Origin of the sequence: Pseudolysinimonas sp. (assembly GCF_051954455.1) — a bacterium.
Classification (GTDB): Bacteria; Actinomycetota; Actinomycetes; order Actinomycetales; family Microbacteriaceae; genus Pseudolysinimonas.
This window is the reverse complement of record NZ_JBQCHS010000013.1, coordinates 111400-169070: the sequence shown is the minus strand read 5'-3', so window position 1 is coordinate 169070 and position 57671 is coordinate 111400. Positions and strand designations below refer to the sequence as shown.

Annotated in this window: 48 protein-coding genes (2 of these 48 only partly in view); 39 read left to right on the top strand and 9 right to left on the bottom strand. The window is 72.8% G+C overall.

Annotated features, from left to right (window positions below; all coding sequences use genetic code 11):
• The 5 genes in view from ACTHM3_RS05580 to ACTHM3_RS05560 are tightly spaced (at most 25 nt apart) and all read left to right on the top strand, a layout consistent with a single transcriptional unit that may run on beyond the window.
• On the top strand, nucleotides 1-282 hold the final stretch of the coding sequence (locus tag ACTHM3_RS05580) for a carbohydrate ABC transporter permease (RefSeq protein ID WP_440405111.1). The gene continues 630 nt to the left of window position 1, outside the view; the window shows 282 of its 912 coding nt (coding positions 631-912); the start codon falls outside the window, past its left edge; its stop codon occupies nucleotides 280-282.
• 25 nt (nucleotides 283-307) lie between these two features.
• Nucleotides 308-1483, top strand: coding sequence for a mandelate racemase/muconate lactonizing enzyme family protein (locus ACTHM3_RS05575; protein ID WP_440405110.1), 1176 nt, complete (start codon nucleotides 308-310; stop codon nucleotides 1481-1483).
• Entirely contained in the window at nucleotides 1480-1824 is a 345-nt protein-coding gene (locus ACTHM3_RS05570) for an L-rhamnose mutarotase (RefSeq protein WP_440405109.1), read from the top strand. The genes ACTHM3_RS05575 and ACTHM3_RS05570 overlap by 4 nt, the downstream gene beginning before the upstream one ends.
• Complete coding sequence (locus tag ACTHM3_RS05565; RefSeq protein WP_440405108.1) at nucleotides 1821-2633, top strand: amidohydrolase family protein; 813 nt, start codon at nucleotides 1821-1823, stop codon at nucleotides 2631-2633. Before ACTHM3_RS05570 ends, ACTHM3_RS05565 begins: the two co-directional genes overlap by 4 nt.
• A complete protein-coding gene (locus ACTHM3_RS05560) occupies nucleotides 2630-3616 on the top strand; it encodes an aldo/keto reductase (RefSeq protein WP_440405107.1) in 987 nt (328 codons plus the stop codon). Before ACTHM3_RS05565 ends, ACTHM3_RS05560 begins: the two co-directional genes overlap by 4 nt.
• Here the strand turns inward: ACTHM3_RS05560 and ACTHM3_RS05555 are convergent.
• Entirely contained in the window at nucleotides 3613-4359 is a 747-nt protein-coding gene (locus tag ACTHM3_RS05555) for a FadR/GntR family transcriptional regulator (RefSeq protein ID WP_440405106.1), read from the bottom strand. The genes ACTHM3_RS05560 and ACTHM3_RS05555 overlap by 4 nt on opposite strands.
• 143 nt (nucleotides 4360-4502) lie before the next feature.
• Between ACTHM3_RS05555 and ACTHM3_RS05550 the strand changes: the two genes are divergently transcribed.
• The 19 genes from ACTHM3_RS05550 (at nucleotide 4503) to ACTHM3_RS05460 (ending at nucleotide 28755) form a co-directional block, all read left to right on the top strand.
• Nucleotides 4503-5384: an SUMF1/EgtB/PvdO family nonheme iron enzyme gene (locus ACTHM3_RS05550; protein ID WP_440405125.1), complete on the top strand. Its 882-nt coding sequence runs from the start codon at nucleotides 4503-4505 to the stop codon at nucleotides 5382-5384.
• Nucleotides 5385-5451: 67 nt separating this feature from the next.
• Nucleotides 5452-6483 carry a LacI family DNA-binding transcriptional regulator gene (locus ACTHM3_RS05545; protein ID WP_440405105.1) on the top strand — a complete coding sequence of 344 codons (1032 nt, stop codon included), beginning with the start codon at nucleotides 5452-5454 and terminating at the stop codon, nucleotides 6481-6483.
• 108 nt (nucleotides 6484-6591) lie between these two features.
• Entirely contained in the window at nucleotides 6592-7713 is a 1122-nt protein-coding gene (locus tag ACTHM3_RS05540) for a Gfo/Idh/MocA family protein (protein ID WP_440405124.1), read from the top strand.
• Between the two features lie 4 nt (nucleotides 7714-7717).
• Nucleotides 7718-8878, top strand: coding sequence for a dihydrodipicolinate synthase family protein (locus tag ACTHM3_RS05535; protein WP_440405104.1), 1161 nt, complete (start codon nucleotides 7718-7720; stop codon nucleotides 8876-8878).
• Nucleotides 8875-9729, top strand: a complete 855-nt coding sequence (locus ACTHM3_RS05530) for a sugar phosphate isomerase/epimerase family protein (protein WP_440405103.1) — start codon at nucleotides 8875-8877, stop codon at nucleotides 9727-9729. Before ACTHM3_RS05535 ends, ACTHM3_RS05530 begins: the two co-directional genes overlap by 4 nt.
• Nucleotides 9730-9869: 140 nt before the next feature.
• A complete protein-coding gene (locus tag ACTHM3_RS05525; protein ID WP_440405102.1) occupies nucleotides 9870-10892 on the top strand; it encodes a LacI family DNA-binding transcriptional regulator in 1023 nt (340 codons plus the stop codon).
• A gap of 58 nt (nucleotides 10893-10950) precedes the next feature.
• Complete coding sequence (locus ACTHM3_RS05520; RefSeq protein ID WP_440405101.1) at nucleotides 10951-12198, top strand: sugar ABC transporter substrate-binding protein; 1248 nt, start codon at nucleotides 10951-10953, stop codon at nucleotides 12196-12198.
• A 32-nt stretch (nucleotides 12199-12230) separates the two neighbouring features.
• Entirely contained in the window at nucleotides 12231-13151 is a 921-nt protein-coding gene (locus tag ACTHM3_RS05515; protein ID WP_440405100.1) for a carbohydrate ABC transporter permease, read from the top strand.
• On the top strand, nucleotides 13148-13966 hold the full coding sequence (locus ACTHM3_RS05510) for a carbohydrate ABC transporter permease (protein ID WP_440405099.1): 819 nt from the start codon (nucleotides 13148-13150) through the stop codon (nucleotides 13964-13966). Before ACTHM3_RS05515 ends, ACTHM3_RS05510 begins: the two co-directional genes overlap by 4 nt.
• Nucleotides 13966-15870, top strand: coding sequence for a glycoside hydrolase family 127 protein (locus tag ACTHM3_RS05505; RefSeq protein WP_440405098.1), 1905 nt, complete (start codon nucleotides 13966-13968; stop codon nucleotides 15868-15870). Before ACTHM3_RS05510 ends, ACTHM3_RS05505 begins: the two co-directional genes overlap by 1 nt.
• Nucleotides 15867-17885, top strand: coding sequence for a glycoside hydrolase family 31 protein (locus ACTHM3_RS05500; RefSeq protein ID WP_440405097.1), 2019 nt, complete (start codon nucleotides 15867-15869; stop codon nucleotides 17883-17885). The genes ACTHM3_RS05505 and ACTHM3_RS05500 overlap by 4 nt, the downstream gene beginning before the upstream one ends.
• Nucleotides 17886-17945: 60 nt before the next feature.
• Nucleotides 17946-18956 (top strand): LacI family DNA-binding transcriptional regulator, encoded by a 1011-nt coding sequence (locus ACTHM3_RS05495; RefSeq protein WP_440405096.1) that lies wholly within the window; start codon nucleotides 17946-17948, stop codon nucleotides 18954-18956.
• Nucleotides 18957-19011: 55 nt separating this feature from the next.
• A complete protein-coding gene (locus ACTHM3_RS05490; protein WP_440405095.1) occupies nucleotides 19012-20178 on the top strand; it encodes an ROK family transcriptional regulator in 1167 nt (388 codons plus the stop codon).
• A 105-nt stretch (nucleotides 20179-20283) separates the two neighbouring features.
• The gene (locus ACTHM3_RS05485; RefSeq protein WP_440405094.1) at nucleotides 20284-21570 is read left to right on the top strand and encodes an ABC transporter substrate-binding protein; all 1287 of its coding nucleotides are present in this window, start codon (nucleotides 20284-20286) and stop codon (nucleotides 21568-21570) included.
• A gap of 61 nt (nucleotides 21571-21631) precedes the next feature.
• Entirely contained in the window at nucleotides 21632-22573 is a 942-nt protein-coding gene (locus ACTHM3_RS05480; RefSeq protein WP_440405093.1) for a carbohydrate ABC transporter permease, read from the top strand.
• A complete protein-coding gene (locus ACTHM3_RS05475) occupies nucleotides 22570-23430 on the top strand; it encodes a carbohydrate ABC transporter permease (protein ID WP_440405092.1) in 861 nt (286 codons plus the stop codon). The genes ACTHM3_RS05480 and ACTHM3_RS05475 overlap by 4 nt, the downstream gene beginning before the upstream one ends.
• A complete protein-coding gene (locus ACTHM3_RS05470; RefSeq protein WP_440405091.1) occupies nucleotides 23427-25502 on the top strand; it encodes a beta-galactosidase in 2076 nt (691 codons plus the stop codon). The genes ACTHM3_RS05475 and ACTHM3_RS05470 overlap by 4 nt, the downstream gene beginning before the upstream one ends.
• Complete coding sequence (gene yicI, locus ACTHM3_RS05465) at nucleotides 25499-27808, top strand: alpha-xylosidase (RefSeq protein ID WP_440405090.1); 2310 nt, start codon at nucleotides 25499-25501, stop codon at nucleotides 27806-27808. Before ACTHM3_RS05470 ends, yicI begins: the two co-directional genes overlap by 4 nt.
• Complete coding sequence (locus ACTHM3_RS05460) at nucleotides 27805-28755, top strand: acetylxylan esterase (protein WP_440405089.1); 951 nt, start codon at nucleotides 27805-27807, stop codon at nucleotides 28753-28755. The genes yicI and ACTHM3_RS05460 overlap by 4 nt, the downstream gene beginning before the upstream one ends.
• A gap of 18 nt (nucleotides 28756-28773) precedes the next feature.
• Here the strand turns inward: ACTHM3_RS05460 and ACTHM3_RS05455 are convergent, their stop codons facing one another.
• Nucleotides 28774-29061, bottom strand: coding sequence for a hypothetical protein (locus tag ACTHM3_RS05455; RefSeq protein WP_440405088.1), 288 nt, complete (start codon nucleotides 29059-29061; stop codon nucleotides 28774-28776).
• A 140-nt stretch (nucleotides 29062-29201) separates the two neighbouring features.
• On the opposite strand from ACTHM3_RS05455, the gene ACTHM3_RS05450 reads away from it, so the two are divergent.
• From ACTHM3_RS05450 to ACTHM3_RS05430, 5 genes are all read left to right on the top strand, one after another.
• Nucleotides 29202-31034 carry a glycoside hydrolase family 15 protein gene (locus ACTHM3_RS05450; RefSeq protein ID WP_440405087.1) on the top strand — a complete coding sequence of 611 codons (1833 nt, stop codon included), beginning with the start codon at nucleotides 29202-29204 and terminating at the stop codon, nucleotides 31032-31034.
• A gap of 31 nt (nucleotides 31035-31065) precedes the next feature.
• Complete coding sequence (locus ACTHM3_RS05445) at nucleotides 31066-32451, top strand: alpha/beta fold hydrolase (RefSeq protein WP_440405086.1); 1386 nt, start codon at nucleotides 31066-31068, stop codon at nucleotides 32449-32451.
• A gap of 11 nt (nucleotides 32452-32462) precedes the next feature.
• Nucleotides 32463-33989 (top strand): GMC family oxidoreductase, encoded by a 1527-nt coding sequence (locus ACTHM3_RS05440; protein WP_440405085.1) that lies wholly within the window; start codon nucleotides 32463-32465, stop codon nucleotides 33987-33989.
• Between the two features lie 52 nt (nucleotides 33990-34041).
• Nucleotides 34042-34935 carry an SDR family oxidoreductase gene (locus tag ACTHM3_RS05435; RefSeq protein ID WP_440405084.1) on the top strand — a complete coding sequence of 298 codons (894 nt, stop codon included), beginning with the start codon at nucleotides 34042-34044 and terminating at the stop codon, nucleotides 34933-34935.
• A 68-nt stretch (nucleotides 34936-35003) separates the two neighbouring features.
• Complete coding sequence (locus tag ACTHM3_RS05430) at nucleotides 35004-35903, top strand: SDR family oxidoreductase (RefSeq protein ID WP_440405083.1); 900 nt, start codon at nucleotides 35004-35006, stop codon at nucleotides 35901-35903.
• A gap of 33 nt (nucleotides 35904-35936) precedes the next feature.
• Here the strand turns inward: ACTHM3_RS05430 and ACTHM3_RS05425 are convergent, their stop codons facing one another.
• Nucleotides 35937-36281 carry a hypothetical protein gene (locus ACTHM3_RS05425; protein WP_440405082.1) on the bottom strand — a complete coding sequence of 115 codons (345 nt, stop codon included), beginning with the start codon at nucleotides 36279-36281 and terminating at the stop codon, nucleotides 35937-35939.
• Between the two features lie 234 nt (nucleotides 36282-36515).
• Here ACTHM3_RS05425 and ACTHM3_RS05420 point away from each other — a divergent pair, with 234 nt between their 5' ends.
• Genes ACTHM3_RS05420 through ACTHM3_RS05410 form a run of 3 tightly spaced genes read left to right on the top strand, consistent with a single transcriptional unit; the run spans nucleotide 36516 to nucleotide 42170 of the window.
• A complete protein-coding gene (locus ACTHM3_RS05420) occupies nucleotides 36516-38297 on the top strand; it encodes an amidase (RefSeq protein WP_440405123.1) in 1782 nt (593 codons plus the stop codon).
• Complete coding sequence (locus ACTHM3_RS05415; RefSeq protein WP_440405081.1) at nucleotides 38294-39313, top strand: agmatine deiminase family protein; 1020 nt, start codon at nucleotides 38294-38296, stop codon at nucleotides 39311-39313. Before ACTHM3_RS05420 ends, ACTHM3_RS05415 begins: the two co-directional genes overlap by 4 nt.
• Nucleotides 39314-39323: 10 nt before the next feature.
• Nucleotides 39324-42170, top strand: a complete 2847-nt coding sequence (locus ACTHM3_RS05410; RefSeq protein ID WP_440405080.1) for an aminotransferase — start codon at nucleotides 39324-39326, stop codon at nucleotides 42168-42170.
• 21 nt (nucleotides 42171-42191) lie between these two features.
• Here the strand turns inward: ACTHM3_RS05410 and ACTHM3_RS05405 are convergent, their stop codons facing one another.
• The 5 genes from ACTHM3_RS05405 to ACTHM3_RS05385 all read right to left on the bottom strand — a co-directional run bounded on the left by ACTHM3_RS05405 (nucleotide 42192) and on the right by ACTHM3_RS05385 (nucleotide 50781).
• Entirely contained in the window at nucleotides 42192-43382 is a 1191-nt protein-coding gene (locus ACTHM3_RS05405) for an ATP-binding protein (protein WP_440405079.1), read from the bottom strand.
• Nucleotides 43383-43477: 95 nt separating this feature from the next.
• On the bottom strand, nucleotides 43478-43930 hold the full coding sequence (locus tag ACTHM3_RS05400) for a hypothetical protein (RefSeq protein WP_440405078.1): 453 nt from the start codon (nucleotides 43928-43930) through the stop codon (nucleotides 43478-43480).
• 6 nt (nucleotides 43931-43936) lie between these two features.
• On the bottom strand, nucleotides 43937-46165 hold the full coding sequence (locus tag ACTHM3_RS05395; RefSeq protein ID WP_440405077.1) for a glycoside hydrolase family 3 N-terminal domain-containing protein: 2229 nt from the start codon (nucleotides 46163-46165) through the stop codon (nucleotides 43937-43939).
• A 57-nt stretch (nucleotides 46166-46222) separates the two neighbouring features.
• Nucleotides 46223-49309: a DUF7507 domain-containing protein gene (locus tag ACTHM3_RS05390; protein ID WP_440405076.1), complete on the bottom strand. Its 3087-nt coding sequence runs from the start codon at nucleotides 49307-49309 to the stop codon at nucleotides 46223-46225.
• A 125-nt stretch (nucleotides 49310-49434) separates the two neighbouring features.
• Entirely contained in the window at nucleotides 49435-50781 is a 1347-nt protein-coding gene (locus ACTHM3_RS05385) for a serine hydrolase domain-containing protein (RefSeq protein WP_440405075.1), read from the bottom strand.
• Between the two features lie 61 nt (nucleotides 50782-50842).
• Here ACTHM3_RS05385 and ACTHM3_RS05380 point away from each other — a divergent pair, with 61 nt between their 5' ends.
• Together ACTHM3_RS05380 and ACTHM3_RS05375 are read left to right on the top strand one after the other, a co-directional pair.
• On the top strand, nucleotides 50843-51013 hold the full coding sequence (locus ACTHM3_RS05380) for a hypothetical protein (RefSeq protein WP_440405074.1): 171 nt from the start codon (nucleotides 50843-50845) through the stop codon (nucleotides 51011-51013).
• Nucleotides 51010-51519: a GNAT family N-acetyltransferase gene (locus ACTHM3_RS05375; RefSeq protein WP_440405073.1), complete on the top strand. Its 510-nt coding sequence runs from the start codon at nucleotides 51010-51012 to the stop codon at nucleotides 51517-51519. The genes ACTHM3_RS05380 and ACTHM3_RS05375 overlap by 4 nt, the downstream gene beginning before the upstream one ends.
• On the opposite strand, the gene ACTHM3_RS05370 is transcribed toward ACTHM3_RS05375, so the two are convergent.
• A complete protein-coding gene (locus ACTHM3_RS05370; protein ID WP_440405072.1) occupies nucleotides 51516-52403 on the bottom strand; it encodes a MurR/RpiR family transcriptional regulator in 888 nt (295 codons plus the stop codon). The two genes, ACTHM3_RS05375 and ACTHM3_RS05370, sit on opposite strands and share 4 nt — an antisense overlap.
• A gap of 172 nt (nucleotides 52404-52575) precedes the next feature.
• On the opposite strand from ACTHM3_RS05370, the gene ACTHM3_RS05365 reads away from it, so the two are divergent.
• The 5 genes in view from ACTHM3_RS05365 to ACTHM3_RS05345 are tightly spaced (each overlapping or abutting the next) and all read left to right on the top strand, a layout consistent with a single transcriptional unit that may run on beyond the window.
• On the top strand, nucleotides 52576-54123 hold the full coding sequence (locus tag ACTHM3_RS05365) for an ABC transporter substrate-binding protein (RefSeq protein WP_440405071.1): 1548 nt from the start codon (nucleotides 52576-52578) through the stop codon (nucleotides 54121-54123).
• Nucleotides 54102-55097, top strand: coding sequence for an ABC transporter permease (locus tag ACTHM3_RS05360; protein WP_440405070.1), 996 nt, complete (start codon nucleotides 54102-54104; stop codon nucleotides 55095-55097). The genes ACTHM3_RS05365 and ACTHM3_RS05360 overlap by 22 nt, the downstream gene beginning before the upstream one ends.
• Nucleotides 55094-55987, top strand: a complete 894-nt coding sequence (locus tag ACTHM3_RS05355) for an ABC transporter permease (RefSeq protein WP_440405069.1) — start codon at nucleotides 55094-55096, stop codon at nucleotides 55985-55987. The genes ACTHM3_RS05360 and ACTHM3_RS05355 overlap by 4 nt, the downstream gene beginning before the upstream one ends.
• Nucleotides 55987-56913, top strand: a complete 927-nt coding sequence (murQ, locus tag ACTHM3_RS05350) for an N-acetylmuramic acid 6-phosphate etherase (RefSeq protein WP_440405068.1) — start codon at nucleotides 55987-55989, stop codon at nucleotides 56911-56913. Before ACTHM3_RS05355 ends, murQ begins: the two co-directional genes overlap by 1 nt.
• Nucleotides 56913-57671: the 5' portion of an anhydro-N-acetylmuramic acid kinase gene (locus ACTHM3_RS05345; RefSeq protein ID WP_440405067.1), read on the top strand. Its footprint extends 435 nt past the window's final position; 759 of the gene's 1194 nt are visible here — the first part of the coding sequence; the start codon lies at nucleotides 56913-56915; the stop codon falls past the right edge of the window. The genes murQ and ACTHM3_RS05345 overlap by 1 nt, the downstream gene beginning before the upstream one ends.

Genomic DNA, 57671 nt, shown 5'->3' with positions numbered 1-57671 from the left:
GTCGCGCTGGTGGCGTTCTTCAGCTTCGTGCAGAACTGGAACAACTTCTTCCTGCCGTTCGTGATGCTGCCCTCGAGCGACGGCTACCCCGTGCAGGTCGGGCTCACCTCGCTGCTCGCGTCGACGCCCGCGTTCAACCCCAGCTCGGCCGGCGCCCAGTCGGTGCAGCTGCCGACGCTCGCCCTGGCCACCATCGTCTCCGTGCTGCCGGTGCTCATCGTCTTCCTCTTCTCGCAGCGCTTCCTGGTCGCCGGCATGACCGCGGGCGGAACGAAGGAATGAACCCCCCGGTCATGAAGGAGCACCCGTGAAGATCACCGGCCACCGCAGCATCGTCACCCAGCACGACTGGGGTCGGCGCATCGGCGACGCGAACGGCGTCATGCCGGACCCGCGCACCGACGTGCACGTGCTGATCCTGGAGACCGACGAGGGTCTCGAGGGCGTGGGCATGGGCGCGCACGGCGACATCGAGCGCGTCTTCGGCGCGATCGAGGGCGAGGATCCCCGCGCCGTCACCGCGCTGTACGACCGGATGCTCGACCGCGTCTTCAAGACCGGGCACGCCGGCGCCACGTTCGGCACGATCGGCGCCGTCGACCAGGCCCTCTGGGACCTCAAGGCGAAGGCCGCGGGGGAGCCGCTCTGGCGGACCCTCGGCGCGCGCGACCGCTACGTGCCCGGCTACGCCTCCGGCCTCGACATCGTCCTCGACGACGACTCGCTCGTGGCGCTCTACGAGCGCTTCGCCGAGCGCGGGTTCGGCGCGGCGAAGCTGAAGGGCGGCCGCGACCTGGATGCCGACATCCGACGGCTCGCCGCCCTCCGCGACGTGCTCGCGCGCAACTCGAGCAGCCCGGCGCTCATGTTCGACGCCAACGAGTCGTGGAATCGTTCGCAGGCGGTGCGGTACGTGACCGCCCTCGAGGAGCACGTCGACCTGACCTGGGTCGAGGAGCCCGTGCGCCGCTGGGACGCGGCCGGCATGGCGTCGGTGCGGCGCGGCATCAAGGCCGCGGTCGCGACCGGGGAGAACCTGACCGGTCTCGAGCAGTACCGTCCGCTCCTCGACGCCGACGCCGTCGACATCGTCCAGGTCGGCAACATCTGGGGCATCACGCACTTCCTCCGCGTCGCGGCGGTCGCGCACGGCCGCGACCTGCCCGTCAGCCCCGTCGCCTACCACGCCAACCCCGTCGCGCACGCGGCCGCGGCGGTACCGAATCACCTCGCGTTCGAGGTGCAGGATCTCGCGTCGCCGATCGGACTGCACGTCGACCAGAGCTACGAGGACGGCGGGATCGTGCTCGGCGACGAGCCGGGGATCGGCATCCGGATCGACGAGCAGGCGGTGGAGCACGCCCGCGCGGTCAACCCGCCCGCCGACGTCGAGGGCACGGCGGTGCGCCCGGGCCGCGCGGGGCTCCGACTCGTGCCCGACGCGCCGCTCGACAGCCCTCTGCCGGAGCGGGCCGCGCGATGAGCGATGAGACCGCGGTTCGACGTTTCGCCTTCACGGTCGGCGTCCGCCCCGAGAGGCGCGAGGAGTACCTCGAGCTGCACCGCAACGTGTGGCCCGGCGTCGAGCAGGCTCTCCGCGACGCGAACATCCGTAACTACTCGATCTTCGCGATCGGCGACGTGCTCTTCGGCTACTGGGAGTACGTGGGCGCCGACTACGAGGCCGACATGGCGCGACTCGACGCCGACCCGCTCTCGCGCGAGTGGCTCACGCACACCGACCCGTGCCAGGTGCGCATCGCCGAGGAGCGGACCCCGGGCGCGCTCTGGCAGCCGATGGACGAGATCTGGCACCTGTCGTGACGATCGACGCCCACGTCCATCTCTGGAACCGGGCCGTCGATCCGCAGGACTGGATCGATCCGGCGACCATGTCGGAGATCGCGCGCGACTTCGGAGCCGGCGACCTCGTCGAGATGCTCGACGCCTCGGGCGCGGAGGCCGCGGTGGTCGTCCAGGCGTCGAACAGCGCGGGGGAGACCGGGCGTCTGCTGGCGCTCGACGAGCCTCGGATCGCGGGCGTCGTGGGCTGGGTCGACCTGACTCGGGATGTGCCCGCGCAGCTCGCGGCGCTCGCCGGGTCGCCGCGGCCGCTCGTCGGCATCCGGCACCTCACGCACATCGACCCCGACCCGGAGTGGCTCGGCCGGCCCGAGGTCGGCGCCGGGCTCGAGGCGCTCGGCGCGGCGGGGCTCGGCTTCGACCTCGTGCTCCGCGCGGCCCAGCTGGGCCTCGCGGCCCGCGTCGCCGGGGAGCGCCCGGGCACGCGCTTCGTGCTCGACCATCTCGGCGGGATCGCCGAGGCCGAGGTCGCCGCCTGGGAGCCGGGGTTCCGCGCGATCGCCCGGCAGGCGAACGTCGTCGCGAAGCTCTCGGGGCTCTGGCGGATGGCCGCGGATCCGGCGGCGCTCGACCGCATCGTCGACGTCGCGCTGGAGGCGTTCGGCCCCGACCGGCTGATGTACGGATCCGACTGGCCGCTGGTGCGGATGGGCGGCGACGCCGCCGGCTGGCGCGCGCTCGTCGACGCGGCCCTCGCTCCGCTCTCCGCCGACGAACGCGCCGACGTGCTGACCGGGACGGCGACGCGGCACTACCGACTGTCGCGATGAGCCCGCACGACCTCTTCTCGCGAGTCCGGCTGGCCGGCGGGGTGCTCGGCATCGGCGGCGGCCCGCTCGGCAACCACGGCGTCGCGATCGACGACGCGACGGCGTCCGCGACGCTCGACCGCGCGTGGGATCGCGGCGTGCGCTACCTCGACACCGCCCCGCACTACGGCCTCGGGCTGTCGGAGCGGCGGGTGGGATCCTTCCTCGCCGACCGGCCCCGCGACGAGTACCTGCTGTCCACGAAGGTCGGGCGGCTCATCCGGCCGAACCCGGAGCCGCGGGCGCTCGACGACGACGGCTTCGTCGTGCCGGGCGACCTCCGCCGGGTGTGGGACTTCACCCTCGACGGCGTGCGCAGCTCGCTCGACGAGAGCCGCGAGCGGCTCGGGGTCGACCCCGACATCCTGCTCGCGCACGACCCCGACCAGGCGCCCGGCGACCCGGTCCGCGAGGCGCTCGCCGCGCTCGCGACGCTCCGCGGCGAGGGGCGCGTGCGGGCGATCGGTGTCGGGACGAACTCCACCGCCGGGCTCGCCGAGCTGCTCGACGCGGGGCTCATCGACGTGGTGATGCTCGCCAACCGCTACTCGCTCCTCGACCCCGGTGCCGTCGACACGGTGCTCGAGCCCGCACGCCGCGCGGGCGCGGCGGTCGTCGCGGTCGGGGTCTACGCGACCGGGTTGCTCGCCACCCCCCGCCCGAGTCCGGATGCGACGTTCGAGTACGGCCCGGCGACGCCCGAGGTCCGGGCGCGGGCCGTGCGCATCGCCGAGATCTGCGAGGCGCACGGGGTCGATCTGCCGACCGCGGCGCTCGCCTTCCCGCAGCGGCATCCCGCGGTCGTCGGCATCGCGGTGGGGATGCGCTCGCCGGCGGAGGTCGACCAGAACGCGGACCGTCTCGCGACGCCCGTGCCCGAGGCTCTCTGGGGCGACCTCGTCAGCGCGGACCTGCTCCCCGCCGCGGCCGCCGGACTGGCCTAGTCGTCGTCGTCCGGCTGGAACCGGCGGTGCTGCCAGGCGTCGAAGATGTGGGCGCGCATCGCCGCCTCGGCGGCCGCCGGGTCGCCCGCGCGGATCGCCTCGACGACGCGGGCGTGCTCCTCGAGGGTCGACTCGAACGCGCCGGGGTAGGCGATGCCCTGGAAGCGGCTGCTCGTCTGCGCCCGACCGTAGAGGTTGCGGGCGATGTTCGCGGCGAGGCGGTTGCCCGAGAGCTCCATGATCGTGAGGTGGAACACGGCGTCGGCCTGCCGGAACACCTCACCCTCCTGCTGCGCCTCGCGCATCGTCTCGAGCGCGTGCTCGATGCGGCTGAGCTGGGCGTCGGTGTGCGAGCTCGCGACGGCGCTCGCCATGACGCCCTCGAGGGCGCCGCGGACCGCGGTGAGGTCGTCGAGCAGCGCCAGCGACCGGTCGTTGTCGATGAGAGCGGCGAGCACCACGGGGTCGAGCATGTTCCAGCTACCGCTCCGGGCGACCTGCGTGCCGCGCCCCTGGGCGACGACCACGAGCCCCTTCTCCTCCAGCCGCTTCGCCGCCTCCCGGATCACGGTGCGGCTCACGCCGAAGCGCTCGCTCAGCGGCCCCTCCGGCGGCAGCAGATCGCCCTCGCCGAACTGGCCCGTCACGATGAGGTCGACCAGGGAGCGGACGACGGCCGCGCTCAGCCGGCGGCCCATGTGGTCGGTGGGGACGCCGGGGCCGTTCTCCGCCGCCGCCGTCATGCCGGAATCCTAGCGATCCGGAGTCCTTCACCGCGTGCTGCGCGGGTCGCCCGCGTAGCCTCGATTCCGATGTCCTGCTTCCGTTCCGTGCCGCTTGCGCGCGCCACCCCCGGGCTGGTGGTGAGGGTGGCGTGAGGGATGACATGGTGGCGCTGCCGGGCGGCGGGTTCCGGATGGGGTCGGGGTTCTACCCGGAGGAGGGGCCGGTCCACGAGGAGTGGGTGGGGCCGTTCGAGCTGGATCGGTATGCGGTGACGAACGCCGATTTCGCGGAGTTCGTGGCGGCGACCGGGTATGTGACGACGGCGGAGCAGCCGCTGGATCCGGCGATGTTCCCGAATGCGGATCTGGCGAGCCTCGAGCCGGGGTCGCTGGTGTTCACCCCGACGGACGGTCCGGTGGATCTGCGGGACTGGCGGCAGTGGTGGCGGTGGGTGCCGGGCGCGAGTTGGCGTCACCCGTATGGGCCCGGGTCGACGGTCGAGGGTCGGGAGGATCATCCGGTGGTGCAGGTCGCCTTCGCGGATGCGGTCGCGTTCGCGGTGTGGGCGGGCAAGCGGCTGGCGACAGAAGCGGAGTGGGAGTACGCCGCGCGCGGCGGCCTGGATCAGGCGGTGTTCGCGTGGGGGGATGAGCCCAACGACGGGATGCGGGCGAACAGCTGGCAGGGCCGGTTCCCGTATCTGAACACGGGCGCCGGGTCGGGGTCGTGGGTCGGGACGGCGCCGGTGGGGAGTTTCCCGCCGAACGGATTCGGGTTGCATGAGATGACCGGCAACACGTGGGAGTGGACCTCGACGTGGTGGACGGACCGGCTGCAGGATCCCGCGACGACGTGCATGTGCTCGCCCGACTCGGCGCGCTCGGGCAGCATCGCGCCGGGGGATGTGACCCCGCGGCACGTGACCAAGGGCGGCTCGCACCTGTGCGCGCCGGAGTACTGCCTGCGCTACCGGCCCGCGGCGCGCAGCGCCCAGACCGAGGACTCCTCCACCACCCACCTCGGCTTCCGCTGCGCCCGGTAACCGGCGCTCCAGGGAAGGCGTCGACCGCTGGGATAGCATGACGCCGCCGCGAGAGCGAGGGGGTCGGATGGCCGACGAGACGCGCGCCGCCACCCTGCACGACGTCGCCCGCGAGGCGGGGGTCTCCCTCGCCACCGCATCACGGGCGCTGAACGGCAGCACGCGCAAGGTCGCGGACGCCTACCGCGAGCGGGTGCTCGCCGCCGCGCACCGCCTGAACTACACGCCGAACCTCGCCGCCCAGGCGGTCGTCCGCGGGAGGACCCGGTCCATCGGGCTGGTCGTCAGCGACATCGAGGACCCATATTTCTCGTCGATCGCCGCGGGCGTGTTCCGCGCGGCGGAGCGGGCGGGTCTGGTGGTCACCATCGCCGTCTCCGACCGGCGCCCGGAGCGGCAGATCGAGCTCGTCGGAGCCCTGCGCAGCCAGCGCCCCCAGGCTCTGCTGCTGGTCGGCAGTCGCGTCGCCGACCCGGCGATCGACGCCCGCCTCGAGAGCGAGCTGCGCGGGTTCCAGGCCGAGGGCGGACGGGTGGCGCTGGTCAGCCAGGAGGGCCTGCCGTTCGACACGGTGGTGCCCGAGAACCGGGAAGGCGCCCGATTGCTGGCCGAGCGCCTGCTCGAGCTCGGCTACCGGCGGTTCGCGCTCCTCACGGGGCCGGCCGGGCTCCTGACCGCCGCGGACCGCACCGCCGGGTACCGCGAAGCGCTCGCGGCCGGCGGGGTCGACCTCCCCGAGGAGCTCGTCGTCCACGCCGAGTTCAGCCGGGACGGGGGGTACGCGGCAGCTGGCGAGCTGCTGCGCCGCGGTCTCGATCTCGATGTGGTGCTGACCGGCAACGACGTCATGGCGGTCGGGGCGATGGCGCGGTTCCGCGAGCACGGGATGGCGCTGCCCGGCGACCTCGCGATCGCGGGTTTCGACGACATCGCGACGCTGCGCGACGTGACGCCGGCGCTCACCACCCTCCACCTGCCGCTCGCCCGTCTCGGGGAGGCGGCCGTCGAGCTCGCGCTGGGCGACCCGGAGCCGGAACCGCGCGCCGTGCGGATCGGTGGCCATGTCGTGGTCCGGCAGAGCACGCCGCCGCGCGGCTGAGCCGCACGATCCCGCTTGCACCGCGGGGCCGCGACGACTACCGTCGCTGGCGGTAAACGCTTTCCAACGGAACGGGACGACGTGTCGCAGACGAGCATCGGCATCATCATGAACGGCGTCTCGGGGCGCATGGGCTACCGGCAGCACCTCGTGCGGTCGATCCTCGCCATCCGGGAGCAGGGCGGGGTGCTGCTCTCCGACGGGAGCCGGGTCATGCCCGAGCCGCTGCTCGTCGGGCGCAGCGGGGAGAAGCTCCGCGAGATCGCCGAGCGCCACGGCCTGGACCACTGGACGACGGACCTCGACGCGGCGCTCGCCGACGACCGCTGGCCCGTCTACGCCGACTTCCTCGTGACCCGCGCCCGGGTGCCCGCCATCACGAGGGCCATCGCCGCCGGCAAGGCGATCTACACCGAGAAGCCGACCGCCGAGACGACGGAGGACGCCCTCGAGCTCGCCCGGCTGGCCACGGAGGCCGGCGTCAAGAACGGCGTCGTGCACGACAAGATCTACCTGCCGGGGCTGCGCAAGCTCCGCCGCCTCGTGGAGTCGGGGTTCTTCGGCCGCATCCTGTCGGTGCGCGGCGAGTTCGGCTACTGGGTCTTCGAGGGCGACTGGCAGGCCGCGCAGCGCCCCAGCTGGAACTACCGCAGCGAGGACGGCGGGGGCATCGTCGTCGACATGTTCCCCCACTGGAACTACGTGCTCGAGACGATCGTGGGGCGGGTCGAATCGGTGTACGCGCGTGCCGTGACCCACATCCCCGAACGCGTGGACGAGGCGGGACGGGCATACGCCGCGACCGCCGACGACGCCGCCTACGCCGTCTTCGAGCTCGAGGGCGGCGTGGTCGCGCAGATCAACTCCAGCTGGGACGTCCGCGTCAACCGCGACGAGCTCGTCGAGTTCCAGGTCGACGGCACCCTCGGCAGCGCGGTCGTCGGACTCTTCGGCTGCAAGATCCAGCCGCGGAACGCGACGCCGAAGCCGACCTGGAACCCCGACATCCCCGACACCCGGGACTACGCCGCGAACTGGATCGAGGTGCCCGACAACGACGGCCTCGAGAACGGGTTCAAGCTGCAGTGGGAGGACTTCATCCGCCACGTCGTCGAGGACGGCCCGCACCCGTACGACCTGCTCGCCGGAGCGCGCGGCGTGCAGCTGGCGGAGATGGGGCTCGAGAGCTCGCGGACCGGCCGGCGTCTCGAGCTGCCCGAGCTGGGCTGACGCCATGAGCGACCTGCTCCTCGTCGACCCGACCGGCCGCACGTCGACCGCCGAGCTTCGCGCGGCGCCCGCGTTCACTCGACCGGCCGCGCCGCTCGCCTCCCGCACCGCCTACGCCGCCGCCCATGTCGTGCCCCGGGCGGCCGCCGAGAACGTGCCCGGCGCGCCGGCCGACATCGACTGGGACGCCACCCTCGCGTTCCGTCACCACGTCTGGTCGTGGGGGCTCGGCGTCGCCGACGCGATGGACACCGCGCAGCGCAACATGGGCCTCGATCCGCCCGCCACGCGCGAGCTGATCGCCCGTAGCGCCCGCGAGGCCGCTTTCGTCGGCGGCGCGCTCGTCGTGGGGGTGAATACCGACCAGGTGGCCGAGGAGTCGATCGCGCTCGACCGTGTCGTCGACGCCTACCTCGAGCAGCTCGCCTTCGCCGAAGACGCCGGGGCCGGCGTCGTGCTCATGGCCTCCCGCCACCTCGCGCGTGCGGCCGACACCCCCGCCGACTACGAGAGGGTCTACCGCGAGGTGCTCGCGCGCGCCTCCCGGCCCGTGGTGCTGCATTGGCTTGGGGCCGCGTTCGATCCGATGCTGGCCGGCTACTTCGGGTCGGACGATGTCGCCACGGCGACCGCCACCGTGATCCGGATCATCGAGGAGAACGTCGACCGGGTCGACGGGATCAAGATGAGCCTCCTCGACGCGGAGGCGGAGATCGCCGTGCGATCGCGCCTGCCCGACGGCGTCACGCTCTACACGGGTGACGACTTCAACTACGTCCGGCTCATCGAGGGCGACGGCGAGCGGCACTCCGACGCCCTGCTCGGCGCGTTCGCGGCGATCGCCCCGAACGCATCCGCGGCGATCCAGGCCCTCGACCGGAGCGATGTCGAGGGGTACCGGGCGATCCTCGAGCCGACCGAGGCGCTCGCCCGCCAGGTCTTCGCGGCTCCCACGTTCTACTACAAGACCGGGGTCGCCTTCCTCTCCTGGCTCAACGGCCACCAGGATGCGTTCGTGATGGTCGGCGGCCTCCACTCGGCGCGGAGTCTGCCGCACCTCTCCGAGATCGTGCGGCTCGCGAACGAGGCCGCCGCGCTCGAGCGACCGGAGCTCGCCGCCGAGCGCTGGCACGCGCTCCTCGCGCTGCACGGGATCGCGCGATGAGCCCGCGGCTCTCCCTGAACCAGGCGACGATCAAGCGCGCAACGCTCCGCGAGGCGCTCGACACGACGCGCACGGCCGGGATCGCCGGCATCGGGCTCTGGCGCGAGCCGGTCGCCGAGGTCGGGGTCGACGACGCCGTACGGCTCGTCGCCGACTCGGGCCTGCGCGTCTCCAGCCTCTGCCGCGGCGGCTTCTTCACCGCCCCCGAAGGGGAGGAGCGGGTGGTGGCGCTCGACGACAACCGGCGTGCGATCGAGGAGACGGCCGCGCTCGCGGCGGCGGGTGCCGACGGGTCCGCGGCCGCGCTCGTGCTGGTGGCGGGCGGGCTGCCGGCCGGCGACCGCGACCTCGCCGGGGCGCGCGAGCGCGTGCGCGACGCGATCGGCGCGCTGGAGGACGATGCCTCGGCCGCGGGCGTGACGCTCGCGATCGAGCCGCTCCACCCGATGTACGCCGCCGACCGCGCCGTCGTCTCGACGCTCGGGCAGGCGATCGACATCGCCGAGCAGTTCGGCCCGGCCGTCGGTGTCGTCGTCGACACCTTCCACGTCTGGTGGGACCCGCAGGTGCTCGAGCAGATCGCCCGCGCGGGCCGCGGCGGACGCATCGCGAGCTATCAGGTCTGCGACTGGATCACCCCGCTGCCGGCCGACGTCCTGCTCGCGCGCGGCGTCCCGGGCGACGGGCACATCGACTTCGGGCCCCTGGGCGCCGCGGTGCGCGACGCCGGATGGACGGGCGACGTCGAGGTGGAGATCTTCCATCAGGACATCTGGGACGCCCCCTTCGCCGAGGTCGCGGCGCGCGTCGCCGTCGCCTTCGACCGCTGGATCGAGCCCACGCTGGTCTGAGCCGAGCGCGCCGACCCCGGGTGAGGGTCCGCGCCCTCGCGGCGCCCCCGCGTCGAACCGCTTGAATCGACGCTTGCGCCTGCCCGGATTCCGTCGTATCTTCATCGTCGAAGCGGTTCGACGATGAACGAGGAGGCGACATGGTCACCATCGGCGACGTCGCCCTCCACGCGGGCGTCTCGCGCAGCACCGTGTCGTACGCGCTCTCGGGCAAGCGCTCGATCTCCGAAGACACCCGCCGCCGGATCGCGGAGGCCATCGCCGACCTCGGCTTCACCCCGAACGCGGGGGCGCGTGCCCTCGCCACGTCGCAGACCATGGTCATCGGCCTCTTCGTCCAGTTCTTCGAGGACGAGTTCTCGCCGGCCATGATGCAGTACGTCCTGCCGGTCTCCGACGCCGCGCGCGAGGCCGGCTACGACATCCTCATGGTCACCGAGCAGGACGGACCGCGGGCGCTCCGCCGGATCGCCGACTCCGGCATGGTCGACGGGATCCTGCTGCTGAACGTCGCGCACGACGACCCCCGGATGCCCGTGCTGCGGAGCGTGCGGCAGCCCGGCGCGATGGTCGGCCTCCCGCGCGACACGACCGGCGTCGACGCCTTCGACCTCTCCTTCGAGGACGGCGCGCGGCTCCTCGTCGACCACCTGCACGAGCTCGGCCACCGCACGGTGGTCCTCATCACGCCGCAGACCCACGTCTTCGAGCGCGGGGGCGCCTACGCCTGGCGGTTCCGCGACGCGGCCCTGCAGCGGGCGGCCGACTACGGCATCCGCGTCTTCTCCTTCCCCGGCGAGACCCGGCAGCCCGAGAGCGGGGCGCAGGTGCAGCGCATCCTCGACGCGACGGGCGAGGCGACCGCCTGGATCGTGCACAACGACGCCACCATCGCCGCGATCCCGCCCGTGCTCCACGCGCGCGGCGTGCGCGTGCCCGAGGACCTGTCGGTCGTCGGGATCTTCTCCGAGGACTTCGGGCGACTGTTCTCGCTGCCGTTCACGGCGGCCGAGACCAACCCGGACAAGCTGGGCCGCGCCGCGGTCCAGGCACTCGTGCGACGGATGGTCGATCCGGACGGCACCGCTGCCGCCGGGGCGAGCTTCATCGCGCCCACGCTCACCGATCGCGGCAGCACCGCGCGTGCCGCCGCGCGCCCCTGAGCACCACCCGCACACCCCGAACACCGCATCATCCGCACCATTCAGAGAGGAATCACCCGTGGATATCACCCGACGCGGCCGCCTCGCCGGCGCCGCCCTGCTCACGGCCGGCATCGTCGCCGCTGCCCTCACCGGCTGCTCCGGATCGAACTCCGGCTCGTCCGGCTCGGCCGGCGGCACCTACACGTTCTGGGACCCGTACCCCCAGTACGACGCGTCGTCGGCCTGGGCCAAGGTCATCGACCAGTGCGGCTCGTCGGCCGGCGTGAAGATCAAGCGCACCGGATACGACACGAGCGACCTGACCAACAAGGCCCTGCTCGCGGGGCAGCAGAGCAACTCGCCCGACATCCTGCTCGTCGACAACCCGGTCGTCTCGACGCTCGCCTCGGCCGGCATCCTGACCACGACCGCGGAGAACAAGCTCGACGCGGGCGACGTGTCGAAGAACATCCTCGGCGCGGGCGTCATCGACGGCAAGACGTACGGGGTCCCGATCGGCGCCAACACCCTCGCGCTGTACTACAACCCGAAGGTGCTCCAGGCCGCCGGTGTCGACATCTCGAGCGTCAAGGACTGGGCCTCGCTCACGGACGCGCTCGCCAAGGTCGTCGCGTCCGGCCACAAGGGCATCACGTTCTCGGGCATCAACACCGAGGAGGGGAGCTTCCAGTTCCTGCCGTGGTTCTGGGGCGCGGGCGCCGACCTCACGAACCTCGACTCCGACAAGGCGGTCGCCGCACTGACCCTCTGGACCGACTGGATCAAGAAGGGCTACGCCCCGAACTCGGTGATCCAGAACACCCAGACCACGTCGTGGCAGGAGATGCAGACCGGCGACTTCGCGTTCTCGGAGAACGGCACCTGGCAGAAGGCCGACGCGGCCAAGAACGGCTTCCAGGTCATCCCCCTGCCCGCCGAGAACGGCGGCTCGGCCCCCGCGCCGACCGGCGGCGAGTTCCTCACGATCCCGGTCCAGAAGGACTCGGCGCGCTACGCCACCTCGGCGAAGATCGTCGCGTGCCTGACGTCGACGAAGAACGTCGTGAACACCGACAACACGCTCAACTACATCGGCGCGACGAGCGCGGTGCAGGAGAAGCAGCTCGCCGGCGACCCGACGCTCAAGCCGTGGATCGACGCCGTGCAGGTCGCGAAGGCCCGCACGGGCGACAACCTCGGGACCAAGTACCCGAAGATCTCCGAGCAGCTGTGGACCGCCATGCAGAAGGCCGAGAGCGGCAGCGCCAGCCCCGCCGACGCCCTGAAGGCCGCCCAGACCGCGGCCGCCGCGGCGACCAAGTAGTGACCGAGTAATCAGACCGGGAGGTGGATCACGTGACGAGCACGCCGACAGGAGTCCGACGACGTCGGAGTCCCCGGCAGGGACGATGGGCGGCCCTGGCGTTCATCGCCCCCGTCGTGATCTACCTCCTGGTCTTCTACGCCTATCCGCTCGGCCGCAACGTCGAGCTGAGCGTGCGGGACTACACCGTCCGGTCGTTCGTCGACGGGACGGCCCCCTTCGTCGGGTTCTCGAACTACGCCGCCGTCTTCGCCAACCCGACGTTCGGGCCGGCCCTGCTCAACACGGCGCTCTTCGTCGGGCTCTCGATCGTGTTCCAATTCACGATCGGGCTCGCGCTGGCGGTCTTCTTCTTCCGACGCTTCCCGCTGAACGGGATCCTCCGGGCCCTCTTCCTCGTGCCGTGGCTGCTGCCGCTGCTGGTCTCCGCGTCGACCTGGTCGTGGATGATGAACAGCGACTCCGGCGTCGTCAACGCGTTCCTCGAGGCGGTGGGCATCGGCCAGATCAACTGGCTCACCTCGCCGCAGTGGTCGCTCGTCGCGGTCCTCATCGCGAACATCTGGATCGGGATCCCGTTCAACCTGGTGATCCTCTACAGCGGCCTGCAGTCGATCCCCTCCGAGATCTACGAGGCCGCGTCGATCGACGGCGCGAACGGCTGGCAGAAGTTCTGGCGGATCACGTTCCCGCTGCTGCGCCCGGTCTCGGCGATCACGATCCTGCTCGGGCTCGTCTACACGCTCAAGGTGTTCGACATCATCTGGATCATGACCCGCGGCGGTCCCGCGGACTCGTCGACGACCTTCGCGATCTGGGCCTACCGACTCGGCTTCGGGAGCCTCATCCCGAACTTCAGTCCGGCGGCGGCGGTGGGCAACCTGCTCATCCTCATCGCCCTCGTCTTCGGGCTCATCTACATCCGCACGCAGCGTCGACTGGACCCCGCATGACCCGCACCCGCTCCGGGATCACGACGGCGATCGGCGTCGTCCTGACCGCCCTCATGCTGTTCCCCGTCTACTGGATGGTGAACGTCTCGCTCACCCCGTCGCAGAACCTGCGCAAGAGTCCGCCGAACCTGCTGCCTCTCGACGCGACGTTCGACGGCTACGCGCGCGTCTTCTCCCAGCAGCTGCCGTTCCTCGGGACGAGCCTGCTGGTCGGCCTCGGGACGGTCGTCCTCACCCTGGCGCTCTCGGCGCCGGCGGCGTACAGCCTCGCGAAGCTCCGCCCCCGCGGCGGGAGCGCGCTGAGCTTCATCCTCCTGATCGCCCAGATGATCCCGGCGATCATCATGGCGATGGGCTTCTACGCCATCTACCTCAACATCGGGATCCTCAACACGGTGTGGGGCCTGATCATCGCGGACTCCACGATCGCGGTGCCGTTCGGGGTGCTCATCTTCACGGCGTTCATGTCCGGCATCCCGAACGAGCTGCTCCAGGCGGCGACGATCGACGGCGCCGGGTACTGGCGCACCTTCCGCTCCGTCGTGCTGCCGGTGAGCCGCAACTCCATCGTCACGGTGTCGCTCTTCGCGTTCCTCTGGGCGTGGTCGGACTTCATCTTCGCGACGACGCTCGACGGGGGAGGCGACCTCCAGCCGATCACGCTCGGCATCTACCGCTACATCGGCAACAACAATCAGGAATGGAACGCGATCATGGCGACCGCGGTGGTCGCGTCGATCCCGACGGCGGTGCTCCTGGTGGCGGCGCAGCGCTTCGTCGCGGCGGGCGTGACCGCGGGTGCGGTGAAGGACTGATGGCGGCTGCATCCCGGGGTGCGGTCCTGGCGCCCGTCGTCCCCTCGCGCGCGGTGCTGCGGCCGCTCGGCCTCGACGAGGTCCGGCTCATGGGCGGCTTCTGGCGCGCCTGGCAGGACCTCAACGCCGCCACGATCCTCGACCACTGCGAGGCGTGGATGGAGCGGATCGGCTGGATCGGCAACTTCGACGCCGCCGCGGCGGGAGGCGCCTTCGAGCACGCCGGGCAGTTCGCCTTCGTCGACTCCGAGGTCTACAAGCTGCTCGAGGCGATGGCGTGGGAGCTGGGCGCGCGCCCCGACGCCGGCCTGCGGTCGCGCTTCGACGCGCTCGTCGCCCGGGTCGCGGCGGCGCAGGAGCCGGACGGCTACCTGCACACCGCGTTCGGCCGCCCCGGGCAGCCGGCGCGCTGGTCGGATCTGGAGCAGGGCCACGAGCTGTACTGCGCGGGCCACCTCATCCAGGCGGCCGTCGCCCGGCTGCGGAGCGGTCACGACGACCTGCTGGTCGAGGTCGCGCGCCGCGTCGCGGACCTGCTCGTCGTCGAGTTCGGCGCCGCCGGGCGCGACGCCGTGTGCGGGCACCCCGAGGTCGAGATGGCGCTCGTCGAGTTCGGCCGTGCGACCGGCCGGCCCGCGTACGTCGAGCTCGCGCGGCTGTTCGTCGAGCGGCGCGGCCGGGGCCTCCTCGATCCGGGTGAGCGCGGGGCCGCCTACTACCTCGACGACCGCCCCGTCCGCGACGCCGACGTGCTGCGCGGGCACGCCGTGCGGGCCCTGTACCTGGCTGCCGGTGCGCTCGACGTGGCCGACGAGACCGGCGACGCCGAGCTGGCCGCGGCCGTCGAGCGGCAGTGGGCGGCGACCGTCGCCCGCCGCACCTACCTGACCGGAGCCATGGGATCGCACCATCAGGACGAGGCCTACGGCGACGACTGGGAGCTGCCGGCCGATCGTGCGTACGGCGAGACCTGCGCGGGCGTCGCCTCCGTGATGCTGAGCTGGCGGCTGCTGCTGCGCACGGGCGACGACCGCTACGCTGACCTCATCGAGCGCACGCTGCTCAACAACGTGCTCGCCTCGCCCCGGGAGGACGGCCGCGCCTTCTTCTACTCGAACACGCTGCACCAGCGCACCCGCGGGCAGGCCGTCGGCGACGACGAGCTGAACCCGCGCGCCGAGGCGGGGCTCCGGGCGCCGTGGTTCGAGGTCAGCTGCTGCCCGACCAACGTGGCGCGCACGCTCGCCTCGATCGCAGGCTACCTCGCGACGGCGACCGACGACGGCGTCCAGCTGCACCAGTACGCGGACGCCGAGATCGCGACTCCGGTCGCGGGCGGTCGGCTCGTCCTGCGGGTGCGGACCGCCTATCCCGACGAGGGGGTCGTGCGGATCGAGGTCGTCGAGGCGCCGGGCGCTGCGGTCGCGCTGCGGCTCCGGATCCCGCCGTTCGCCCGCGGCGCGGCGACCCTCGACGGAGAGCCGATCGACGCGGCCGCCTCCCATGTCGAGGTGCGCCGGGTGCTCGCGCCCGGCACCGGGCTGGAGCTCCGGCTCCCGCGCCGGCTCCGCCGCATCGTGCCGGACCCCCGGATCGACGCCGTGCGCGGCTCGTCGGCCTACGAGCACGGGCCCGACGTGCTCGCCGTCGAGTCGGTCGACCTGCCGGGCGGCCTCGACGTCGACGACCTCGTCGCCCGCGGGGCGGTCCGCCTGGTCGACGGCATCGCGACCGCCGAGCTCGCCGTCCGGGTCCGCCCCGACGACGGCTGGCCGTACCCGGCCGACGACGCCGCGGCGACCGTGCGGCCGATCGGCCCGATCCCCCTTCTTCCCTACCGCCGATGGGGCAACCGGGGCCCGTCGACCATGCGGGTCTGGATCCCCGATGAGGAGCCGGCATGACATTCACGCGGGACGGCGACGCGATCGTCTGGCGCGGCGAGGGCGAGACCCTGCGGGTCGAGCCGTGGGGCGCCGACGCGGTGCGCGTGCGCTCGGTCGCGCGGGGCGACATCCGCGACGACGACTTCGCCCTGCTGCCGAAGCCCGAGACCCCGTCGAGCGTCGAGATCCACGGCGACGTCGCGCGGCTGCGGGTCGGCCGGATCGTGGCGGAGCTCACCGAGCGCGAGTTCGAGGACTGGACGACCGGATACGACGTCGGCCGCTGCCGGGTCGCGTTCACGGAGGCCGACGGCCGCCCGCTCCTCGCCGAGCTCGACGAGGGCGGCTCGCTCGAGCTGCGCGCCCGGGAGCACCGGCCGATCCTCGGCACCTCCGCCTACCGCCTGACAGCAGGGTTCTGCTCCCCGGCGGACGAGCACCTCGTCGGCATGGGGCTCTACCAGCAGGACCTCATCGACCTGAAGGGCACGACGCTCGAGCTCGCGCACCGCAACTCGCAGTCGTCGGTGCCGTTCGTCATCTCGAGCGCCGGGTACGGGTTCCTCTGGCACAACCCGGCGATCGGGCGGGCCACCTTCGGGCGCAACCGCACCGAATGGTTCGCCGAGTCGACCGAGCAGCTCGACTACTGGGTCACCGCGGGCCACTCGCCCCGCGAGATCGTGCGGGCGTACGCCGATGCGACCGGCCACGCGCCGATGATGCCCGATCACGGGCTCGGGTTCTGGCAGTGCAAGCTCCGCTACTGGAACCAGGAGCAGCTGCTCGAGGTCGCGCGCGAGCACGCGCGGCGCGGCATCCCGCTCGACGTGATCGTCGCCGACTTCTTCCACTGGCCGAAGATGGGCGACTACCGCTTCGAGGAGGAGTTCTGGCCCGACCCCGACGCGATGGTCGCGGAGCTGAACGAGCTCGGCATCGAGCTCATGGTCTCCGTCTGGCCGCAGGTCGACGTCGCGTCGGAGAACTTCGACCGGTTCCGGCGCGAGAACCTGCTCGTCACGTCGGATCGCGGCATGGACCTGCAGATGGCGTTCGGCGGGCTCAGCCGCTTCCTCGACGTGACCAACCCCGCCGCGCGCGAGGCGGTATGGGAGCTCTGCCGGCGGAACTATTGGGAGAAGGGCGTCCGCACCTTCTGGCTGGACGAGGCGGAGCCCGAGTACGGCGTCTACGACTTCGACAACTACCGGTACCACCTCGGCCCGAACGTGCAGGTCGGCAACCTCTACCCGCAGCTCTTCGCCCGGGCGTTCTCCGACGGGATGCGGGCGGAGGGCGCGACCGACGTCGTCAACCTCCTGCGCGCCGCGTGGGCGGGCAGCCAGCGCTACGGGGCGCTCGTCTGGTCGGGCGACATCCACTCCACGTGGGAGGACCTGCGGCGCCAGGTCGTCGCCGGCATCCACATGGGCGCCGCCGGGATCCCGTGGTTCACGACCGACATCGGCGGCTTCCACGACGGCCGCGGCGACGATCCCGCGTTCGTGGAGCTGCTCATCCGGTGGTTCCAGTTCGGCGCCTTCTCGCCGGTCATGCGCCTGCACGGTGACCGCCGCCCCGCGACGCCCGTGCGCGCCGCCGACGGCTCGGAGCGGGTGCCGACCGGCGCCGACAACGAGATCTGGTCGTTCGGCGACGAGGCCTACGGCATCCTCCGCGACCACATCGGGCTGCGCGAACGGCTGAGGGACTACCTCCGCGAGGTGATGCGCGAGGCGCACCGCGACGGGCAGCCGGTGATGCGCGGCCTGTTCCACGAGTTCCCCGATGACGCCGAGGCCTGGACCGTGGGCGACGAGTACCTGCTCGGCCCCGACCTCCTCGTCGCGCCGGTGCTCGAGCCCGGGGCGCGGTCGCGTCGGGTCTACCTCCCCGCCGGGGCCCGGTGGACCGACCTGCGCGGCGGCGCGGCCCACGAGCCGGGCTGGTCGACGGTCGCGGCCCCCCTCGAATCGATCCCCGTCTTCGTGCGCGACGGCGGCCGGGAGGAGCTGCGCGGGCTGCGCTGATCCCTCGCCCGGCTCCGCCTCGGCTAGCGTGTCGTCCACGACTTCCGAAGGGTGGACGACGTGGCGACGATCGACGATGTCGCGCGGCTCGCGGGGGTCTCCGCCAGCACCGTCTCCTACGCCATGTCGGGCAAGCGGCCGATCTCGGCGGCGACCCGCGCCCGCATCGACCGCGCCGTCCAGGAGCTCGGGTTCACGCCGCACGCGGGCGCCCGCGCGCTCGCCACGGCGCGCACGATGGTCATCGGGCTGTTCGTGCAGTTCCTCGCGTCCGAGTTCCCGCCCGCGATGCTGCAGTACGTGCTGCCGATCGCGGACGCGGCGCGGGAGGCCGGGTACGACATCCTCATGCTCACCGAGGAGGACGGCCCGGCGGCGCTGCGGCGCGTGGGCTCGACCGGCATGGTCGATGGTTTCATCCTGCTGAACGTCGTCGACCGCGATCCGCGCCTCGCCGAGCTGCGGCGGCTGCACCAGCCCGCCGCGCTCGTCGGCCTCCCCGCCGACACCGAGGGCCTGTCGGTGGTCGACCTCGACTTCGCGGCGGCCGCCCGGCTCGTCGTCGACCGGCTCCACGCCGACGGGCACCGCAGCACGGTTCTCATCACGCCGAGCACGGAGGTCATCGCGATGGGCGGGGCGTACGCCTGGCGGTTCCGCGACGCGTTCCTCGGTCGGGCGGCGGAGCACGGCATCCGGGTGCGCACGCACGCGGGCGCGACGATCCAGCCGGAGCTCGGCGAGCAGCTCGGCGGGATCCTCGACGACCTCGGCGACGCGACGTCGCTCGTGGTGCACAACGACGCGCAGATCGCGGCCCTCCCCTCGCTCCTGTCGGCCCGCGGCATCGAGGTGCCCCGCGACCTCTCGGTCATCAGCCTGTTCTCCGAGGAGTTCGGCCGGCTGTTCTCGCTGCCCTTCACCTCGATCGAGACCGGCCCGGATCGGCTGGGCCGTCACGCGGTCGCGTCGCTCCTCGCCCAGATCGACGGCGCCGACGACGCGGGCGGCGTGAGCTTCGTCGCACCGGCGCTGGTCGAGCGGGGGAGCGTCGCGCCGCCCTCGCGCTGACCCGCCGCATGGCAGTGTTGTCCCGACGTCCGCGGGGACGGGATCTGGAGGCGGGATGGACGAGCCGTCCTGGGCGTGGCCGGAGCTCCACGACGGACAGCGCGCCGTGCTCCGCGAGGTGCTCGTGCACGGCTCGCGCTCGCGTGCGGACCTCGCCCGCCGGACCGGCTTCTCGCGCACGAGCCTGACCCGACTCACCCGCGACCTCGTCGATCTCGACTTCATCGTCGAGGGCGAGATGCGCCCGAAGGGCGGCCGCGGCCGGCCCGAGGAGATGCTCGACCTCCGGCCCGAGTCCGCGCACTTCGCCGGCGTGAAGCTCACCGGCGACGCGCTCTACGCCGTGGTGACCGACCTCAACGCGCGCATCGTCGACCGCGTGGAGCGCGCCCTCCCGGCGCGCGGGGTGCCGGAGGTCGTGGAGCTCATCCGCGCGACGGTCGCCGAGTTCCGCTCCCGGCACGCCCGGCTCGCCGCGATCGGGGTGTGCCTCGCCGGTGACGTCGAGGATGCGCCGGAGGGGGCCACCGTCGTCGGGTCGCACTTCCTCGGCTGGGATCGCGTCCCGCTCCAGCGCCTCATGACGGAGGCCACCGGGCTGCCCGTCGTCGTGTCGAACGACGTCCAGGCGCTCACCGTCGGGCACCACTGGTTCGGCGCGGGGGTGGGCTGCACCTCGCTCGGCGTCGTGTCGTTCGGGGCGGGCATCGGCGCGGGGCTCGTCGTGCACGACGAGCTCGTCCGCGGCACCCGCGGCCACCCCGGCAAGGTCGGCCACCTCGCGGCGACCTCCGGTGCCGACGATCCGGTGTGCGACCGCGGCCACCGCGGATGCGTCTCCGCCTGGGTGACCGAGAAGGCGGTCGTCGCGAACGCGGGCACGCAGGACTTCGCCGACGCGATCCGCCGGGCGGAGTCCGGCGACGCGATCGCGGTCCGCGCCGTCGAGGGGGCGGCCCGCGCGCTCGGCGCGGCCATCGCGTACCTCGTCGACCTGGTGGATCCCGAGAAGGTCGTCGTCACCGGCGAAGGGCTGCCGATCGCGCGTTCCGCGCCCGCTCGGCTGCAGGACGGGATCGCCGAGCACCTCGATCCGGCGTCCGAGCCCGTGCCCGTCGACCTGCAGGACTTCGACTTCGCCGACTACGCGTGGGCGGCCGCGATCACGGCGATCCGGCGCGTCGTCCAGCCCCACGAGCTGCAGCGCGGGGCCGTCGCTTGACATTTAGTTTCGTGTAGGGACAAAATAGCGCAGCCGGGCAGGAGCCCGGTGTCTCCGGCGGTCGCAGCATCCCCTCCGCCGCCTCTACAAAGGAGTAGCGCACCGATGAGAAAGTCCCTCCGCGCGGCCGCCATCGCGGTCGTCGCCGCGGCCGGCCTCGTGCTCGCCGCCTGCTCGGGTCAGTCCGGGAGCGGCGACGGCAAGGTCGTCCACCTGACCTACTGGACCTGGGCCCCCGGCATCGCCAAGATCACCCAGCAGTGGAACAAGACCCACCCCGACATCCAGGTGAAGGTCGTCCAGGCGGCCGGAGCCGACGACATCCTGGCGAAGCTGCTCGCCGCCGAGCGCGCGGGCAACGGCCCGGACATCGCCGCGGCCGAGTACCAGAAGCTCCCGAACCTCGTCGTCTCGGGCGCCGCAGCCGACATCACCTCGGAGGTCGGCGCGATCAAGAAGGACTACACCGCCTCCACCTGGCAGCTCGCCACGGTCGGCGGCAAGGTCTACGGCATCCCGCAGGACACGGCGCCGATGGTGCTCATGTACCGCGCCGACCTCTTCCAGAAGTACGGCCTCGAGCTGCCGAAGACGTGGGACGACTACGCCGCGCTCGCCGCGAAGGTCAAGCAGGTCGCGCCGAGCGCGTTCCTCGGCGGCTACCCGGATGACGGCTCCACCTTCGCCGGCTACACGCAGCCGCTCAAGGACAGCGCCTGGTACTCGACCGACGGCAAGAGCTGGAAGGTCGGCATCGACGACGCCGCCAACAAGCGGGTCGCGGACTTCTGGCAGCCGCTCGTGGAGAAGGGCCTCGTCGACACGACCCACTTCTTCACCCCGGAGTGGAACACCGAGATGAACAACGGCACCCTCCTCACCTGGACCGCGGGCGTCTGGGCGCCGGGCACCATCGAGTCGGTCGCGCCGGACACCAAGGGCGACTGGCGGATCGCGCCGATGCCCTCGTGGGACGGCGAGCAGCAGGTCGGCTTCATGGGCGGCTCCACCGCCATGGTGACGAAGACCTCCAAGCACCCCAAGGAGGCCGTCGAGTTCCTGTCGTGGCTGAACGCCTCCAAGGACGGCGCGTCGCGACTGGCCGTCGGCGGGCTGTTCCCGGCCTCGATCCCCGGTCAGGAGAGCCTCAGCGGCCTCTCGGTGCCGCCGATCGTCGAGGGTCAGGACGACTTCTGGACGGTCGCGCAGCACATCGCCAAGCACACCGCCAAGGTGACCTGGGGTCCGAACGTGCAGGTCGCGTACGACACCTACGCCGACGCGATCAAGGCCGCGACGACGAACAAGACGCCGTACGCCGATGCGCTGACGAAGACCCAGGACGCGGTCGTGGCCGACCTCAAGAAGACGGGCTTCACCGTCACCAAGTAGCACCGAGCGATCCGGGGCGGCCGTCCGGCGGCCGCCCCGGTCCCGTGCGAAGGGAGCACTCATGACCACCGCCGCGCCGGTCGCCCTGCGACGCCGCCGCGGCTCGACCCGCCCCCGGGTCGCGCCCTGGGCCTTTCTCGCCCCTGCGATCGTGCTGTTCACGGTCTTCCTGCTGATCCCGATGGGATACGCGATCTACCTGAGCTTCGTGGGCCTCCGCGTGCAGGGCGGCGCGTTCGGCACCCGCCAGCAGGTCTTCGTCGGCCTGGACAACTACGTCGCCGCGCTGACCGCCCCCGAGTTCCTCGCCTCGCTGCAGCGGCTCGCCCTGTTCGGCGTCGTCACGGTGCCGCTCACCCTCGGGCTCGCGCTGCTCTTCGCGCTCCTGCTCGACCTGCCGGGCGTGCGGGCGATCCGCTTCGCGCGGACCGCGATCTTCCTGCCCTACGCCGTGCCGGGCGTCATCGCGACGCTGCTGTGGGGCTTCATGTACCTCCCGAGCACGAGCCCCTTCAACTACGTGCTGAAGGCGGTCGGTCTTCCGCCGTTCGACTTCCTGAACGGCTCCAACGTGTACGGCGCCCTCGCCAACATCGGCGTCTGGGGCGGCGTCGGATTCAACATGATCGTGCTGTACACCGCGCTGCGGTCCATCCCGACCGACATCTACGAGGCGGCCAAGATCGACGGGGCCTCCGAGTGGCAGATCGCCTGGCGGATCAAGATCCCGCTGCTCGCGCCCGCCCTCGTGCTCACCCTGCTGTTCTCGCTCATCGGGACCCTGCAGGCGTACTCGGAGCCGACCACGCTGAAGTCGCTCTCCAACTCGATCTCGTCGACCTTCTTCCCGCTCATGAAGGTGTACCAGGACGCGTTCAGCCTCGACGACGTCTCCGGCGCGGCCGCCGCGTCGGTGATCCTCGCGCTCGGGACCCTCATCGTCTCGCTGCTCCTGCTGCGTGCGCTCCAGCGCCGGACGTTCGACGACGGGAGGGCCCGATGAGCGCCGTCTCCGTTCCCCGCGGGCGGCTGCACCGCTCCCGCGTCGTCCCGACGATCGTCCTGATCCTCGGGGCGGTCTACACGCTGATCCCGATCCTCTGGGTCGTGACCGCGTCCTCCAAGTCGCGGGGCGAGCTGTTCTCGAGCTTCTCGTTCATCCCGGGCACCGGCTTCGGGCAGAATCTCGGCGACCTGCTCACCTACGAGGGCGGCGTGTTCTGGAGCTGGGCGCTCAACAGCCTCATCTACGCCGGCGGCGGTGCGGTGCTCTCGACGCTCGTCTCGGCGATGGCGGGGTACGCGCTCGCCCGGTACCGGTTCCCGGGCCGCGCGATCGTGTTCACGGTGCTGCTCGCGGGCGTCATGCTGCCGCAGATCACGGTCGCGATCCCGCAGTACTTCCTGGTCTCGGCGATCGGCCTCGCGAACACCCAGTGGTCGGTGCTGCTGCCGAGCATCATCAACCCGTTCGGGATCTACCTCGCGTGCATCTACGCGCAGGGAGCGGTGCCCGACGAGACCGTCGAGGCGTCGCGCATCGACGGGGCGAGCGAGTTCCGCACCTTCCGGTCGATCGCTCTGCCGATGATGATGCCCGGTCTCGTGACCGTGTTCATGCTGCAGTTCATCGGCATCTGGAACAACTTCCTGCTGCCGTTCCTCATGCTGAGCGACGAGTCGAAGTTCCCGCTGACCACCGGCCTCTACCTGCTGCTGAACCGCGGCACCGGCACGCCCGCGCTGTACAGCCTGGCCATCATGGGGGCGCTGCTCTCGATCGTGCCCATCGTGGTCCTCATGCTGTTCCTGCAGCGGTACTGGCGCCTCGACCTCATCAGCGGGAGCCTCAAGGGATGACGATGCCTCACCCGGACGGCGTCGCGAGCCCACTCGACGTCGTCTCGCACGCCGCCGACCTCCCGGAGCCGCGCCGGTTCCCCGCGATCGCGCCCGGGTTCGCCTACGGCGGCGACTACAACCCGGAGCAGTGGCCGGAATCGGTGTGGGCGGAGGATGTCGAGCTCATGCGCCGGGCGGGCGTCACGACCGTCACGGTCGGCGTCTTCTCGTGGGGGCTGCTCGAGACCGCGGACGGCGTGTTCGAGTGGGGGTGGCTCGACCGCGTGCTCGACCTGCTGCACGAGAACGGCATCGGGGTGGCGCTCGCGACGCCGACCGCGGCCCCGCCGATGTGGCTGCTGCGCGCGCACCCCGAGATCGCGACCGTCGACGAGCGCGGCGTGCGCACCGCTCCGGGCGGGCGGCTGGCGTGGTCGCCGAGCTCCGCGGTGTTCCGGCGCTACGCGCTGCGGATCGTGCGGGCGATGGCCGAGCGCTACGGCTCGCACCCCGCCGTGCGCCTCTGGCACGTGAGCAACGAGATCGGCAACGAGAACGCGCAGTGCTTCAGCGACGAGACGACCGTCGCGTGGCGCGCGTGGCTCGCCGACCGGCACGGCGACGTCGACGCGGTCAACGCGGCCTGGGGCACCGCGTTCTGGGGGCACCGTTACGGCTCGATCGACGAGATCGACCCGCCGCGCTTCTCGCGCACCGCGCACAACCCGGGGCTGCGGCTCGACTGGGCGCGCTTCACCTCCGACGCGCTGCTCGGCCACTACCTCGCCGAGCGCGCCGTGCTCCGCGAGGTCACCCCGCACCTCCCCGTCACGACCAACTTCATGGTGATGGGCGACCCGGGCACCGACGACTACGCGCGCTGGGCGCGCGAGGTCGACATCGTCGCCAACGACCACTACCTCCGGCCCGAGGTCGAGGACCGCGCCGGCGACCTGGCGTTCAGCGCCGACCGGGTGCGGGGGATGGGCGAGGGCCGTCCATGGCTGCTCATGGAGCACTCCACGAGCGCCGTCAACTGGCAGGGCGTCAACCTCGCCAAGGACCCGGGTCAGCTGGCGCGGAACAGCCTGGCGCACATCGCCCGCGGATCGCAGGGCGCCCTCTACTTCCAGTGGCGGCAGTCCTCGGCGGGCGCCGAGCAGTACCACTCCGGGATGGTGCCGCACGCCGGCGCCGACAGCCGGGTCTTCCGCGAGGTCGTCGAGTTCGGCGCGCTCCTCGGCCGGATCGCCCCGGCCGCCGCGACGACCGTGGAGCGGGCGCGCGTCGCGATCCTGTTCGACGACCAGGCGGCGTGGGCGCTGCGGGCGGGCCCCGGCCCGACCGACCGGCTCCGCGCCTTCGACCTGCCGCAGCTGCTGCACCGGACCCTCACCGCGCGCGGGATCGGGGTCGACGTGCTGCCGACCTCGGCGCCCCTCGACGACCGCGACCTGATCCTCGTCCCGACCGTTCCGGTCGTCGGGGAACCGGTCGCCGCCGCGCTGGCCGCGGCCGCGGAACGCGGGGCCCAGGTGCTCGTCGGGTTCTCGACGGGCGTGCTCGACGAGAACGGCCGGGTGCTGACCGGCGGATACCCCGGCCGGCTGCGCGAGCTCCTCGGGGTCCGGTCGACCGAGGTCCGGCCGCTCGCTCCCGGCGAGAGCGCGGCGACCGACGCCGGATGGACCGCGAGCCTGTGGACCGAGGACCTCGAGCTCCGCGGCGCCGAGGCGCTCGTCCGCTGGAGCGGCGGCGTGCTCGACGGCGTCCCGCTGCTGACCCGCCGCCCCGTCGGGGAGGGCGCGGCCCTCTACCTCGCGACCCGTCCCGACGAGCGCGGCGCGGCCGACATCATCGACCGTCTGGTCGACGCGGCCGCACTCGCCCCGGTGGCGGAGATCGATCCCGGCCTCGAGGCGACCCGCCGCATCGGCGACGCCGGGTCGTTCCTCTTCGTCATTAACCACGATACCGATGCGCCGCGAGCCGTCCGCGCCCACGGCGTCGACCTGGTGTCGGGCCGGTCGTCGGCCGGCTCGTTCGAGATCCCGCCCGGCGGCGTCGCCGTCATCCAGGAGGCACGATGAAGTTCACGGACGGGTTCTGGCAGCTGCGCCCGGGCGTCACCGCGCTGTACGCGCAGGAGGCGCACGACATCGTCGCCGACGGGCGGCGGCTCGTCGTCACCGCGCCGACGAAGGCGATCGAGCGGCGCGGCGACGTGCTCAACCGCCCCGTGATGATGGTCACCGTCAGCTCGCCGCTCGAGGGCGTCGTCCGGGTACGGATCGAGCACCACCGCGGCGGCGCGGTCGCCGACGGCTTCGACCTGGTCGGCGCGGGCGAGGACACCGGCGAGATCGAGGTCGACGCCGAGCGCGGCGTCCTCCGGACCGGCGGCCTCGAGGCGCGGGTCGGCCTCGGCGGCCCGTGGAGCCTGGAGTTCCGACACGGCGAGCGCCTCCTCACGTCCTCCGGCCACAAGTCGCTCGGCTACCTGCGCCTCGCGCCGGATGCCGAGGTCGACCGCGGAATCGTCACGAACGCCCGCACCGGATCGCCCGCGCCCGACGGGCCCGCCTACGTCCACGAACAGCTGGAGCTCGGCGTGGGGGAGTCGATCTACGGTCTCGGCGAGCGGTTCGGTCCGCTCGTCAAGAACGGCCAGGTCGTCGAGGTGTGGAACGCCGACGGCGGCACCTCGAGCGAGCAGGCGTACAAGAACGTCCCCTTCTACCTGTCGAGCCGCGGCTACGGGGTGCTCGTCAACTCCTCGCGCCACGTCTCGTTCGAGGTCGGGTCCGAGGCGGTCGAGCGCGTGCAGTTCTCCGTCGCGGGCGAGGCGCTCGAATACCTCGTCATCGACGGGCCGACGCCGGCCGACGTCCTCGAGCGCTACACGCGGCTGACCGGCCGCCCGGCGAAGGTGCCCGCCTGGTCCTACGGGCTGTGGCTCTCGACGAGCTTCACGACCGACTACGACGAGGCGACGGTGACGTCGTTCGTCGACGCGATGGCCGAGCGCGACCTCCCGCTCAGCGTCTTCCACTTCGACTGCTTCTGGATGCGCGAGTTCAACTGGTGCGACTTCGAGTGGGACCCGCGGGTCTTCCCCGACCCGAAGGGCATGCTCGCGCGGCTGCACGCCAAGGACCTCCGCATCTGCGTCTGGATCAACCCCTACATCGCCCAGCGCTCGCCGCTGTTCGACGAGGCGGCCGCCGCCGGCTACCTGGTCCGCCGTCCGGACGGCACTGTCTGGCAGTGGGATCTCTGGCAGGCCGGCATGGGCGTCGTCGACTTTACGAACCCGGATGCGGTGCGCTGGTTCCAGGACCAGCTGCGGCGCCTGCTGCGCCAGGGGGTCGACTGCTTCAAGACCGACTTCGGCGAGCGGATCCCGACCGACGTCGTCTGGCACGACGGCTCCGACCCCGAGCGCATGCACAACTGGTACGCCCAGCTCTACAACCAGGCGGTGTTCGAGGTCCTCACCGAGGAGCGCGGCACGGGCGACGCGGTCGTCTTCGCGCGCTCGGCGACGGTCGGCGGGCAGCGGATGCCGGTGCACTGGGGCGGCGACTCCACGTCGACCTTCGCCTCGATGGCCGAGACCCTGCGCGGCGGTCTCTCGCTCGCCCTCAGCGGCTTCGCCTTCTGGAGCCACGACATCGGCGGCTTCGAGGGCACGCCGGATGCGGGCGTGTACAAGCGCTGGACCGCGTTCGGCCTGCTCTCGAGCCACACCCGGTTCCACGGCAGCGGCTCGTACCGCGTGCCGTGGGCGTTCGACGAGGAGGCCGTCGAGGTGACGCGTCGCTTCGCCCACCTCAAGATGCGCCTCATGCCCTACCTCTACGCGGCGGGTCTCGAGGCGCACGAGCGGGGCATCCCGGTCATGCGCCCCATGCCGGTCGCCTACCCCGACGACCCGGCCACCGCGCACCTCGACCGGCAGTACATGCTCGGCCCCGACATCCTCGTCGCGCCCGTGCTCGACCCGGAGGGCGTGGTCGACTTCTACCTGCCCGCGGGCCGCTGGACGGGCCTGCTCGACGGGGCGGTCGTCAAGGGAGGCGGGTGGCGCCGCGAGCGGCACGGCTTCGACTCGCTCCCGCTCTACGTGCGCGAGGGCGCCGTGCTCCCGATGAGCGCGCGCACCGACCGCCCCGACACCCCGTACCTCGACGACCTCGAGCTCGTGGTGTACCCGGGGCCGGAGGGCGAGCGCACGATCACCGTCACCGACCCGGACGGCCGCTCCGCCGAGTTCCGGGTGGGCGTCGCGTCGGGGGGCGTCCGCATCGAGAGCGACCTGGCCGCAGGATGGCGGGCGCGCCGCGCCGACGGCACCGCGGTCGCGGCGGCCGGGGGCAGGATCGACCTGCCATGAACACCGACCTCGATGCGGAGGCGCTGCTCGACTACCGCAGCTCCCAGACCGCGCCCGACGACTTCGACGACTTCTGGGCGGAGACGCTCGGCCGCGCGCGCTCGACCGCGACCGCGACCCGGGTCGTCCCCGTCGACGCCGGGCTCGTGACCCTCGACGTCGCCGACGTGACGTTCTCGGGGTTCGACGGCCAGCCGGTGCGGGCGTGGCTCCGGCGCCCCCGCGGGGGCGGGCGGCTCCCGCTCGTTGTCCAGTACGTCGGCTACGGCGGCGGACGCGGCCTGCCGACCGAGAACCTCCTCTGGGCGTCGGCCGGCTACGCCCACCTGCAGGTCGACGTGCGCGGGCAGGGCTCCATGTGGTCCGTCGGTGACACCCCCGACGACGCCCCGTCGGGGCCGCAGTCGCCGGGCTTCATGACGCGGGGAATCGGCTCGCCCGCCACCTCCTACCTCGTGCGGCTCATCACCGACGCGGTCCGCGGGCTCGACGCCGCGCTGGAACTACCGGACATCGACCCCGACCGGGTCGCGGTCCTCGGCACGAGCCAGGGCGGCGGCCTCTCGATCGCGGTCGCCGGGCTCCACGCGGGCGTCGGCCGGATGTTCGCGCACGTGCCGTTCCTCTGCGACTTCCCGCGCGCCGTCCGCATCCACGACGCGGACCCCTACGCCGAGATCGTGCGGTACCTCGCCGCGCACCGCGACCACGTCGACCGGGTGATGGAGACGCTGCGCTACGTCGACGGGGTCAACTTCGCCCGTCGCGCGACGGCACCCGCGTGGTTCGGCGCCGCCCTCATGGACGAGACGTGCAAGCCGTCGACGGTGGCGGGAGCCTTCCACGCGTACGCGGGCGAGAAGGAGCTCGAGCTCTTCCCCTTCAACGGGCACGAAGGCGGCGGCCCCTTCGCGGACGCCGGCATCCTGCGGCGGCTCGCGGCCTGACCTGCGGCGCGGTCCGGGTCAGTCGAGCCGCTCGGCCGGCGTCAGCTTCCGCCGCATGGTCCCGGCGTCCTCGCCCCAGACCTCGGCGTCGATACGGACCACGACGACCGTGTCGTCGGTGCGCGCGGTCCGGATCCCGACACCGGCGTCCTGCGCCGTCACCCGCAGCAGCCGGCGGATGCTCTCCGCGCTCTCGTCGTCCGGGACGACCCGAGCGGCCTGGCCCGTCTCCAGGCACTCCGCGAACATGCTGTCGCTCATGGCGCCGACGGCGGCGCTCACGCCCTCCGACTCCGCACCGCTCATCGGGCCTCCCGTCGTCCCCGTCGATTCACACGGTAGGCCCTCGCCGCCCGGGCGTCCCCGCGAAACGGCTGGGGACCGGCCGGGCGTCGCCGACCCGGCCTCTACCGTCGAGCCGTGCGCCCTCCCCGCGGTCCCGTCGCATGAGCCGGCCGCTCCGTGACTACGCGGCGATCGGCGACGGGCGGACCATCGCCCTCGTGGCGAGCGACGCGACGATCGACTGGTTCCCAATCCCGGGTCTCGACACCGCGCCCGCCTTCGCGGCGCTGCTCGATCCGGCCGGGGGCGCGATCCGGCTCCGCCCCACGGCGACGTTCTCGGCGCAGCGCCGCTACGAGCCCGGCACCAACGTGCTGGTCACCCGGTTCGTCACCGCCGACGGGATCGCCGAGGTCACCGATGCGCTCGTGACCGGCGTCGCGGGTCGGCTCCCGTGGACCGAGCTCGCCCGGCGGGTCCGCGGGATCGCCGGGTCGGTCGAGCTCGAGTGGGCGGTCGAGCCGGGCAACCTGTTCGGCGACGCCCCGCCCGAGCGGGTCCCGACGCCGTTCGGCCCGCTGCTGCGCTGCGACGCCGTCAACATCGCGCTCGTCGGATCCGGGCACGGCCGACTCGATCCGCACGATCCGGAGCACTGGGTCGCGGACGCGCCGCCGCGGTTCGCGGGCCGCTTCGCGACCGGACCGGGATCCGCGCACCTGGTCTGCGTCGTCGGCACCGACGGCGAGCCCGTGCACCTGCCCGACCCGCGCATCGTCGACGAGGGCGTCGACCGCACGATCGCCAACTGGCAGACCTGGTCGCGGGAGTTCAGCTGGGACCGCGGCCCGTGGGTGGAGCCGGTGCAGCGCAGCATGCTCGCCCTGAAGCTCCTCCTCTACAGCCCCACCGGCGCGATCGCGGCCGCGGCCACCACCTCGCTGCCCGAGTCGCGTGCGGGCGGCAAGAACTGGGACTACCGCTACGCCTGGATCCGCGACCTCGCCTACGCCGTCGACGCGATGCTCGACTTCGGGCTGCGCGAGGAGCCGCACGCGGCGACCTCCTGGATGCTCGACGCGCTGAAGGCGCACGGTGACGGCGTGCAGGTGTTCCTCCGCCTCGACGGGAGCCGCGACGGGGCGGTCCGCCGGGTGAAGGCCGAGGGGTGGGACGGCGTCGGCCCCGTGCTGCAGGGCAACCGGGCCGCCGACCAGCTGCAGCTCGGCATCTTCGCCGACGTCCTCGGGCTCCTCACCCGCTACGTCGAGAGCGGCAACATGCTCGACCTCGAGTCGAGCGACCTGCTCGCCCGGCTCGCGACGTGGGCGTGCGAACGGTGGCCGGAGAAGGACTCCGGGCTGTGGGAGCTGACCCGCAAGCGCCACTACGTCAGCAGCAAGATGGCCTGCTGGCAGGCGCTGGACGCGGCCTGTCGGCTCGCCGACGCCGGGCACATCACGCCCGATCCGAGCCTCGTGCGGCGCTGGCGGCGCAACCGCGACGCGATCCGGCGCTGGGTCGACGACAAGGGATGGTCGAAGAAGCGCGGCGCCTACGTCATGTGGCCGGGCAGCCGGCGCCTCGACGCGTCGGTGCTGCTGCACGCGCGGTCGGGCTTCGACACCGGGGAGCGGATGTCGCGCACGATCGATGCGCTGCGCGACGAGCTCGGCAGCGGGCCGCTGCTGCACCGCTACTCGGGCATGCCGTCGGAGGAGGGCGCCTTCGTCGCCTGCTCCTTCTGGCTGGCCGAGGCGCTCGCGCGCGTGGGCCGGATCGAGGAGGCGAGGGAGCTCATGGACGAGCTCGTCCGGCTGCCGAACGATGTCGGCATCCTCGCCGAGATGGTGGACCCCGCCGACGGCTCATTCCTCGGCAACCTCCCGCAGGCCCTCAGCCACCTGGCGCTCGTGCAGGCCGCCCGGACGATCACCGACCTGCTCGAGGGGCGCGAGACCGCGGAGCCTGGACGCCGCCCGGACAAGCGGTGATCGTCGGGTCGGCGTCGCGTAGACACGATCCGTGAGTCCATCCGGGGTCGAGCGCCCCACGATCTTCGCCCTCCCCGCCCTCGGATCCGGTGCCCGGTCCTTCGAGCCGCTCGCCGCCGCGCTCGCCGCCGACGCCGACCTCGTGGCGATCGACCTGCCCGGATTCGGCGGCCGCTCCGCCGCGGACGGCACGACGGTCGACGAGATGGTCGCGCTCGTGCTGCGCGAGATCCGCCGGCGCCAGCCGCACCGCTGGCTGCTCCTCGGGCACAGCATGGGCGGCAAGATCGCCTCCCTCGTGGCGGCCCGGACGCTGTCGGGCGACGCCCCCCTGTTCGGGCTCGCGGGGGTGGTGCTGCTGGCCGGCTCGCCGCCGTCGCCGGAGCCGATGGACGAGGACCGGCGCGAGCGCATGCTGTCGTGGACGGCCGACGGCTCCCGCCTCAACGCGGCGCAGATCCGCGAGTTCATCGACGGCAACGTGGGAGCGCCGCTGCCCGACGACCGGGACGCGCTGATGCGCGAGCTGCTCGCGGCCGCCGACCCGGAGGCCTGGACCGCCTGGCTGCAGCGCGGATCGCGGGAGGACCGCTCCGCCGAGACCGGCGTGCTCGACCTGCCCGCGCTCGTGATCGCCGGGGGAGAGGACGCCGACCTCGGCGAGGAGGCGCAGCGCGCGGTCAACGGCCCCGTCTACCCGCGCGCACGGTTCGCGACCCTCGACGGCGCCGGCCACCTGCTCCCGCTCGAGCGACCGGACGAGGTCGCCGCCGCGATCCGGCGCTGGTGGGCGGAGGAGGCCGGCACCGCCCCCGCGCTCCCGGCCGACTATGCGCGGATGCTCGCCTCCTCGCGCGTCGCCCCGCGCACGCGCGCCGCCCTCGCTCGTCGTGCGGTCGCCGACGACCTCGAGGCCACACCGCGCGCGCTCGACGCCGCACAGCTCGCACGGCTCCGGGTGCTGGCCGACCTGCTCCTGCCGCAGCCCGGACGCGCGATCGACCTCGCCGCGCGGGTGGATGCGCGGCTCGCCGCCGGCACGGGCGACGGATGGCGCAACGACCTGCTGCCGGCGGACCCCGAGGCCTACCGCGCCGGGCTGGACGTCCTGCGCGAGCTCGACGGGGCCGACGACGACCGGCGCCGGGCGATCGTCGCCGCCGCGATCGCGGGCGACGGTGCGGGCGTCGGTGCGGGCGTCGACGCGGCGCTCTCCCCGGAGGCGCTGCGGGCGTGGCTCGAGGACGTGCGGGTCGACCTCGTGCAGCAGTGGCTGGCCCACCCCGCCGCGATGGCCGCCATCGGGTACGACGGGGTCGCGAGTGGTGGCCAGCGGCTGCGCATCCAGGGCTTCGAGATCCTGGGGCTCGGCCGCCGCGAGGCATGGGAGCCCGCGATGACGGAGGGCGCCGCGTGAACCTGGACGGGATGCGCCGATACGGCACCGACGGCGAGGTCGACGTCGTCGTCGTCGGCACCGGCGCGGGCGGGGCGCCGCTCACGGCCGTGCTCGCGGAGCGCGGGCTCGCGGTCGTCGCCCTCGAGGCGGGGTCGAATCACGATCCGCAGCAGCACACGCCCGACGAGCTCGAGGCGGTCGACATCAACTGGATGGGCGAGCGGCTGAGCGGCGGCGGGACCCCGACGGCGTTCGGGCCCAACAACAGCGGTCGCGGCGTCGGGGGATCGACCCTGCACTGGGGCGCGTTCACCCCGCGCCCCGACGCGCGCGACCTGCGGCTCCGCTCCGAGACCGGCGTCGGCGCGGACTGGCCGATCGAGCACGCGGAGCTGATCGGCTGGGTCGAGCGCGTCGAGCGCGAGATCGGGGTCTCGGGGCCGTCGGGATATCCGTGGGACACCGGCCGCCGCTACGCGTACCCGCCCGCGGCCCGCAACGCCCCGGCCGACCTCATGGCGACGGGGGCGGAGCGGGTCGGCATCCGCGTCGCCGATGCGCCGGCCGCGCTCATCACCCGCGACCGGCATCAGGACGGCGTCGGCATCCGCCCGGCCTGCGCGAACTGCGGCACCTGCCACCAGGGCTGCCGCAGCACCGCGAAGGCGTCGATGGACACCACCTACCTGCCGCGCGCCGTCGCGGCCGGGGCGGAGATCCGTCCCGACGCGACCGTCCACGGGCTCGAGACCGACGCCGCCGGCCGGATCGTCGCCGTCGTCTACCGCCATGAGGGCCGCGACGTGCGGCAGCGCTGTCGGGCCGTCGTGCTCGCGGCCGGCGGGGTCGAGACGCCGCGCCTGCTCCTGCACGCGGGAATCGCCAACGCGAGTGGGCAGGTGGGGTGCAACTTCCTGGCGCACGGCGCCGTGCAGGTCTGGGGCCGGTTCGACGAGGAGGTCCGCGGCTACCGCGGGTACCCGTCGTCGCTGATCTCGGAGGACATGGTGCGCCCGGGCGACGCGTCGTTCGCCGGCGGCTACCTCATGCAGAGCCTCGGCGTCATGCCCGCGACCTGGGCGACGAGCGTCGCGCGCGCGGGCGTGTGGGGACGCGAGCTCGTCGACGCGCTGCTCGGCTACCGGTACATGGCGGGCATCGGCATCAACGCGGAGTGCCTGCCGAGCGAGGAGAACCGGCTGGAGCTCGCCGACGAGACCGACGAGCTCGGCGTGCCGCTCGCGCGGGTCACGTTCTCGGCGGGGGAGAACGAGCGGGCCATCGACGCGCACGCGGTCCCGGTGATGGAGGCCATCCTCCGGGCGGCGGGGGCGCGCTCGACGATGACCCTGCCGCGGAGCGCCCACACGATCGGCACGGCCCGGATGGGCGCGGACCCCGCGACGTCGGTCGTCGATCCCCGCGGGCGGAGCCACGAGATCGACAACCTGTGGGTCTGCGACGCGTCCGTGTTCCCGAGCTCGCTCGCCGCCAATCCCGCGCTCACGCTCATGGCGCTCTCGCTGCGGACGGCGGAGGCGATGCTCGCGGCCTGAGCGCCAGGCGCGAGTCCGGCCTCCCCGGCCGCGCCGCCCGTAGCGTGCGGCCATGGCCGATCAGTACGCGTTCGACAACCCGGTGACCCGCTACGGCCGGATCCACCCGCCGGAGCAGCTGCAGGACGAGCCCGGTCTGCAGAGCGGCATGGAGCCGCTGCCCGACCTCGGCGAGACGTCCTACCGCGGCACCGGCCGACTGACCGGCCGCCGGGCCCTCATCACCGGCGGCGACTCGGGGATCGGCGGCGCCGTCGCGATCGCGTACGCGCGGGAGGGTGCCGACGTCGCGATCTCGCACCTGCCGGAGGAGCAGTCCGACGCCGACCGGATCGTCGCGCTCATCGAGGAGGCGGGTCGGCACGCCGTCTCCCTCCCCGGCGACATCACGGAGGCGGCGTTCTGCCGCGAGCTGGTGGCGCGCGCGGTCGACGAGCTCGGCGGCCTCGACATCCTCGTCAACAACGCCGGCAAGCAGGTGGTCGCCGAGAGGCTCGAGGACCTCTCCGACGAGCAGTTCGAGCGCACCTACCGCACGAACGTGTTCGCCAACTTCTGGATCACCAAGGCCGCCCTGCCGCACCTCGGCCCCGGCTCCGCGATCATCTCGACCGCGTCCCTCGAGGCGTACCAGCCGGCCCCCGAGCGGATCGACTACGCGAGCACGAAGGCGGCGGTCAACAACCTCGCGAAGGGGCTCGCGCAGCAGCTCGCGCCGCGCGGCATCCGCGTCAACGTCGTCGCGCCGGGCGCGGTGTGGACGCCGCTGCAGGTCTCGCACGGCGTGACGATGGAGCAGATGACGCATTACGGCGAGGAGACCGCCTACGGCCGGTCGGGCCAGCCGGCGGAGCTCGCCCCCGCCTACGTCTTCCTCGCGTCGCCCGAGGCGAGCTTCGTGTCGGGCGCGACGCTCAGCGTCAACGGCGGGATGCCGACGCCGTAACGCCGCGCGTTGCTGAGCATCGCGTCCGGGGTCGGTTCCGGGCGCGGTTCGGAGCCTACGGTCGCCCTGTGACCGACCAGTACACGATGCAGGATCCCACCAAGCTCTACGCCGACCGCGTGCCCGACCCGCAGTCCCTCCCCGGCGCGGGAACCGACGCCGAGATGGCCGAGAACGTCCCCGCCGACCACGGCGAGGACACCTACCGCGGCTCCGGGCGCCTCGCCGGCCGGAAGGCGCTCATCACCGGCGGCGACTCCGGCATCGGCGCGGCCGTCGCGATCGCCTACGCGCGCGAGGGCGCCGACGTGGCGATCGTCTACCTGCCCGAGGAGGAGGAGGACGCGCAGCGCATCATCGGACTCATCGAGGACGCGGGGCGCACGGGCGTCGCGATCCCGGGCGACCTGACCAGCGCCGAGTTCGCCCGCGAGGCGGTGCAGCGCGCCGTCGACGGCCTCGGCGGGCTCGACATCGTCGTCAACAACGCGGCGAAGCAGCAGCATGTGGAGGACATCACCGAGCTCACCGACGAGGAGTTCGACCAGACGTTCCGCACCAACGCCTACGCGACCTTCTGGGTCACCAAGGCCGCCGTGCCGCACCTGCCGCCGGGCTCGGCGATCATCAACACGACGTCGATCCAGGCGTACGCGCCCTCGCCGAACCTGATCCACTACGCCGCGACGAAGGCGACGGTGAACAACCTGGCCAAGGGGCTCGCCGCGCAGCTCGCGCCGAAGGGGATCCGGGTCAACGCGGTCGCACCGGGCCCGATCTGGACCCCGCTGCAGCCGGCCGGGGGCCAGCCCCCGGAGGACCTGCCGTCGGTGGGCGAGCAGACCTACCTCGGTCGCTGGGGTCAGCCCGCGGAACTCGCGCCCGCGTTCGTATTCCTCGCGTCCGGCGAGTCGTCGTACGTCGTCGGCGAGACCCTCCACGTCGACGGCGGGATGCCGACGCCGTAGCCGGCCCGGTCGCGCGAGCGCCGGAGGGCGGGGTCAGGAGTTCGACTCCGCGTTCGCCCGCCGCGCGGTCGCGTTGTCGTCGGTCTGCCGGGAAGGGCCCGTCGTCCGCGGCGCGTCGTCCTCGTCCTTCTGGTCCACGGCGGCATCGTCGAACCACTTCGCGCCGCGGATGCGGACCGCCGCCACCGTGTCGTCCGTGCGGGCGGTGCGCACCTGGAGCCCGTCGTGCTCGGCGGTCGCCCGAATCAGCCGACGCACCTGCTCGGCCTTGTCCTCCTCGGGCACGACGCGTGCCGCTCCGCCCTCGTCGAAGACGGCGGTGTACATGTCGTCGGCCACCACCAGGGCCTCGGCATCCCACTCGTCCTCTTTGGTCATGTCGTCAGTGTCCGCCGTCCGCTGCAGCACTGGTGACCTCCGCAGCGGACATGCAGCCATCACGGATGCCGGTCCCGGGTCGGCTGTGACGAATGACGGAGACCGCGGCGTCCCGGCCGGGCTCACGCCCGTCGCCGCGCGGCCGGCGGGACGGGTGGCGCCGCGATCTCCGTCATTCGTCCCACGGGGGAGGATCGGGCGCGGATGGTGGATCACGGGGTCGGCGGTGTGACGATGGTCACCGTGAAGCGTGAGGTGCGCGTCGGCGTCGACGTCGTCGAGGCCACGATCGCGGAGTTGCGGGCGGCGCTCGAGGAGGGACGCACGACGAGCGTCGGCCTGGTGCGCGCCTACCGCGCGCGGATGGCCGCCTTCGACAGCGCGGGACCGCGGCTCAACGCGGTCGTCGTCCACAACCCCCACGCGGAGGTCGAAGCGCGCGCGTCGGACGAGCGCCGCGCCCGCGGGGAGGCACTCGGGCCGCTCGATGGCATCCCCTACACCGCGAAGGACAGCTACCTGGTGCGCGGGCTCACGGCCGCGGCGGGCAGCCCCGCCTTCGCGCACCTGGTCGCGCAGCGCGACGCGTTCACGATCGAGCGGCTGCGGGCCGCAGGGGCGATCTGCCTCGGCCTCACGAACATGCCGCCCATGGCGAACGGCGGGATGCAGCGCGGGCTCTACGGCCGAGCCGAGAGCCCGTACAACGCGGACTTCCTGCCGGCGGCCTTCGGATCCGGCTCGTCCAGCGGCTCCGGCGTCGCCAACGCCGCGAGCTTCGCGGCGTTCGGGCTCGGCGAGGAGACCTGGTCGAGCGGCCGCGCCCCCGCCTCCAACAACGCGCTCGTCGCCTACACCCCCTCGCGCGGCGTCATCTCGGTGCGCGGCAACTGGCCGCTCGTGCCGACGATGGACGTCGTGGTGCCGCACACCCGGACCGTGGCCGACCTGCTCGAGGTGCTCGACGTCGTGGTGGCGGACGACCCCGAGACGCGCGGCGACTTCTGGCGCGCGCAGCCGTGGCTGCCGCTGCCGCCGGCGTCCTCCGTCCGGCCGCGCAGCTACCCGGCGCTCGCGACCGAGGCGACCGGGGCGACCGGAGCTCTCGCCGGCCGCCGCATCGGGGTGCCGCGGATGTACATCGGCGCCGACCCGCTCGCCGGAGCCGCCGAGGACTCCGGCATCGGCGGGCCGACCGGGCAGCGCATCGACCCCCGCCCCTCGGTGCTCGCGCTCTGGGAGGCGGCCCGCGCCGACCTCGAACGTGCGGGCGCCGAGGTCGTCGAGGTCGACTTCCCGGCGGTGTCGAACTACGAGGGCGACCGCCCCGGCGCCCCGACGATCCGGACCCGCGGCCTCGTCGATCCGGCGGCGCTCCGGGCCGAGATCGTCGACCTGTCGGCGTGGGCCTGGGACGACTTCCTGCGCGCGAACGGCGACCCCGCGATCCCGGACCTGACGGTCGTCGACGGCGCCGCGATCTTCCCGCATCCCGAGGGCGCCCTGCCGGATCGGTACGACGGCTTCGACGACGACATCGCCGCGTACCCCGACCAGGCGCGCAAGCACCCGTACGCGGCCCTGACCGACATCCCGGAGATCGAGGAGCTGGTCCGCGGCCTCGACGCGACGGCGCGCGCCGACATCGACGAGTGGATGGATGCGGAGCGCCTCGACGCCGTGGTGTTCCCCGCGGTCGCCGACGTCGGCCCCGCCGACATGGACGTGAACCCCGCGTCCGCCGACCTCGGGTGGCGCAACGGGGTGTGGGTCGCGAACGGCAACCTCGCGATCCGGCACCTCGGCATCCCGACCGTCACCGTCCCGATGGGCACGATGGCCGACATCGGGATGCCGGTCGGGCTCACCTTCGCAGGTCGCCGCGACGACGACGTGACCCTTCTGCGGCTGGCGGCCGCGTTCGACGCGATCGGGCCGCGCCGCACTCCGCCCCCGCGGGCCGGCGCGCTCGGGGACGAGCCGATGGCGGGGCGACCCGAGGGGAGAACCGGATGACCTGGACGATGCCGCCCGAGGGCGACCCGCACGAGCGCACCTGGATGGCGTGGCCGAGCAGCGGCTACACGCTCGGCGACACCGAGGCGGACGCCGACGAGGCCCGCCGCACCTGGGTCGCCGTCGCGCACGCGGTGGCCGGATTCGAGCCGGTGGTGATGGTCGTCGACCCGGAGGCGGAGGGGATCGCCCGCCGGTGGCTCGGCTCCGAGATCGAGATCCTCGTGGCGCCGCTCGACGATGCCTGGATGCGCGACATCGGCCCGACGTTCGTGCGCGACGGCGACCGCCTCGGCGCCGTCGACTGGGTGTTCAACGGCTGGGGCGCGCAGGACTGGGCGACCTGGGAGAAGGACCGGCACATCGGGCGCATCGTCGCCGAGGTCGCCGGGGCCGAGCGCATCCCGTCCGAGCTCGTGAACGAGGGCGGCGGCATCCACGTCGACGGGGCGGGCACGGTGCTCGTCACGCGCACCGTGCAGCTCGATCCGGGGCGCAACCCCGGCATGACGGAGGCCGAGGTCGAGGCGGAGCTCGCCCGCACGCTCGGCGTCTCGACCGCGATCTGGCTGCCGCGCGGCCTCACCCGCGATTCCGAGCGGCTCGGCACCCGGGGCCACGTCGACATCGTCGCGACGTTCGCGCGGCCGGGCGTCGTGCTCGTGCACACGCAGCAGGACCCGGCGCACCCCGACCACGCGGTCAGCCGCGAGGTGACCGAAGTGCTGCGCGCCGCCCGCGACGCGGAGGGGCGGTCGCTCGAGATCGTCGACGTGCCGGCGCCCGAGACGCTCCGCGACGACGAGGGCTGGGTCGACCACAGCTACATCAACCACCTGCTCGTGAACGGCGGCGTCATCGCGTGCTCCTTCGACGATCCGGCCGACGCGCGCGCGGCGGAGGTGCTGCGGGAGGCCTACGGCGATCGCGAGGTCGTCACGGTCGACGCGCGGCCGCTCTTCGCACGCGGGGGCGGCATCCACTGCATCACCCAGCAGCAGCCGCGGGTGTCGTGAGGGGCGAGTCGTGACCGGCGAGCTGTTCGACTGGTTCCGCCACGTCGAGGTGGCGGCCCCGACCGTCCCCGTCGACGAGGTGCGCCGCCTGGTCGCCGACGAGTTCGGGATGGACGCGGAGCCGGAGGCCTGGGGCAGCCAGCAGGATCAGAACCTCCTGCTGCGCCGGCCCGGCGGCGGGGCGCCGATCGGCGTGCTGAAGATCAGCAACCCGGTCGTGAGCGCCGCTGAGATCGACCTGCAGGATCGCGCGGCCGCGCGGGTCGCCGAGCGCGCCCCCGGCCTCCGCGTGCCCCGTCTCGTCGTCGGACCGCGCGGCCCGGCCCGCGGGCGCTGGCGCACCTCGCAGGGGGAGTTCGACGCCCGCGTGATCGAGTTCGTCGCGGGCGCCACCCTCATGGGTTCGGACTACCTCTCCCCGCGGACGGCGGCCCGGATCGGCGGTCTCGCCGCCGAGGTGTCGCTCGCGCTCGCGGGCCTCGACGATCCGGCCGCGGCGCGCATCCACCAATGGGACCCGCAGCACGCCCTGCGGGTGATCGAGACGCTGCTGCCCGACGAGACCGACGCCGGGATCCGCGCCGAGGTCGAGCGGGCGCGCGACACGGCCGCCGCGCGACTGAGCCCGATCGCCGACCTGCTGCCGCGCCAGCTCGCGCATCTCGACGTCACCGACGACAACGTCCTCGCCCCGGCGGGCCCGATCCGGCTGCCCGACGCGGTCATCGACTTCGGCGACGTCACCGCGACGTGGGCGGTCGGCGAGCTGGCCCACCCGATCGCCTCGCTGCTGCACCACGACGGCATGACCGTCCCCGGGGTCCTCCCGACGGTCCGCGCGTTCCACGCCCGTCGGCCGCTCTCGTCGGAGGAGGCCGACGCGCTCTGGCCGCTCGTGGTCCTCCGCGGCGCGGTCCTCGTGCTCAGCGGGCGCCAGCAGGTGCGCGTCGACGACGACAACCGCTACGCGAGCACGGCGCTCGACCGGGAGCTGCGCATCCTCCGGCAGGCCGTCTCCGAGCCGCTCGACGTCGTCACGGCTCTCGTCCGGAGCGCCCTCGGGCTCCCGGTCGCCCGCCCGACCTGGCGCGGCCCCGCCGCGCTCGCCCTCCCCGAGCCGGTCGTCGTGCTCGACGCCGGCACGACCGCCCCGTTGAACGACGAGGGGCGGTGGGCCGACGCGGACGCGATCGAGGCCGGGGCGTTCCGCCTGCTGGATGCGGGCGCCGGCGCCGTCGTGCTGCCCGCGTTCGCGCCGGTGCTCACCGGGGCGCGGGCGCTCTCGGCGAGCGAGCCGGCGAGCGTCCCGCTCGCGTCGATGCTGTGGGTCGCGGGCGACCTCCGCCGGCCGGCGGCCGAGGACCTGGTCCACGACGGCGTGCGGGTCGGGATCTCCGGCGTGGGCGAGGTGATCGCGGCGCGCACCGCGACCCGCGTGACGGTGACCCGCGACGGCACGGCCCGGTCGGGCGGCCCGGACCTCCCGGAGCGCGTGACCGCGCGGATGGCGCCCGGCTGGCGCGCGATCGCCGGCGACCCGGCGCCCGCTCTCGGGCTCGCCCCCGCGCCGACCGACCCCGACGACCTGCTCCGCCGCCGCGAGGCGGTCGTCGCCGAGCCGCAGGAGCACTACTACGCCGACCCGCCGGAGATCGAGCGCGGCTGGCGGGAGCATCTCATCGACACCGACGGCCGCGTCTACCTCGACATGGTCAACAACATCGCGTCGATCGGGCACGCGCACCCGCGCCTGGTCGCGGCCGCCGGGCGGCAGCTGCGCCTCCTCAACACCAACTCCCGCTTCAACTACCGCGCCATCGTCGAGTACGGCGAGCGCCTCGCGGCGACGCTGCCGGACGAGCTCGACACCGTCTTCTTCGTCAACTCCGGGTCCGAGTCCGTCGACCTCGCGCTGCGGCTCGCGATGGCGGCGACGGGGCGCCCCGACGCGATCGCGATGCGGGAGGCGTACCACGGCTGGACCTACGCCTCGGACGCGATCTCGACCTCCGTCGCCGACAACCCGAACGCGCTCGCCACCCGGCCCGGTTGGGTGCACACCGTCGACGCCGCCAACGGCTACCGCGGGACCCATCGCGGCGCCGACGCCGCGCGCTACGCGCCCGAGGCGGTCGAGCGGATCCGGGAGCTCGCCGCCGAGGGGCGCCCGCCGGCGGCCTTCATCTGCGAGTCGTTCTTCGGCAACGCCGGCGGCGTCGCGCTGCCGGACGGCTACCTCCGCGAGGTCTACGCGGCGGTGCGCGCGGAGGGCGGCCTCGCGATCTCCGACGAGGTGCAGGTCGGCTTCGGGCGGCTCGGCGACTGGTTCTGGGGCTTCGAGCAGCAGGGCGTCGTGCCCGACATCGTCGCGGTGGCGAAGTCGATCGGTGCCGGCCACCCGATCGGCGTCGTCGTCACCCGGCGCGAGATCGCGGACCGCTACCGCACCGGCGGCTACTTCTTCTCCTCGACGGGGGGATCGCCGGTGTCGTCGGTCGTCGGCATGACGGTGCTCGACGTCATCCGCGACGAGCGCCTCCAGGAGAACGCCCGCGACACGGGCGCGCACCTGAAGGCGCGGCTCGAGGAGCTGGGGGAGCGCCACCCGCTCGTCGGCGCGGTCCACGGCGCGGGACTCTACCTCGGCGTCGAGTTCGTGCGCGACCGTGCCACGCTCGAGCCCGCCACGGAGGAGACCGCCGCGATCTGCGACCGGCTCCTCGAGCTCGGCGTCATCATGCAGCCGACCGGCGACCACCAGAACGTGCTGAAGATCAAGCCGCCGCTCGTCGTGAGCCGCGCGTCGGTCGACTTCTTCGCCGACGCGCTCGACCGGGTGCTGACCACCGGCTGGTGAGGATCGACGGTGATCACTCGATCAGGACTTCGGCGGCGGATATTGCTGCCAGTCGTCGCGCCCAGCGTCCGGGCCTGACTCCGAGTTCATCGATCGGATGTAGTCGCCCAGGTAAGGCAACGAGAACGTGACGTAGCCGCGACCGTCGGATTGCACGTAGCCGCTTTCGATGAGCCGCTTCTTGTACACCTGGACGTATTGATCCGAGACCCCCATGCGTTCGACGATGTCCGCGATCTTGGTTCGCGACTCATCGAGCGCCATCGCAGCGACGAACTCCCGATCCTTCTCCGAGAGGTCCTGATACACGCGGCTGATGACCCGACGTTCCACGGCTGTGATCGCTCGACTCTGTGCGGCCCGGGCGTCCGCCAAGGTGATCGAAGGTCCTGATCCACTGCTTCGCCAGGCGAAATCGCCGGCGAGCTGCACCAGGTAGGGATACCCCTGGCTGATGCTGACGAGGAGGGCCAGTGCGTCGTCATCGACGCGCTTGCCGCCGATACGAATCGTCTCGGCGAGGACGTGCCGAGTCTCCGGCGGGCTCAGCCGTCGGAAGTCGAGTTCGCGTGATCGGCGAAGGAAGGTGGTGTGCTCCTGTTCGACGAGGGCCTCGAGGTCGAGGCGAATGCCGGCGAACACCACCATCACATTGGCACCCTCGGCGATGGCGTGAGAGATCTCGAGGGCGAACCGCGATAACTCCCGCAGGCGGACTTTGCCCGAGGAGACCTCGTCGATCGTGATCAGGACGCCGGCGGGCGGGTGATGCTCGGCGAGCACATCCGAGAGAGCCACGAGGTCGCGGCGCAGGAGAGGTCTGACTTCGCGATGGCGGTCGACGTACTCCCACTGGGCGTTGAGCTGCCAGATCCCGAGGCCGGTGAGACGTGCTCGAGTGCCCTGGTCGAGCTGCTGGAGCAGAGAAGGGATGGCGGTTTCCATCACACGATCCATCAACCCCGCGCTGGCGTCGTCGCTGATGACCAGCCAGCCGCGGTTCCTGGCTGCGTCTTGAAGTACCGAGAGCAAAGACGTCTTGCCCGACCCCCGCAAGCCCGACACCAGCACCGACTGGCTTTCACCGAAGTCGAGGGTCTCGAATACGTCGGTCAGCTCAGCCAAGTCGGTTTCGTGGCCGCCGAAGACGAGAGGGCGCCGTCCGTAGCCGGGGCTGAACGGGCTGGGCTCGTAGTCGCGTTCTACAGTCACTCCGCCAAGGTAACCCGAAACGCTATTTAGTGTATTTATTTTTCGTCGGATGCCCGCCTATTCAACACGTTCGACCGCTCCTCCCGCGATCCGGCTCAGCGGCCGGCGGCGAGCTCCTCGGGCAGCAACGCGTAGGTGCGGGCGTGCGCGGTGCGCGCCCCGTTCGTCATGTAGCCGACGAGCGGCAGCGGGGCGGTCACGACGGTCGACTCGCGGAGCACGGCCCCGCCGGGGGCGGGTGTCGCGGTCGTCCGGGTGACGAGCGAGCAGCCGCGGATCACGCGCACCGTCCCGACGAGCGACGTCGGCGAGGTGCGCTGCATCCGCGCCGGGAACCGCACGGTGTAGCGCAGCGGCCCGAGCGCAGGCCGCTCGACCACCCGCCAGTCCTCCCACGGCCCCGCTGCGTCGTCCCCGCGCGCCTCGACCTCGGCCGACACCAGGAACGGGTGGAGACCGTGATGGCTCGCCAGGTCGGCCAGACGGTCGATGGCTGCGGCGGGCGTCACCGGCACGATCGTCGTCAGCTCGAAGCGGCGCTCGGCCACCGGCGGCTACCGCACCCGGAAGGTCGCGGAGCGCTCCGCGGTCGCGTCCGGACCGACGTAGACCTCGAACTCGGCCGCGTCGAGGGTCCAGTCGCGGGTCGCGGCGCTCCAGTACCGGCGCTGGTCGGGGCCGACCGTGAACGCGACGCGCTCCGTCGCCCCGGCGGCGAGCTCGACCACGCGGAAGGCGGTGAGCTTCCGCAGCGGCCGCGACGAGGTCCCCGAGCGCTGGTGCAGGTAGAGCTGGGCGACCTCGACGCCGTCGATCGCGGAGGTGTTGGTGAGCTCCACCGTCACCTCGATCCGGCCGTCGCGGTCGCATTCCGGTGTCGACACGGCGACCTCGCCGTAGGAGAAGGTCGCGTACGAGAGGCCGAAGCCGAACGGGTAGAGCGGGGTGCTCTGCTCGTCCCAGTAGCGCTGCCCCTGCTTCTGCGGGTCATGGGAGCGGGTGACGGCGTGGTGCATCGGCACCTGCCCGACGCTCCGCGGCCAGGTGAACGGCAGCCGCCCGCGCGGGGTCGCGTCGCCGACCAGCAGGTCCGCGACCGCCTCGCCGCCGCGCGTGCCGGGGTACCAGACCTCGAGGATCGCGGGCACGTGCTCCGACGCCCAGCGCAGGTCGAGCGGGCGGCCGCTCATGAGCACGAGGACGACGGGCGTGCCGGTCGCGACGACCTCCTCGAGCAGCCGCTGCTGGGCGCCCGGCAGCTCGAGGGAGGCGCGCGACGCGTTCTCGCCGATCATCTCCTGGTTCTCACCGAGGACGAGGATCGCGACCTCGGCGGCCGAGGCGGCCGCCACCGCCCCCGCGATCAGCTCATCCGGGTCACCGGTGGGCGGCACGGGCGGCTCGAACATGTCGAACAGCGACGGGAACTCGCGCGTCACCCGCGGCACGCCGGCCGCGTGCGTGACGGTGACGGCGGTGCCCAGGCGGGCGCGGACCCCGTCGAGGATCGTCACGGTCTCGTCGAGGTCGTAGTCGAACACCCACGGGCCGAGGGTGTCGCGCTTCGAGCCGGCGTAGGGACCGATGACGGCGACCTGGGAGAGCGCGGAGGCATCGAGCGGCAGGACGCCGCCCTCGTTGCGCAGCAGGACCGCGGAGGCGGCCGCCGTCGCGCGGGCGACGTCGCGATGCGCCGGGTCGGCCAGCACGCGCGCGGCCGCCTCCTCGTCGACGTACGGGTCGTCGAACAGCCCGAGCGCCTCCTTCGCGGCGAGCAGCCGGCGCACGCTCGTGTCGAGCTCCGTCTCGCTCACCCGGCCCGACTCCACCGCGTCGACGAGGTGCGCGAAGGCGGGATCGGCGATCGCCATCTCCAGGTCGAGCCCGGCCTGGAGGGCCCGCACCCCCGCATCCGTCGGGCCTTCCGCGAAGTGGTGCGTCTCGAGATCCTTGACCGAGTTCGCGTCGCTCACGACGAACCCCTCGAAGCCGAACGCGTCGCGCAGCACATCGGTCAGCAGCCAGCGGTTGCCGCTCGCCGGAACCCCGTTGAGGTCCATGTACGCCGCCATGATGTTGCCGGCGCCCGCCTCGATCGCCGCACGGAACGGCGGGAGGTAGACGTTCCAGAGCTCCTGGTCGGAGATCTCCGACTGGTCGTAGTCGCGGCCGCCGAGCGCCGCCCCGTAGCCGGCGAAGTGCTTGGGCCCGGCGAGGATCCGATCGGCCGGGATGCGATCCGCGCCCCCGCCCTGGAACCCGCGCACCTGCGCCGCCGCCACGATCCCGCCGAGCAGCGGGTCCTCCCCGGCGCCCTCGATCATCCGCCCCCACCGCGCGTCGCGCGCGATGTCGACCATGGGCGCGAAGGTCCAGCGGATGCCGACGGCGCGCGCCTCGGCCGCCGCGACCGCCTGCGCGCGCTCGACGATCCCGGCGTCCCACGTCGCCGCCATGGCGATCGGCACGGGCAGGATCGTGCGGAGCCCGTGAATCACGTCGAACCCGAACAGCACCGGGATCCCGTGCGCGTTCCCCGCGATCGCGCGGCGCTGCAGCGCGTTGATCCGCGCCGGGTCCGTCACGAACAGCAACGACCCGACGCCGCCGGCGTCGAGCGCCGCGTCCACGGCCCGCGGCTGGCCGGCGACGTCGCCTACCACGTCCGAGGTCGCGCCCTCGGGCAGCGAGAACGAGAAGTACTGGATCAGCTGGCCGACCTTGTCGGCGACGCTCATCCGCGCAAGGAGCTCCTCGACGCGGGGGCTGGGGGCAACCGTCACGCCCTCATCGTAGGAGCGCGCGGCGCCCGGCGGGAGGTCCGCCGGGCGCCGTCGCGGCTACTCGACGGTGCCGTTCCGCCGTCGGATCACGACGATCAACCCGCCCGTCAGCAGCAGCATGATCGCCGCCGCCAGCCCCGGCTGCAGCAGGTCGCTGCCGGTCAGGGCCAGCCCGGCCGGCGGGTCCGTCGCCACGGTCACGGTCGACGGGTCGCTCGTGATCGTGCCCCCGTTCGGGAGCGTGCCCGATACGGTCGCCGTGTTCTGGATCCGGCCGCCGGTGCTCAGGTCCGCGGCGACGACCGTGTAGGTCGCCGTGCAGGTGAAGGTCGCGGCCGGGGCCAGGGGCGAGACGCCGGTGGGGCAGCTCAGCGCGGACATCGTCCCGTGCCCGGTGAACGAGGTCTCGCGCACGGCCGGGCTCGTGATCGTCACGTTGCCCGTGTTGGTGACCCGGAACGAGTACGTGATGACGTCGCCGACGTGGGTGACCGTGCCGACGCTCGCCGACTTCACGAGCGTGAGCGCCGGCGCCGGGCTCGTCGTGACCGTCGCGGTGGACGGCGTCGAGACCGGAGGCGTGGTGCCCGCGGGCGACTGCGCGGTCACGGTGGCGGTGTTGGTCAGCGTGCCCGCATCGACGTCCGCCTGGGTCAGCGTGTAGTCGGCCGTGCAGGTCACGTCGTCCCCGGGCGCCAGCGTGATGGGACCGGCCGGGCAGGTGATCGGACCGAGACCCGCGGTGCCGGAGAAGCCGCTGTCGGTGATGATCGGATTCTGCAGCGTCACGTTGCCGGTGTTCGTGATGAGGAACGAGAAGACGACGCGCTGGTTCACCGCGGCCGCCGTCGGGTTGGCGCTCTTCACGATCGAGATCGCCGGCGTCCGGGTCGCGTCGACGCGCGCGCTCGACGGTCCGCTCACCACGTCGGCGCCGGTCGGCGGGGTGCCGGTGGCCGTCGCCGTGTTGGTGATCGCGCCGGAGTCGACATCCGCCTGGGTCGCGGTGTACGCGGCGGTGCAGGTCTCGAACTGCCCGGCGAGCAGCGTCGTCTGCGGGCAGTTGAGCGCTCCGAGGGTGCCGGTGCCCGAGAACGCGGTCTCGTCGACGCCGATCCCGCTGAGGCTCACGTTGCCGGTGTTGGTGATCAGGAACGAGAACGTGACGGCCTGGCCCGCCGCGGTGATCGTGGTCGGGCTCACCGACTTCGCGAGGGTGATACCGGGCGCCGGCGGCGTCGGCACCACGGCCGACGAGGGCGTCGACGTCACCGGCGTGGTCGATCCGGCGGGAGTCCCCTCCGCGGTCGCGCTGTTGCTCACGCTGCCGGCGTTCAGGTCGTCGGAGGTGAGGACGTAGTCGACGTCGCACGTCATCTGGGCACCGGGTGCGAGGGACGTCTGCGGACAGGGCGGGTTCGTCGGGAATGCGCCGGTACCGGTGAACCCGCTGTCGGTCACGACGATGCCGCTCAGCGCGACGTTGCCCGTGTTGGTGACGACGAAGTGGTACGTCAACGTCTGGCCGGGCACGAAGGTGGCCGGACCCGACGGCGTCACGGACTTCACGATCGAGATGCCCGGGGCGGGTGCGGTGGCCGGGGTCGAGGTGGTCGACGGTGTCGAGGTGATCGCCGGCCCGGTCGGCGGGGTCCCGGAGGCAGTGGCGCTGTTGTCGACCGAGCCGGCCGTCACGTCCGCCGCGGTGACGGTGTAGAGCGCATCAGCCGTGCAGGTCACGGCCGCGCCCGGGGCCAACGAGGGGGTCGGGCAGGTGACGGCTCCGGCCTTCGCATCGGTCACGCCGACCCCGGTGAGGGGCACGTCGCCCGAGTTGGTCACGGTGAACGTGTACGCGATGGTGTCGCCCGCGTCCGTCACGCCGTTGCCGTTGACGTCGGTCGGGGCGCCCGCGTGCTTGACGAGGGTGATCGCCGGGCTCTGGAAGGCCACGTCCGCGGTGCCCGGAGCGTTCAACCCGGTGGTCGTCACGTTGCCCGGCCCGTTGCTGTACGACCCGGGAGTCGCCGACGTGACGTCGACCGAGACGGTGCAGGACGCCATGCCCGCGCTGAGGTTGCCGGTGACGCCGACCGTCGTCGCGCCCGCGGGCGCGGTGACCACGCCGGCCGGGCAGGTGGTGGCGACGGCGGGCGTCGCCGCCACGGTCAGTCCGCTCGGGAGCGCGTCGGAGAACGACCAGCCGTTCTTCGCGGCGAGCTCGGTCGTATTGGTGACCGTGAACGTCAGCGTCGAGGTGCCGCCGGTCGGAGCGATCGCCGGGCTGAACGACTTGTCGAGCTGGGGTGTGACATCGAGGATGCGGAGGTTGTCGAACGCGGCGTCGTTGCCGGCGCCCGATCCGTTCGCGTTCTGCAGACGGACACCGACGGCCGAACCCGAGAAGAGGATCGAGCCGTTCGACGTGTAGGTGCCGACCCGCGCGGTGTCCGCGGCGACCACGCCGCTGGCCGGGACGGCGACGTTCGTGCCCGACGAGCACACGTTGATCTGGCCGCCGACGTTCGTCGCCGTTCCGTTCGCGGCGACGAAGGCGAACTGATAGAGCGGCGACGACGCGACCGGCGGGCAGTTGATGGCGGCCGCGTCGACCTGGAAGGTCAGGTAGCGACCGGACGACGACGCGAGCGGGATGCCGCTCGTCGTCGCGAACTCCACGGCGTTGGCGCCCGGGTTGTTCTCGGTGTAGGCGGTCACCGCGTGGTTCGTCGCCGGGGTCGCCGATCCGGCGTGCACGCCGAGCGCGTAGGCGAGCTGGTTGAGCCGGGACGTGTCGGTCGTGCTGACGCAGTTGCCGAGCGTCGTGTACGGGGTGTTGAAGTTGCGGATCTGACCGTTGCAGGCGGTGAGCCAGACGTTGTCCGCGGTGTAGGTCTGTCCCGTGGGGCCCGTGTAGGAGGTGAGGCCGACCGGAGTGGTGCCGACCCCGTTCTCGAAGGTCTCGGAGTACACCACTCCCGGCGCCTGTGGTGTCCCGGGAGTCCCAGGAGCCGCCTGCGTCGGCAGTGCCGGCTGCACGAAGACCCCGGCCATCGCCGCGATCACGGCGGTGGCGAGGAGGGCGGCGGCAGCTCGCGCCCTCCGGGAACGGACGTCGACAATCGCACGGGCGCGAACGGCCACGTAGAACTCCCCTGCATCGCGTACGGCGTCCCCAGCCGCTCGGATCACGCAGATTCCGAGCCCGCGATGAAGTTGAGACTAGCGTGAATTCTCCGGAGCGCCAGCCCCGGATCCGAAAGGCGTCGTCAGCGCGAGGTCTCGCCGAAGCCCAGCGGCTCGCGCGTGAACCGGTAGGTCGCCCAGTTGAGCGCCTGCACCGATCCGTCGGGGCGGCGCCGCACGGTCAGCCGCTCGCCGCGCTCGCGGCCCGCCACGGTGCGGAAGGCGTCCGTGCCGTCCGGCTCGAAGACCGACGGCGGCGAGCTCGACTCCGGGCCGCCGACGACCGCCTCGAGTCGTCCCGACCGGATCCGGAACGTGAACGGGGCGCCCTCGGAGAACCACAGTCCGACGAGCGGCTCCAGGCCGGGAACGGCCGTGCCCGGCGTCCACGGGTCGAGCGGCGCGGGATCGTGGGCGACGACGTGGGCGCCGAGCCGGATCGCGGTGCCGGCCGGATCCTTCGATCCCGTGTTGTTCGTGAGCACGACCCCCGTCGTGCCGGACTCGCGGTGCGAGAAGACGCCTGTGATGCCGCCGGGGGTGCCGCCGGTGTGGCCGAACCAGGTGCGGCCGTCGACGCGCGCGATCATGAACCCGAGGCCGTGCGCGGCGCTGAACTCGTCGTCGCGCACGGCGCGCGGCTCGAGCATCTCGGACACGGTGTCGCGGCGGAGCACCGACTCGTCGGGGTCGAGCAGGAACCCGTGCCAGCGTGCCAGATCGGCGACCGTGCTCGCGAGGCCGCCCGCGGCCTGGAGGATGCCGAGGAACAGCTCGGGCTCGTCGACCGGGACGTCGGTGAAAGGGGAGACGTAGTAGCGCCCCGCCATCGGCGCCCGCGGTTCGAGCGTCGTGTCGTGCAGGCCGATCGGATCGAGCAGGCGCGCCCGCAGGCTCTCCGTCCACGGCCGGCCGTCGAGGCGTCCGATGATCTCGCCGAGGACGATGTACCCGAGGTTGCTGTAGTGCCAGGTCGCGTGCGGCTCGAGCACCCGCTCGGCGGCGTTCCAGTCGTCGACGAAGCGGCCCGCGTCGGGGATCTCGAGGGTGTCCCAGAACTCGGGCGCGACCGACTCGCGCTGCATCCCGCTCACGTGGGTGAGCAGCTGCCGCACGGTCACGCCGGGCCGGCGGCTGCCGGGCAGGAGGTCGTCGACCTGATCGTCGAGCCGCAACCGCCCCTCGTCGCGCAGCTGCATGATCATCGACGCGACGAAGGTCTTCGTGTTGCTGGCGATGAGGAACTGCGTGTCGACGTCGAGCGGCACCGTCGGGTCGGCGAGGTCGGCCCGGCCGACGCCGGCGCTCCAGACCAGGTCGCCGCGGTGCGCGACGCCGGCTGCGAGCGCCGGGGTGCGGCTGGCCCGCTGAGCCTCCACCGCCATCCGATCGAGGCTCCGTCGGGTGGTGTCGAGCAGCTCGTAGGCCATCGCCCGATCCTACGAGCCGCGCCGTGACCCGCCGTCGTCGCCGGGAGGGCAGGATGGAGCCATGGCACGCCTCATCCTCGGGATCATCGTCGCGCTCATCGGCTGCGCGCTGCCGATCGCCCTGATCGAGCTCGTCGGGCAGACCGGCAACGCCGGATTCTGGGGCCTCATCCCGGTCGCCCTGCTCGGCGGCATCGGTCTGCTGTGGGCGGGCACCCGCATCGTCCGGTGACGGTCGCGCCCGCGCGCGTCGTCCTGCGACCCGCCGCCGACGACGACCTGGACGCGATCGTCGGGGTCTTCCTCGCCTGCTGGGGAGGCTCGTACGCGGAGGTCATGCCGGCCGGGCTCGTCGCGCGCATGACCCCGGCGTCCGCCCGGGAGCTCTGGGCGCGGACGCTCGCGGGGCCGACCGAGGTCGTCGTGGCCGTGGCCGCCGAGGTGCTGGGGGTCGTCGGGTTCCGCCTCGAGGAGGACGGCGGCTACGTCGCGTCGCTCTACGTCGCGCCCGCGGCGCAGGGCACGGGAGCCGGCGGTGCGCTGCTCGCCGAGGCGGAGCGCCGGCTCGCGGAGCTCGGCGCGCACCGCGCGACGCTCTGGGTCTTCGAGGCCAACGAGCCGTCGCGCGTGTTCTACGAGCGTCGGGGATGGCGGCTCACCGGCGAGCGCGAGGTGCAGGAGGAGTGGGGCGAGCCCCAGCTGCGGATGGCGAAGGAGCTCGCGGCAGGTCACCGCTAACCCGCCCCGCCGCTCCGGGTCGGCCGCCGCCGGCCCTCGACCGCGGTGAAGGTCGCGGCGAGCGTCGCCGAGACGCGGTCGGGCCGGCGCTGGGCGACGCCGATGAAGATGACGTCGACGATCATGAGCTGCGCCATGCGGCTCGACATCGCGCCGAACCGGTAGCGCGTCTCGCGCGACGCGGTCGTGAGCACCGCATCCGCGAGCTGGGCGAGCGGCGACTCGGGGAAGTTCGTGACCGCGACCGTGAAGGCGCCGACGGCCGCCGCGGTGCGGAGCGAGGAGAGCGCCTCCTCGGTCTCGCCGGAGTGGGAGAAGGCGATCGCGACCGCGCCCGGCGGCAGCACGGCCGCGCTCGTCAGGGCGAGGTGCGCGTCGGTCCACGCGTTCGCGAGCAGGCCGATCCGCCGCAGCTTCTGCTGCAGGTCCTGAGCGGCCAGGCCGCTCGACGCCTGGCCGTAGACGTCGACCACCGGCGCGTCGACGATGCGCCCCACGACCTGCTCCACCTCGGCGAGATCGAGGAGCGCCGCCGTGTCCTCGACGGCGCGCGCCTCCTGGAACGCGAGCTTGCGCACGACTTCGGCGATGCCGTCCGCGGGGTCGATGTCGCCCTCGGATACTCCGAACGCCACCCGCCGGTCGGCCTCGCCGGCGGCGGCGCGCGCGAGCTCGAGGCGCAGCCGGGTGTAGCCGTCCAGGCCGACCGACTGCGCCAGCCGCATCACCGTGGTGGGGGAGACGCCGTTGCGGGTCGCGAGCTCGACGATCGTGAGGCCGGCGGCCGTGGTCGGGTCGGCGAGCAGATCCTCCGCCACCCGGCGCTCGCTCGGGCGCAGGCCGGGCAGCGCCTGCTGCAGCCGCACCAGCACGTTCTCCGTCATCGGCGCACCTCCTCGACGCCTCACCGTAGCCGGGCGACGCGACGGCGCGTCCGTCGCGAGAGGAAGAAATTTACAAACTCGAAAAAGAACGGGGCAAAAAATGACGTAACGTGTGTCCGAACATCGCAGTTCGCGATGCGTCACAGCAGACGCTCACCCTGAGGAGTCCCCCATGAAGGTCACCCGAACGAGGGCCCGCTCCCTCCTCGCCGGCACCGCGGCCCTCGCCGCCTCGGCGCTCCTGCTCGCCGGCTGCTCCGGCACCGCCGCGAAGCCCGGTCCGGCCAAGGCGGACGCACAGTTCGTCTTCGGCATCACCGCCGACCCGACGCAGCTCGTGCCGTGGACCTCGACCTCCGAGCAGTCGGTGCAGCTGCTGTCGCAGATCTACACGCCGCTCCTCACCACCGACGACAAGGGCGTGCCGACGGCCGACCTCGCCGACCTGCCCAAGGTCAGCTCCGACGGGCTGACCTACACGTTCACCCTCAAGAAGGGCGCGAAGTTCAGCGACGGCTCCGCGCTCGACTCGACCGACGTCAAGTACACCTTCGACAAGATCATGGACCCGGCGCAGAAGGCGGCGTCACGCTCCTACTTCGCCTCCGTCGCGAGCGTCGACGCGACCGACCCGCAGACCGTCACGGTGCACCTCTCGCACCCCGACGCGTCGTTCCCCGCCGGCCTCACGGGCGTCAACACCGGCATCGTCCCCTCCGACGTCTCGATCGAGAGCCTCCAGACCAAGCCCGTCGGCTCCGGCCCGTTCGTGTTCAGCTCGCGGGTGCCGAACGAATCGATCACGCTGACCCGCAACCCCGACTTCTTCGGCGGCAAGGTCGGTGTCGCGAAGCTCCAGTTCCGCGTCATCCCCGACCAGCAGGCGATGGTCTCCGCGCTCAAGACCGGGGCCGTCGACGCGAGCGAGTTCGACAACCCGGTGACGGCGAAGTCGGCGACCTCCGCGAAGGTCGCGATCAAGAAGGCCGGGAGCCTCCAGTACCGCGTATTGCAGCTCCGCGCCGCCGACCCCGTGCTCGCCAACGTCAACAGCCGCCTCGCGATCCAGTGCGCGCTCTCGCGGCAGGACATCATCGACTCGGCCGCGCTCGGCGCCGGCACCGTCACCGGCCCGATCACCTCGCCGCAGTACCGCTCCGACCCGAACGACCAGCCCTGCCCGAAGCAGGATCTCGCGAAGGCGAAGGACTACCTCAAGAAGGCCGGCACCCCCGACGGATTCTCGCTGAACGTCATGACCTCGCAGGGCCTCTACTCGACCGCGGTCGACGAGGCGCAGGCCGTGCAGTCCGAGCTCGGCAAGGTCGGGATCAAGGTCAACGTCGAGTCGCTCGACTCCGACACCTACGTGCAGCGCTGGCTCGCCGGCGACTTCCAGGCCGCGATCGCGCAGAACGCGGGCAACGCCGACCCCAACACGATGTACGCGCGCTACTTCACCTCGACCGGATCCTTCAACAAGGTCGCCGGGTACAGCTCGCCGACGCTCGACCAGCTCTTCTCGCAGGCCGTCGCCACGACGGACGTCGCGAAGCGCAAGGCGATCTACCAGAAGATCTCGGCCGAGCTCGTCGACAACGCGGTGTGGGTGTGGACCTTCACGCCGCAGACCTTCCTCGCCGTCAACACCTCCGTGTCCGACTTCCCGGTCCGGCTCGACGGCAACATCTCGACGCTGTGGAAGGCGACGGTGTCCTGACCGTGATCCTCGCCGGGCTCCGGCATCCCGTCGTCCGTCGCGTCGGCGAGGCGGTCCTCACCCTGATCGGGGTGTCGATCCTCACCTTCGTGCTGCTGCGCGTGATCCCGGGTAACCAGATCACCGCGCAGTACGGCACAGAGGCGGGCAACCTCTCCTCCGCGCAGATCGCCTCGCTCGAGGCCTACTACGGCATCGACAAGCCGCTCATCGTGCAGTACTTCACGTGGCTCGGCGGCGTGCTGACCGGCAACCTCGGCGTCTCGCTCACCTCGCACCTGAGCGTCGCGTCGATGACCGCGCAGGCGCTGCCGAACACGCTCGAGCTCGCGGTGCTCGCGATCGTCGTCGGCCTCGTGCTCGGCGTGCCGGGCGGGGTGCTGGCCGCGAGCCGGCCGCAGAAGCTGCGCGACAACGCGGCGCAGTTCCTCAGTCTGTTCGCGCTCTCGATCCCGACGTTCCTCCTGGCGACCGTCATCGCGAGCTGGCTCGCGAACACGATCGGGTGGTACCCGAACGGTGAGGGCTACCGCACCCTCCTCGAGGACCCGGGCCTCAACCTCCAGCAGATGCTGCTGCCCGCGCTCGTGCTCGGCATCAGCATCGCGCCGCCCGTGCTGCAGACCACGCGCACCTCGATCCTCGCGATCCGGTCCGAGGACTTCGTGCGCACCGCGCGCGCGAAGGGGGTGCCCGAGCGGCAGCTGCAGGTCCGGCACATCCTGCGCAACGCCCTCATCCCGGTCGTCACGATCAGCGGCCTCCAGTTCGGGTTCCTGCTCGGCGGGGCGGTCGTGACCGAGCAGATCTTCGCGATCCCCGGGGTCGGGCGCCAGGTGCTCCTCGGGCTGAATCAGAAGGAGTACGCCGTGGTGCAGAGCACGGTGCTCATCATCGCCACGATGTTCGTCGTCGTGAACCTCCTGACCGACGTGCTGTACCGCGTCGTCGACCCGAAGGTGCGGGTCCGATGAGCGCCGCCGCCGACGCCCACGGCGTCCCCGACGTCGCGCTCGACGCGGGCCGGCGCACCCGGGTCTGGCGCGCCGCGTTCGCGACCCCCGCCGGCATCGTCGGCATCGTGCTGATGCTGGTCGTCGTCGTGCTGGCGCTGCTCGCGGTGTTCGGCATCACGCCGTACGACCCCGCCCGGCAGAGCGTCCAGGACTCGCTCCGGGGGCCGGACGGGCAGCACTGGTTCGGCACCGACCAGTTCGGCCGCGACATCTTCTCGCGCGTCGCATCGGGCCTCGCCAACTCGCTGCTCATCGCGATCCTCTCGGTCGCCGCGGCCGCCGTCGTCGGCACGCTCCTCGGCGTGCTCGCCGGGTACTACCAGGGCGTGCTCGACCGGCTCGTCGGCGTCGTCACCAACGTGCTGTTCGCGTTCCCGTCGCTGCTCCTCGCGCTCGCGCTCGCCGCGACCCTCGCCCGCAGCGCGTTCACGGTCGCCCTCGCCATCGCCATCGTCTACCTGCCGATCTTCGTGCGCGTCGCGCGCGGACCCGTGCTCAGCCTGCGGAACGCGGAGTACGTGCTCGCCTCGACCGCGATCGGCCGCAGCCGGCTCTCGACGCTGTTCGCCCACATCGTGCCGAACATGCGCGGCATCCTCGTCGTGCAGGTGACGCTCTCGCTGTCATGGGCGATCCTGACGGAGGCGTCGCTCAGCTTCCTCGGATTCGGCACGCCGCCGCCGGCCGCCTCGCTCGGCGGGATGGTCTACGCCGCGCAGACGCTCTCCGGGGTCGCGCCGTGGATGCTCTTCTTCCCGGGCGGCGCGATCATCGTGGCCGTCATCGGCCTCAACCTGCTCGGCGACAGCCTGCGGGCCGCCCTCGATCCCCGTACCGGAGGCCGCTGATGCCAGCCCCGACCCCCGACCCCGTCGAGCTCGACCAGCTCGCCACCGAGGCCGTGGCCGAGAACGGCCGCCACCTCGACGAGCTCTCCGTCGCCGAACTCGTCGAGCTCATGAACGAGCGGGACGCGACCATCCCGGGCGCGGTCCGCACGGCGCTCCCCGTCATCGCCGCCGCGATCGAGGGCGCCGTGCGGCGGATGCGCGCGGGCGGCCGGCTGATCTACGTCGGTGCCGGCACCTCGGGGCGGCTCGGCGTGCTCGACGCCTCGGAGGTGCCGCCGACCTTCGGGGTGCGCGACGTCGTCGTCGGCGTGATCGCCGGCGGCCCCGACGCGCTGGTGTCGTCGGTCGAGGCCGCGGAGGACCGGGAGGATACCGGCGCCCGCGACGTCGCCGCGCTCGAGGTCGGACCGGACGACACGGTGGTCGGGATCGCCTCGAGCGGCCGCACGCCCTACGTCATCGGCGCGGTGCGCGAGGCGGCCCGCCGCGGCGCGCTCACCGTCGGCCTCTCCTGCAACCTCGGTGCCCCGCTCAGCGCGGCCGTCGACCACGGGATCGAGATCCCGGTCGGGCCGGAGGTCGTCTCGGGCTCGACCCGGCTCGGCGCCGGCACCGCCACGAAGATGGTGCTCAACATGTTCTCGACCATCACGATGGTCGGGCTCGGCAAGACGTACGGGTCGCTCATGGTCGACGTGCTCGCCACCAACGCGAAGCTCGTGCGCCGCGCGCTGCGGATCGTGACGACCGCGACGGGCGTCGACGAGGCGACCGCGCGGGAGGCCCTCGACCGCTCCGGCTGGCACGCCAAGGTCGCGATCGCGATGCTCGTCTCCGGCCTCGACGCGGACGAGGCCCGGCGCCGGCTCGACGCGGCCGGCGGCATCCTCCGCACCGTCATCGAGAGCGGGAGGGGAGCCTGATGCGCGTCCTCGGCATGATCTCCGGCACGTCGCACGACGGCATCGACGTCGCGATCGTCGACTTCGAGGTCGTCGGCGACGAGCTCCGCGCGCGGATCGAGCACACCGACTCGCTCCCGTACGAGCCCCACCTCCGTCGCCGGCTCCTCGCGGCCCTGCCGCCCGCGGCCGTCGGCTTCGACGTCGTGTGCGAGCTCGACACCCTCATCGGGCAGGCGTTCGCCGACGCCGCGCGGGCTGCGCTCGACGCGCACGGCGGGCCTGTCGACGCCGTCTGCAGCCACGGCCAGACCGTGTTCCACTGGGTCGACGGTGCGCACGCGCTCGGCACCCTGCAGATCGGCGAGCCGTCGTGGATCGCGGAGGCGACGGGCCTGCCCGTCCTCTCCCACCTCCGCTCGGCCGACGTCGCCGCGGGCGGCCACGGCGCCCCGCTCGTGCCGGTGCTCGACGTCGCGCTCCTGGAGGGCGATCGCCGCGCCGGGCGGCGCGCGGGCGCCCTCAACCTCGGCGGCATCGCCAACGTCACCGCGGTCGCCGCCGACGCGGATCCGGTCGCGTGGGACATCGGGCCGGCCAACGCCCTCATCGACGCCGCGGTGGCCGACGCGACCGGGGGAGGGAGCCTGTTCGACCGCGACGGGGCGCTCGCGGCCGCGGGCCGGGTCATCTCCGCGCTCCTCGACGTGCTGCTCGCCGAGCCGTACTACCGGCTCGCCCCGCCCAAGAGCTCGGGCAAGGAGCTGTTCCACCTCGCC

What these genes read in the sequence shown, in the direction of transcription:
- ACTHM3_RS05480 (WP_440405093.1), top strand. Translation starts at nt 21,632, where the DNA reads ATGACCACCGCCGCGCCGGTCGCCCTGCGACGCCGCCGCGGCTCGACC.
- ACTHM3_RS05455 (WP_440405088.1), bottom strand. Translation starts at nt 29,061, where the DNA reads ATGAGCGGTGCGGAGTCGGAGGGCGTGAGCGCCGCCGTCGGCGCCATG.
- ACTHM3_RS05505 (WP_440405098.1), top strand. Translation starts at nt 13,966, where the DNA reads ATGGCGGCTGCATCCCGGGGTGCGGTCCTGGCGCCCGTCGTCCCCTCG.
- ACTHM3_RS05535 (WP_440405104.1), top strand. Translation starts at nt 7,718, where the DNA reads ATGAGCGACCTGCTCCTCGTCGACCCGACCGGCCGCACGTCGACCGCC.
- ACTHM3_RS05500 (WP_440405097.1), top strand. Translation starts at nt 15,867, where the DNA reads ATGACATTCACGCGGGACGGCGACGCGATCGTCTGGCGCGGCGAGGGC.
- ACTHM3_RS05355 (WP_440405069.1), top strand. Translation starts at nt 55,094, where the DNA reads ATGAGCGCCGCCGCCGACGCCCACGGCGTCCCCGACGTCGCGCTCGAC.
- ACTHM3_RS05450 (WP_440405087.1), top strand. Translation starts at nt 29,202, where the DNA reads ATGAGCCGGCCGCTCCGTGACTACGCGGCGATCGGCGACGGGCGGACC.
- ACTHM3_RS05560 (WP_440405107.1), top strand. Translation starts at nt 2,630, where the DNA reads ATGAGCCCGCACGACCTCTTCTCGCGAGTCCGGCTGGCCGGCGGGGTG.
- ACTHM3_RS05545 (WP_440405105.1), top strand. Translation starts at nt 5,452, where the DNA reads ATGGCCGACGAGACGCGCGCCGCCACCCTGCACGACGTCGCCCGCGAG.
- ACTHM3_RS05415 (WP_440405081.1), top strand. Translation starts at nt 38,294, where the DNA reads ATGACCTGGACGATGCCGCCCGAGGGCGACCCGCACGAGCGCACCTGG.
- ACTHM3_RS05420 (WP_440405123.1), top strand. Translation starts at nt 36,516, where the DNA reads ATGGTCACCGTGAAGCGTGAGGTGCGCGTCGGCGTCGACGTCGTCGAG.
- ACTHM3_RS05470 (WP_440405091.1), top strand. Translation starts at nt 23,427, where the DNA reads ATGACGATGCCTCACCCGGACGGCGTCGCGAGCCCACTCGACGTCGTC.
- ACTHM3_RS05370 (WP_440405072.1), bottom strand. Translation starts at nt 52,403, where the DNA reads ATGACGGAGAACGTGCTGGTGCGGCTGCAGCAGGCGCTGCCCGGCCTG.
- ACTHM3_RS05485 (WP_440405094.1), top strand. Translation starts at nt 20,284, where the DNA reads ATGAGAAAGTCCCTCCGCGCGGCCGCCATCGCGGTCGTCGCCGCGGCC.
- ACTHM3_RS05490 (WP_440405095.1), top strand. Translation starts at nt 19,012, where the DNA reads ATGGACGAGCCGTCCTGGGCGTGGCCGGAGCTCCACGACGGACAGCGC.
- ACTHM3_RS05425 (WP_440405082.1), bottom strand. Translation starts at nt 36,281, where the DNA reads ATGACCAAAGAGGACGAGTGGGATGCCGAGGCCCTGGTGGTGGCCGAC.
- ACTHM3_RS05385 (WP_440405075.1), bottom strand. Translation starts at nt 50,781, where the DNA reads ATGGCCTACGAGCTGCTCGACACCACCCGACGGAGCCTCGATCGGATG.
- yicI (WP_440405090.1), top strand. Translation starts at nt 25,499, where the DNA reads ATGAAGTTCACGGACGGGTTCTGGCAGCTGCGCCCGGGCGTCACCGCG.
- ACTHM3_RS05380 (WP_440405074.1), top strand. Translation starts at nt 50,843, where the DNA reads ATGGCACGCCTCATCCTCGGGATCATCGTCGCGCTCATCGGCTGCGCG.
- ACTHM3_RS05475 (WP_440405092.1), top strand. Translation starts at nt 22,570, where the DNA reads ATGAGCGCCGTCTCCGTTCCCCGCGGGCGGCTGCACCGCTCCCGCGTC.
- ACTHM3_RS05525 (WP_440405102.1), top strand. Translation starts at nt 9,870, where the DNA reads ATGGTCACCATCGGCGACGTCGCCCTCCACGCGGGCGTCTCGCGCAGC.
- ACTHM3_RS05540 (WP_440405124.1), top strand. Translation starts at nt 6,592, where the DNA reads ATGAACGGCGTCTCGGGGCGCATGGGCTACCGGCAGCACCTCGTGCGG.
- ACTHM3_RS05460 (WP_440405089.1), top strand. Translation starts at nt 27,805, where the DNA reads ATGAACACCGACCTCGATGCGGAGGCGCTGCTCGACTACCGCAGCTCC.
- ACTHM3_RS05530 (WP_440405103.1), top strand. Translation starts at nt 8,875, where the DNA reads ATGAGCCCGCGGCTCTCCCTGAACCAGGCGACGATCAAGCGCGCAACG.
- ACTHM3_RS05365 (WP_440405071.1), top strand. Translation starts at nt 52,576, where the DNA reads ATGAAGGTCACCCGAACGAGGGCCCGCTCCCTCCTCGCCGGCACCGCG.
- ACTHM3_RS05570 (WP_440405109.1), top strand. Translation starts at nt 1,480, where the DNA reads ATGAGCGATGAGACCGCGGTTCGACGTTTCGCCTTCACGGTCGGCGTC.
- ACTHM3_RS05510 (WP_440405099.1), top strand. Translation starts at nt 13,148, where the DNA reads ATGACCCGCACCCGCTCCGGGATCACGACGGCGATCGGCGTCGTCCTG.
- ACTHM3_RS05440 (WP_440405085.1), top strand. Translation starts at nt 32,463, where the DNA reads ATGCGCCGATACGGCACCGACGGCGAGGTCGACGTCGTCGTCGTCGGC.
- ACTHM3_RS05435 (WP_440405084.1), top strand. Translation starts at nt 34,042, where the DNA reads ATGGCCGATCAGTACGCGTTCGACAACCCGGTGACCCGCTACGGCCGG.
- ACTHM3_RS05555 (WP_440405106.1), bottom strand. Translation starts at nt 4,359, where the DNA reads ATGACGGCGGCGGCGGAGAACGGCCCCGGCGTCCCCACCGACCACATG.
- murQ (WP_440405068.1), top strand. Translation starts at nt 55,987, where the DNA reads ATGCCAGCCCCGACCCCCGACCCCGTCGAGCTCGACCAGCTCGCCACC.
- ACTHM3_RS05550 (WP_440405125.1), top strand. Translation starts at nt 4,503, where the DNA reads ATGGTGGCGCTGCCGGGCGGCGGGTTCCGGATGGGGTCGGGGTTCTAC.